Source organism: Flavobacterium sp. JLP (assembly GCF_015350755.1).
Classification (GTDB): Bacteria; Bacteroidota; Bacteroidia; order Flavobacteriales; family Flavobacteriaceae; genus Flavobacterium.
Genome location: NZ_JADKPS010000003.1, coordinates 57,672 through 115,342, shown reverse-complemented (window position 1 = coordinate 115,342; position 57,671 = coordinate 57,672). Strand labels below are relative to the sequence as shown.

The window sequence follows — 57,671 nt, the reverse complement described above, 5'->3', positions numbered from 1 at the left end:
CGAATGATTGCTGAAAAAACGTTGGATCTTTTAATCCCACTTCTGTTTTAATATCTTCAATAACTCTTGGAGTTGCCGTAGCGGTCAAAGCTAGAAACGGAATTTTAGGGAAGTATTTTTTTAGTTCTGAAATTTTCAAATAAGCCGGACGAAAATCGTGTCCCCATTGCGAGACACAATGCGCTTCATCAATTGCAATTAAATTGATAGGAAGATTTTTGATGCGTTCTAAAATCCAGTCAGATTGAAGTCGTTCAGGAGATAGATATAGAAACTTGTAATTTCCGTATTGGCAATTGTCTAGCAGATCAATAATTTCTTCAGTATGAATTCCTCCCGTAAGTGCAATGGCTTTAATTTCTCGCTTTTGCAAATTGGCAACCTGATCTTTCATTAAAGCAATTAAAGGCGAAATTACTAAGCAAATTCCATCCTTCATCATGGCCGGAACCTGAAAACAAATCGACTTTCCGCCACCAGTAGGAAGCAGGGCAAAAGTATCCTGACCATCCAAAACCGAGTCAATAATCTCCTTTTGCAACGGTCTAAAACTGTCGTGTTTCCAGTATTTTAAAAGAATTTCTTGCGCTTCTGGCATTGGTGTCGTTTTAAAGTTAAAAAATTTAGAAAGCAGTTTCTAGTTTTGCAACTTTAAACAAACGCCTAAATTTTATCTAAGATATAAAGAATTCTGTTCTCAACCGTATCTTTAGGTACTTCAATTAAGTCGTAGCCGTATTTCTTATAGGTTTCGATAAGATGTTTCTGAATAGTTTCTGCCTGTTCGAAATTTTCGTAGCGTTCAGTATCGCTTTCGTAAATTTCTTCCCAAGGCGGTAAAATAAAAGTTTTAGAATATTTAAAATCTACGCAGGCTTTTGTAAAATGTTCCGGATAATCATCACCAATATAATCCATATAAGCTACAACATCTGGAATACCGCGATCAATAAAAACTACATTTTCAGGCTCTTCAAGTGCATCTTCAAATTGTTTAATGCGTCCCTGCAGCAACATTTCGCTAAACAATAAAGGCTGTTCTAAAAACAATTGATCGATACCGCGCTGTTGTGCTTCGAGTGTAACTTGTCTTGAAATTTCAGGGTAACAGCAATAGCCACGAGCGACTAATTCGTTGATAAGAGTAGATTTTCCCGTTCCCGGGCCACCAATGAGAACTATGATTTCTTTTTGCACTTTCGTAAAATAAAGCGCAAATTTACCTAAAGTTATTGTATTTAAAAAGATTATTTTGCCTTGAGCGAATGATTTCGCAATTTTAGGAGATTTGGGTTCGTGCTTTCGGCTATATCTTTTGGCTCCCGATAGCTATCGAGACCGCCAAAAAAGGATATCACCTCAATCAGGGCTATAGAAACATGATTTTGGTTTTGGAATTATTTTAAAGCAACGATTTCCTTAAAGGTTTCAAAAACGTTGTAGGTTTGTTGACAAATATACATAGCTAAAGTTCAAATAAAAACATTGAAACTCTAATAAATATTGATGCAACTTTACTAAGAGCCAGCGCTGCAAAATAGATTGTCTCTCCGGAACTAAAAATGACAAAGAGTTGTAGACTTAATTTTTTTAAATTTCGGCTTTAGTAAATATTATTACTCACAAAATAAATACTTTCCAGAATCTTTACCTTTTTTATCAGAAGGAATAATAATATGCGATTCAAACTTTTTTCCTTTCAAAACATCATTCACAAAATCTAAAACATATTGCTGTCCTTGATGAAAAAGATAACCCGAGAATTCATGTCCGCCACCGCAAAAGGTAATCAGTTCAACATCTTTGTGTAAATCGGTCATATGATTGTAAACAGCATAAGATCCGAAAAGAATTAGCCAGCCCGAGGCATTTGTTGGGCAAGAACGATGCGAGCCAGCGTTGTACGGAACCGTTTCGTCACTATTTCCGTGCGACAATAACATTGGCATTGCTTTTTCTTTAGTAATTAAATTTATATCTTGAATTGCGCCAGAACCTCCGATAAAACCTTTGTATTTAAAATTTTCAGGAAGATTATTTTTGTACAAATTCATCAGTTTATAATCCCAAAACGAAGCTTGAAAACCAATTTCGGCACCAGCACTTATTCCAGAAATAAATACTTTTGAAGCGTCTAGATTGTATTTATTTGCATTTTCGATTAAAAACGAAGTCGCTTGCCACATATCGCTCACGCCAATCTGAATTGCTTTTATTTTTTCGGTTAAAGTTCCTTTGCATCCAAAATCTTTTCCTTTCATATAAAGGCTGTATGAAATGCTCGCAACTGCATATCCGTTTTTCGCCATAAATATTCCGAAGTCTTTTTCGCTTGTGCGTTCTCCGCCAGAAAATCCTCCGCCAAAAGCAAAAATAATTAACGGAATTTTTTCATTCATTTTTTTCTGAGGCAAATACAAATCTAAATCCAGTTTTAGTGTGTCGTTCTGGAAATAAGTTAGCGTTTTAACTTCTTGGGCATTCGTAAGGGTGAAAGAAATAGTAAAGAGAAGTAAAAAAAAGATTTTTTTCATTGCAGTATGTTTTAATCTCGCAAAGTCGCGAAGGTGCAAAGTTTTTAAGCTTAATGAATTTTCTTTGCGGCTCTGCGACTTTTCGCGAGATTTCCGCAGATTATTTTCTCAAATATAAGAGGAAATTTTACAAAGATATAATCTTCTATTGCTTTTTTCTCTGCATCTTTGCCCAGAAGCGTCGCGATTGTAACTTTGTGCCTTTTTTCTAAAAGAAAAAATCTAAAAAATCTGAAATCAAAACCGTATATTTGCCTTTATTTTTAATTACGAATGGAGAACGATAAAGAAAAAAACACCGCCGAATTTTACGAAAGATTAAAGGTTGAGTTAGATAATTCAAACACTTGGCCAGCAGAATATTTGTATAAATTTATTGTGCCAACGGTAGCTGACAATGTGGATCGTGTAGAGAAAGCTTTTGACAGTATGGGTGCGGTTATCAAAACAACAAAATCGAAAACGGGTAAATTTACCAGTGTTTCTATAGATGTTACAATGAATAGTGCTGACGAAGTAATCAGCAAATACAAAGAAGTTTCTACTATAGAAGGTATAGTTTCATTATAACTTATGAACGAAAAATATAAAAAAGAAGTCGCGAATGACGTTGTTTTTAATTTAGAATATAATTCTGAAAGACAACGTTTGCTTATTCCGGAATACGGTCGTCATTTGCAAAAACTGATCGATCAGGCCACTATTATTGAAGATGCTGAAACGCGTAATAAAGCGGCGAAATACATTATTCAGGTTATGGGAAGCTTAAACCCGCATTTGCGTGATGTGCCAGATTTTCAGCATAAATTATGGGATCAGCTTTTTATTATGTCTGATTTTAAATTAGATGTAGAATCACCATATCCAATTCCGTCTCGCGATGTATTGCAGTTAAAACCAGATGTTTTGCAATATCCGCAAAACTTTCCAAAATATAGATTTTATGGTAACAACATCAAATATATGATTGATGTTGCCAATAAATGGGAAGAAGGAGAAATGAAAAATGCGTTGGTTTTAGTGATCGCAAATCACATGAAAAAATCGTATTTGAGCTGGAATAAAGACACAGTAAAAGACGATGTGATATTTGAACATTTATTTGAATTGTCTGGAGGAAAAATCAATTTATTGCAAAGCACAGAAGAGCTTTTAAATACAACTGATTTATTGCGTACCAACAAACGTATGTCAAATAAAATTACGCCGCCGGGACAGCCTAAAATTCAAAGCAATAAAAATAATAAAGGACCAGGAAAGCCAAAGCCTTTTCAAAAAAACAATAATCAGAAATAAGAAAGGGGCTAAGATCCTAAGGAGCTAAGATGCTAAGACCTTTAGCTTAGAGCCGCAGAATCTCAGAACCTTAGAACCTAAACAAGATCTATGGGAATTTTTAAAATCGAAGGAGGAACTCCTTTAAAAGGAGAAATCACTCCGCAAGGAGCAAAAAATGAGGCATTACAAATTTTATGTGCCGTGCTTCTAACGGGGGATAAAGTAAAAATTAATAATATTCCCGATATTATTGACATCAATAAATTAATCACTTTACTGGGTAATTTAGGTGTAAAAATTCAACGCAATGAACCGGGTTCGATTACGTTTCAGGCAGATGAGGTTAATGTTGGATATTTAGAAACAGAAGCTTTTAAAAAAGAAGGTGGAGCACTTCGTGGTTCTATTATGATTGTTGGACCGCTTTTGGCTCGTTTCGGAAAAGGATACATCCCAAAACCAGGAGGAGATAAAATTGGCCGTCGAAGATTAGATACTCACTTTGAAGGTTTTATTAACCTGGGAGCAAAATTTAGATACAACAGAGAAGATCATTTTTACGGAGTAGAATCTCCAGAAGAAGGACTTAAAGGAACAGATATGTTGCTTGATGAAGCTTCTGTAACTGGAACTGCAAATATTGTAATGGCTGCTGTTTTGGCAAAAGGAAAAACTACAGTTTATAACGCTGCTTGTGAGCCTTATTTGCAACAATTGTGTAAAATGTTGAACTCAATGGGAGCAAACATTACAGGCGTTGGATCTAACTTGTTGACTATCGAAGGTGTTGAAAGCCTTGGAGGATGTGAGCACAGAATTCTTCCTGATATGATCGAAATTGGTTCTTGGATTGGTCTTGCGGCTATGACAAAAAGTGAAATTACGATCAAAAATGTAAGCTGGGAAAATTTAGGTTTGATTCCGAATACATTCAGAAAACTTGGAATTACAATCGAAAAACGCAACGACGATATTTACATTCCTGCTCACAAAGATGGTTACGAAGTAAAAACAGATATTGACGGTTCTATTTTAACCATTGCAGATGCGCCATGGCCGGGATTTACACCAGATTTATTAAGCATCGTTTTGGTTGTGGCAACACAAGCAAAAGGTGATGTTTTAATTCACCAAAAAATGTTCGAAAGCCGTTTGTTTTTCGTAGACAAATTAATCGATATGGGAGCAAAAATTATGTTATGCGATCCGCACAGAGCGGTAGTTATGGGGCATAATTTTGAATCTCAATTAAAAGCGACAACAATGTCATCTCCAGATATTCGTGCTGGAATTTCGTTATTGATTGCTGCGCTTTCAGCGAAGGGAACAAGTACAATTCAAAATATCGAACAAATTGACCGTGGATATGAGCGCATCGACGAGCGTTTAAGAGCAATTGGAGCAAAAATCGTGAGAGCGTAAAAAAAGTCAGCCACCAATTCCCGAATTATTTTTGATAATCTTTGAAGATTTAAATTCGTGAATTTGTGGCAAAAAAAACAGTCTAAATGACAGATGAACAAAAAGCTGTAAAAGCTACTATATTTAGTATAGTTGGAAACACCTGCCTAGCCTTAGTAAAAGGTCTGGCAGGTTTTTTTGGCAATTCATATGCCTTAATTGCAGATGCGATAGAATCAACAGCGGATATATTTTCGTCTTTTCTGGTTTTATTCGGAATCAAATATTCTAATAAACCGCCAGATGAAAATCATCCTTACGGACATGGCCGTGCAGAACCTTTAATCACTTTTTTGGTCGTTGGTTTTTTAATTACTTCGGCAACGATTATTGGTTACGAAAGTATTTCTAATATTCAGACTTCTCACGGTTTGCCAAAATCATGGACTCTGTATATTTTGGGAGCTATAATTATATGGAAAGAATATTCTTTTCGTTTGGTAATGAAACGAAGCAAAGAAACAAACAGCTCTTCTCTTGCCGCCGATGCGTGGCACCATCGCAGTGATGCCTTAACCTCTATTGCAGCATTTATTGGAATTTCGATCGCGCTGATAATGGGAAAAGGCTACGAATCTGCAGATGACTGGGCAGCACTTTTTGCTGCGTTTTTTATCTTATACAACAGCTATAAGATTTTCAGGCCCGCACTAGGCGAAATTATGGATGAAAATCTAAACGACGACTTAGTCGAAGAAATTAGAATTCAATCCCTAACAGTAAGTGGTATTTTGGGAACTGAAAAATGTTTCATTCGTAAAGCCGGAATGAAATATCACGTCGATCTTCATGCCATTGTTTCAGCAGCAATTTCAGTTAAAGAAGGACACGATTTGTCTCATAGACTGCAAGATACTTTAAAAGAAAAAATACCGCAATTAGGCAATGTTCTGATTCATATTGAGCCAGATGATTATCACTGTTAAAGGGTTCAAAGGTTAGAGGTTCAAAGGGACAAAGGTTTTTGTATAAATCTTTGTTCCTTTGAACCTTTTTTTTCTCTGTATCTTAATCTAATACATTCAAAATCTTTAAGCCAAACACAACACCGTTTTGCTGCGTTCCTCCTTGATAAGAATGAACATAATCTAATCGAAAAACTTTAAATTTTCCAAATCCAAGGTTGTCTAAACCAACCGTAAATTCAGAATAAGGTTTTCTGTCTGGAATTGCCAAAGAATGAAAACCTAAATTCATTGTTGATTTCAATAAATTCAATAACGGAATTTTATTCATAATAAATCCAGTGTCATTATATTCTGAATGTATTTCAAGATAACTGTCGTTTGTGCTGTTGTCGTAATACGGCATTAAGTTAAAGACGTTCAAATAACGATCGCTTGTTCCTATATGGGTTTGATTTCCGTTAAAATGTCTGTAATCTATGAAGGATATATTTTCTGCATTAAAGAATTTTCCAGCTCTAAAATTCATCCCTAAAAGTCCTTTATTGTCTAATGATAAATCATATTGTACAGAAGCACCAATTCTTTCAAATTCATATTTCTTTTCGCTTGCGGCAAAAGCTTTTTCAAATGCTAGAAGTATGGTGGGATACTTTTCATTTTTAACATTATATCTCCCATCAGGTCTGGAAATGTATTTGTTTCCGAAGTTAATTCGCGCGCTCAAAGATGTTTTAAATAAATGATGCTGTGTAAAAGCAGGAGTCGTAAAATCGTCTGGAGCAAAAGGATTATTTGACGAATAAAGATCATCTCTTTTAAAGAAAGAATAGTCAGTTGTATTAAAAAGCGGTTTTCGTTGCTCATAACCTAATTTAGTATTCAAATTTATCCCATTTAAAATGTCTTGAGAATAGCTGATTTGAGCAAATTCTAAATTATAAAGCTTCATATAATTGTCTTTAAAAAACAATGAACTGATCGAATTGACAATTTTGCTTATCGGTTCTGCGCCATTAAATTGAGCTGTTTTTGTACCTCCTGAAACCCAAATTGTGGCGTAGTTGATGTTGTTAAATCGATGGCTGAATTCACCAGTAGCACGAAAACGCTGATCTGAAAAACCATAATTAAAAGTGGTACTTATCGAAGTGTTTTTTCCTTCCTCTTCATTCCATTTTCTAAATGAAAAACCCGAATCAAAATTAAAACCTTGAACAGTATTGAAACTTAATGAAGTTAGATTTAGTAAACCTTTATAGTCAAAAGAATATTTTTTGAAAGTGTTTTTGTAATCATAACCCATTAAAATATCCCATACTTTAAACTTATTATTTTTGGTATCTATTGAATCGGTATATTTTTGAGATTTTCGAATCGTCTGAAGACTGTCTTTTTTAGTATAATCAGTACTTTCTTCAATTGTTAACGGAATTGGGCGAATCTGATTCCAAAAAGCATCATCTTTTTTATTGGAATTCGCTTCAAAAGCTACAATTTCATTTCCGAAAGTTTTCTTTTCAAAAGAAGCTGGAAACTCGTAATTAGAATATACGTAATTGAACTTTCCAGAGAATTTAATTCCAAAAATGCCGGCATTGAAAGAAAGCGTCTGCGCATTTTTAGTCCAGATTTTATTTTTAGAATTATAACTGAAACTCTGTTTTAGATTCATAACCTCAGTAAATTCATTTTTCATTCGATAACCTTTTATGTCTAAATCAATGGCATAAATTGCAAAGCTGTCATCAATAATATAAATATAACCTTCAAAAACAGGTTCTTTATCACGTTTTGGTATTACCTTAATTTTATTGATTTGCTGATTGTTATCATCAAAAAAAGTACCTTCAAGTTTATATTTATAATAATTGAAAGCATTGTCAGCGATAGGTGAGATGAGTTTAATGTCAAAGTCTAATGTGTTATCGTAAAAATCATAAGTCGACAAAGACGCTGTATTGTAGCTGTAGCCTTTATTGTTTCCAGAGATTTTAGAAGCAATGATTTTCTCTTTTAGTTTATTAGGTTTTTCAAAAGTAATCTTCGAAATTGTTTCAGATAAATATAAGATACCAGTTCCGGTCGAATCTAAATTAGATGACATGTCTTCGCCAAGATCGACTTTTTGTCCCAGAATTTTTTTAGGCAAATCTTTGACTTTAAACATTCCTTTCGAATAGAAATCAGCGGTATATCGTGCTGTTTTATCTGAATTTTCTTTTTTATTTGCAATGGCGCTCCTAATAATAGCGTTCGCTGGATTGTTTTTAGGATCGATAACCACTTCGTTTAATGCAAAGCTTTCTTCTAGCATTACAACATCTAGAGTAACCGATTTTGAATCTCGAGAAACAACTATTTTTTGAGTTTTAAATCCTAAATACTGAAAAATAATTTTGTTTTTGCCAACCTCTTTTACGTTAAGCTGATAATTACCCTGCTCATTTGAGGTTGTGCTGCTATAAGTGTTTTCTTCGAGAACAGAAACGAATGGCAAAGGATTTCCTTTTTCATCAGTAATTGTTCCTTTGATTTGAGCAAAGTTTGAAATTGAAAAAAATAAAAAGGCAAGTAAAGTATAGTTTTTCATGAAGGCAGTTTCTCTTACAAAAATAGAATAAGTTAAAAGTCAGCCTATTAATAATTTGTTAAATTCTATGTTAAGCTAAGCGAACTCGAAGCCTTTTATTAAAATATCTATCTTGATATTAATTATAAAAATGACTGAATCGCCAACTCATAGCTTTTAAGTCCAAATCCTAAAATAACACCTTTTGCGTTTCCAGATAAATACGATTGATGTCTAAAGCTTTCGCGCGCATACGTATTCGAAATATGAACTTCGATAACTGGAGTTGTAATTGCTTTTATGGCATCACCCAAACCAATCGAAGTATGTGTATAAGCGCCTGCATTTAAAATAATTCCGTCATATGTAAAACCAACTTCCTGAATTTTTCCAATCAATTCGCCTTCAATATTACTTTGATAATAGGATAGTTCAACATTTTGAAATTTTTGCTTCAACGTTTCAAAATAATCTTCAAAAGTTTGGCTTCCATAAACTTCAGGTTCTCTTTTTCCTAAAAGATTTAAATTAGGCCCGTTGATAATGCAGATTTTCATGTGTTAGGTTTATTAAGATTTAAATAGTTTATTCAATTAAGGTACTTGATTTTGCAATTGAACATTGTAAAAATAAAAAAACCGTTCTAATTATTAGAACGGTTTTTAGAAAACTATGTGATATTATCTTAGAACATGAATCCAGCAGAAAGTTGGAATACAGAGTTCTTAAGATCTGCGTGAGAAGAAACTTCAGTTAAACCAAATCCATAACGGCCTTGGATAAAGATTCCTTCAGTAATTTTTAATCCCAGACCTGCATTAATAGCAAAGTCAAAAGTTTTAGGATCTTGCGCATCAAATTCTTCCTTATTGCTTAATAAAAATGAAGCTTGTGGTCCAACCTCTAAACTCAACGACTTAGTTACATAAATTTTAGCCATTACAGGGATAGATAAATATCCTAATTCATTTTTAAATTCTTCAACAGCATTTTTGTAAGTAGCACCCTGAGTAGAGTATAAAAGCTCAGGCTGAATAGAGAATTTTTCTAAAAGTTTAATTTCAGCGACTAAACCTGCGTGATAGCTAGTAATTCCATCTTTGCTGTAATCTATTCCATCAAAACTAGCATCTCCAGTTTGATTTGCAAAGTTAACCCCAGCTTTAACCCCGATTTTTAATAATTGTGCTTGTATTGTAGCTGATGTTGCAAGGAACAATACAGCTGCTAAAAGTATTTTTTTCATAAAATTGTTTTTAAAAATTGGTATTATTTAATGTTATCTATAAGTCAAAACTACAGAATTATGATTTTATTGTTTTCTATTTTAGATTAAATAATTAATAATTTTCCCATGTTTTTTTGTTTTGATCTTTTAAAATGCTCTATTTAAAGCCGTTATTTCTTGTTTGTTTGCGTTTTCGAATTCACTATTTAATAAGAATTAGATTTCAAATTAATTTTCATTATGTAAAAATTTAATAAGGTTATTATTATATTGTGTTTCAATTTTTTAAGGACAACTTAATTGAAATGTTTAACGAGATCCTGATATTGACTAAATTTTTTTGTCTTATTTTGATATTCAATAAACTTATATTGAATTTTTTAGTAAGAAAAGACTTTAATTTTGTTGCTCTAACAAAATTTAAATTAAATGAAAAAGATTTTTTTAACTGCTATTGCAGTATTAGGTTTCACATTTGCTAACGCGCAAACAACTGGATTTACTAAAGGAGACACATTTATTTCTGGAGCTTTTAACATAGGTTCTGAAAAAACAGGCGATGCAAAATCTAGTGGATTTGAAATTGAGCCAAGTGTTGGGTACTTCGTATCTGAAAACATTGCACTTGGAGGAAAATTAGGTTTTGGTTCAGTTAAAGTTGGTGATAATAAAGCAAATTCATTTACAGCCGGAGCTTTTGGTAGATACTATTTTACTCCTGCTTCTCAATTTTCAGTATACGGTCAGGCTGGACTTGATTTTACTAACAGTAAATCTGGGGATTTTAAAACAAATGAATTTGGTGTAAATGTTGGATTAGGTTTAAGCTATTTCTTATCTAACCATTTCGCTATCGAAGCTACTTGGGCTGGTTTAGGATACAGTGTAAATAACAATGGTGGTCATGGTGCTGATAAAACAAATTCTTTTGGTATTGGTACTGACTTAAGAAACGTAAGTTTTGGAGTAGTATATAAGTTTAAATAAAATTATTAGTTAGTTTTTTTTGGCCTTCCTAAATTGTAGGGGAGGCCTTTTTTGCATATAATCTTAATGCTAATTTATTTCTCTATCTGAGATTGATTTCTATTGAAATGCTGTTTTGGCTTATTTTAATAGTATAATTTCTTTTGGAGATAATTTTTTTTTGACAATTAAGTTTGTTTTGCGCTTATAAATAAAATATTATGAAGAAAAATATTGTAGTTGCCTTAGCAGTAATAACATTTGGTTTTGCAAATGCACAAAATGTTAAGTTTGGATTAAAAGGAGGATTTAACTTATCTAGTTTAAAAGGAAATATTGAAAATGAAACGCCAAAGTTTGGTTTTCAATTAGGAGGTCTTGCGGAATTTAAGCTTACAGATAAATTTTATATCCAGCCAGAACTTTTGTTTTCTACTCAGGGTGGAAAATATCAACAGTCTGGAGTTGATTATTTGTATAAACAGGAATTAAATTCGAGTTATCTGAATATTCCAATTATGGCTAAGTATTATGTTATAGATAAATTGAGTCTTGAGGCAGGGCCACAAGTTGGTTTTTTACTATCGGCTAAAGGCAAATATGAAGTAAGAAACGGAACAGAATTTCTTTCTGGAAGCGGGAATGCTAAAGATATCTATCAAAAACAAAATATTGGCTTAAATATTGGAGCTGGTTATGATTTAACAAAAAATATAACAGCCGGAATGAGATATCATTTTGGTATGTCCAATGAAATAAGATACTATCCAAGTATAAATAATGTTTTTGAAGGCGAAAGACAAATAAGAATGCGTAATGATGTTCTTTCGATATCTGTTGGATATAAATTTTAAAATTAAAGTTCAATGTTTTTATAAAGCCTTCTTCATTTAGAGAAGGCTTTTCTATTTTATAATATTATCGGTAATTAACATTTTCTCTTTAAATTGTTTGTTTTGGTAAGATTTTGGCTTTAATTACTATTTTATTTATTAAAATGCAAATAATTTTTTAATAAGTATATATTTATATTTACTCAATTAATTTTTAACCAAAACAAATTAAAAATGAAAAGAATTATTTTAACTGTACTTGCAATTATGGCATTTGGATTTGCGAATGCACAGCAAACAAGATTTGGAGTAAAAGGAGGTCTTAACGTAACTACTTTTGCTGGAGGAAATTATTGGGATGCTAAATCTTTAGTGGGTTTTCAACTTGGAGGTTTTGCTGAAATTAAAATTATTGAAAGATTATCTATTCAGCCAGAGGTTTTGTTTTCGACTCAAGGTGCTAAATTGGAAGATTCTTTTGGTGAATTTGATACTAAATTAAATTATATAAATGTTCCTGTTTTAGCTAAGTTTTATATCACAAAACAATTTACAGTTGAGGCTGGTCCGCAATTAGGATTTTTAGTGTCAGCTAAACAAGAAGGGAATGATGTTAAGGACAGTTTTAAATCTGTAGATACAGGATTTAATTTTGGAGCCGGTTATAACTTTACAGACAATGTCTCTGTTGGTCTTCGTTATACTGTTGGTTTGTCAAATATCGCAGATTACGATGTTAATGATACAGAAGAATATTTTGATAGTCCGAAAAATAGTGTTTTAGCTTTGACTTTAGCTTATAAATTCTAATATTTTATAAATAAAACAAACTAAACCTTTCTAATTCAGGAAGGTTTTTTTATGCCTAAAAATTCCTTACTTTGTAGCTATGAATTGGAGCAAGTATATAAAAGATTTTCAGTCGTATTTACGAATCGAGAGAGGTTTGTCTAAAAACACGATTGAAAATTATAGTTTTGATATTGAGCGCTTGTGCCTTTTTTTGGAAACTAATAATATTGAAATTTCACCAGTAAAAATTACGGATGAAATTTTACAGCAATTTATTTACGATGTTTCCAAACAAGTAAATCCGCGTTCGCAGGCTCGGATAATTTCTGGCTTGAAAAGTTTTTTTTCTTATTTAGTTTTTGAAGATTATAGAAACGATAGTCCGCTCGAATTAATTGAAACACCAAAAACAGGACGAAAGCTTCCTGATACTTTAGCGGTTCAGGAAATAGATGCTCTAATTGCTGCAATAGATTTAAGCAGTAATGAAGGAGAGCGTAATCGCGCAATGCTGGAAACTCTGTACGGTTGTGGTCTTCGTGTTTCAGAATTGGTTTCTCTTAAAATATCGGATCTGTTTTTTGATGAAGGTTTTATTAAAATAACCGGAAAAGGAAATAAAGAACGCTTCGTTCCAATTGGAAAATTAACGCAAAAATATATTAAGATTTATCAAAACAATGTGCGTGTAAATCTTACCATAAAAAAAGGTTTTGAAGATACTTTGTTTTTAAACCGAAGAGGAAATCAATTAACGCGTGCGATGATTTTTACGATTATAAAAGATCTGGCAGTAAAAATTAATTTAAACAAAAATATTAGTCCGCATACACTGCGTCATTCCTTCGCTACACACCTGCTGGAGAATGGTGCCGACTTAAGATCTATTCAATTAATGCTGGGTCACGAATCAATAACTACTACAGAGATTTATGTGCATTTGGATAGAAGTTTTTTAAAAGAAGTTATGCATTCTTTTCATCCTAGGAAATGATTTTTTTGCTTGATACTGCGTGTTTTATCTTTAAAAGTAATATATTGTATTATGTTTTCTGTTAAAGGTAAATAAAATCGATGAATGACGTTTTTTTTGCTTTTAATGTTATTTTGATCATTCAATTTGCGTAAATAATGTAGTTATATGGTTTTTGATTTATACGGAAATGAAGATTGTTTAGAAGTGAATAATTTTTACAAAAAATTATTGGCAGAAATGCCCAGTTTGCTTTTTCAGTTTGTCATTGATGAAGACAATAATTACTCTTTTCCTCTGGTAAGTAAATCAGTCGAAGATGTTTTTGAGCTTTCAGTTTCAGATTTTAAAAATGATATATTCCCCATTATATACAACCGAATTTTTCCTCAAGATCAAGAACTATTTTTTCAATCCTTAGTCAAAGCACGCAGAGAAATAAAACCTTGGGAAATTGAGTTTAGAGCCATTTTGCCTAAAAAAGGATTACGGTGGTTTAAAGTTTGCTGTAAAACCGAATTATCTCCAAAAGGCTGTGTCAGCTTTTTTGGCCATGTTTCTGATATTACCCATTTAAAAGAGAAAGAAGAAAAACTGCAAATTTCTGAAGAGCGCTTTCAGTTTGCGCTGGATGCCTCTACAGTTGGTATTTGGGATTGGGATATGGTTACAAATCGTGTTTTTTATTCTTCATTGTCACTTAAAATTTTAGAAGTAGAATCAACAGATATTTTTGATGATCCGGAGCGTTGGGATAAAATTGTTCATCCTGATGATCTTCCTAAATATTATTCAGATATTCATGAGCATTTCGATAATAAGATTCCGTATTACGAAAATTACCATCGTGTAATGACTTCCAGCGGTAATTATAAATGGATACTCGATCGGGGAAAAGTGATCAAAAGAGATGAAAGAGGCAAACCATTGCGTGTCATAGGAACGCATACGGATGTTTCTTTGCAGAAAGAAAAAGAATTAGAATTAATGAAAACAATGAAATTGTACAGTGAGCAAAATAGCCGATTACTGAACTTTTCGCATATTGTTTCCCATAACTTAAATACTCAGGCGGGTAATATTAAATCGATTTTAGATTTTATTGACGCCGATATCGATAAAACAACTATCAGCGAAATGTTGGAGCACTTAAGAACCGTTTCTAACGATCTTAATGATACAATTTCAAATCTAACGCAAATTGTTAAAACGCAAAGCAATCTTAATATTGCAGTTGTTCCTTTAAAGCTTTGCGAATATATCGAAAAAACAATTTCGACCATCAAAGGATATGATAAGCGCAAGAATGTTAAGATAATAAATAACGTACCAAATTATCTAACGATTAATTTTAATCCTGCTTATCTTGAAAGTGTTTTGCTGAATTTTACAACAAATGCAATAAAATATGCGCATCCAAATCGTGATCCGTTGATTGTATTCGATTTTGCAATTGAACCCGAAGGACATAAGTCATTAAAGATTAGCGATAACGGTTTAGGCATCGATTTGGCTATTCATGGCGATCTTTTATTCGGAATGTATAAAACCTTTCACAAACACGAAGAAGCACGTGGAATTGGCTTGTATATTACAAGAAATCAAATAGAAGCGATGAAGGGAAGTATTTGTGTAGAAAGCCAAGTAGGAGTAGGAACAAGTTTTAAAATTATCTTTGGTGATATTTAAGAAATAAAATTTTAAATTGATATATAAAAACAACAAAGGCTATCTTTTCGGATAGCCTTTGTTGTTATTTAAATAGAGGGATTACTTAGCGATATTAACCGCTCTTGTTTCTCTAATTACAGTTACTTTTACTTGACCTGGGTAGGTCATTTCAGTTTGAATTTTTTGTGAAATTTCAAAAGATAAATTCGCAGCATTATCATCAGAAACTTTTTCGCTTTCAACAATAACACGAAGTTCTCTACCAGCTTGGATTGCATAAGCATTTTTCACGCCAGAAAATCCGTAAGCTACTTCTTCAAGATCTTTTAAACGCTGAATGTATGAATCTAAAACCTGACGTCTAGCGCCTGGTCTAGCGCCTGAAATAGCATCACAAACCTGAATGATAGGTGATAATAATGACTTCATTTCGATCTCGTCGTGGTGAGCTCCAATTGCATTGCAAACTTCTTCTTTTTCACCATATTTCTCAGCCCATTGCATACCTAACAATGCGTGAGGCAAGTCGCTTTCAGTATCTGGAACTTTACCAATATCGTGAAGTAAACCAGCTCGTTTAGCTAATTTTACATTTAAGCCTAATTCGGCAGCCATGATACCACAAAGTTTAGACACTTCTCTCGAGTGCTGTAATAAGTTTTGTCCGTAAGAAGAACGGTATTTCATTCTACCCACAACTTTAATTAACTCTGGATGTAAACCGTGAATTCCTAAGTCAATAACAGTACGTTTACCAACCTCGATAATTTCATCATCAATTTGTTTTGCTGTTTTAGCAACAACTTCTTCAATTCTCGCTGGGTGAATACGTCCGTCAGTTACTAATTTGTGCAATGACAAACGAGCAATTTCTCTACGAACAGGGTCAAAACAAGAAAGAATGATTGCTTCTGGTGTATCATCAACAATGATTTCAACTCCAGTTGCCGCTTCAAGAGCTCTAATGTTACGTCCTTCACGGCCAATAATTCTACCTTTTACATCATCAGATTCGATATTGAAAACGGATACACAGTTTTCGACCGCTTCTTCTGTTCCAACTCTTTGAATAGTGTTGATGATAATTTTCTTAGCTTCTTGCTGTGCAGTAAGTTTAGCCTCTTCAATAGTGTCTTGAATGTGCGACATCGCTTTGCTTTTAGCTTCAGCTTTTAAGCCTTCAACCAATTGCTCTTTTGCTTCTTCTGCAGAAAGTCCTGAAATTACTTCTAATTGTTGTAACTGGCTTTTGTGCAGTTTGTCAACTTCACTTTGTTTTTTGTCTAAAACCTCAATTTTATTAGCGTATTCTTGTGTTTTAGCTTCAAAATCATCGTTTACTTTTTTAGCTTTAGAAAGCTCATTTGAGATTTGTGATTCTTTATCGCGTACTCTTTTTTCTACTTCAGCTACTTTTTTGTCCCTAGCTAAAATAACTTGTTCGTGTTCTGATTTTAATTCTATAAAACGTTCTTTTGCTTGAAGAATTTTATCTTTTTTAATATTTTCAGCTTCCAAATTAGCATCTTTTAAAATTGAAGCTGCTTCTTTTTTTGCATTTTTGATTAGATTAGAAATATTGCTTTTTTCGATAATTTTAGCTATTCCAAAACCTGCTGCAATACCTATAATACCTGAAATAATGATCGTTATTATGTCCATGTTTGTTAAAATTTATATATAAAAAAAGCCTACATTAATTGCTTGAATAAACTCGTAAAGACAAGTTTTGAGCTAACTCACTGTTCAAGTTTTCCCAATAAAATCGGGACGTACTATAGTAGCGACGATTCACTCACTTTAATTTGTTAGTGTTGAGTTTACCAATTGTGAACTAATGTAGGCAGTATCTTAGTTTCTGTAAAGAACGTTTAATTTTCGAGATATTGATCTAATAGCGAATTTAATCTTTTAATCCTTTCGATGGTATCTTCGCCATCAATTGCGTTATCAATTTGTTTTTGTTCGACCTGTGATGCAAATTGTAATGCGCACATCGCCAATACATCTTGTTTGTCACGAACCGCGTAATTTTCTTCGAATTGCTTAATCATAGCATCGATTTTTTTAGAAGCACTTCTAAGGCCTTCTTCCTGAGCAGGTTCAACCGTTAACGGATAAACGCGGTCTGCAATCGATATTTTGATTCTAAGCTTTCCGTCCATATTTTACTAGTCTGATAGTTGTGCTATGCAGTAATCAATTTCGCGAATTAATGAATTTATTTTAAGCTTTGTCTCTCTCTTGTTATTGTCGCTGCCGAGCAACGAATTGGCTATTTTAAGTGTATCATATTGCTTCTTCAAAGCTTCAATTTCTTCAGATTGTTTCTGGATAATTTGCACAGCTTTGGCTAATTCTAATCGTAAAACCTGATTGTTTTTCTCCAACCCTTTTGATTTCTCAAAAAGCTTGTCGACTTTATATTCAAGAGTATCAATTATTTCGGCAATTACACTCATTATAAATCCTATTCATTACTTAATCATACAAAGTTAGTATTCCTTTTTATTAATGCAATTTTTTATCGATTTTTTTGCATTAAAAATAGACAAATAAATGAATTTCAATCAATTGTATTTTTGTAGCTTTTTACTCGTTTTTGGCGTCATATTTTTTTATCTTAGCAAAAATGTTGCTTATGAGATTTTCAATACTTACCTTGTTTTTTTGTCATTTTGTTTTTGCTCAAACTCAATATCCTACAGATTATTTTCGTTCTCCGCTTGATATTCCAATGCAGCTTTCGGGTAATTTTGGCGAGTTGAGACCGAATCATTTTCATGCAGGTTTCGATTTAAAAACGAATCAAAGAGAAGGTTTAAATGTTTACGCAGTTGCAGATGGTTACGTTTCGAGAATAAAGATTTCGACTTTTGGAAATGGCAAATGCATCTATATAACGCATCCTAATGGTTACACTTCTGTATATGGACATTTGCAAACCACAATTGGCCCAATTCAAGATTATGTCTTAAAAACACATTATAAAGAAAAAGCATATGAAATTGAAATGTTCCTAAAACCTGGAGAATTACCCGTAACAAAAGGACAGCTAATTGCGCTTTCGGGAAATACTGGGTCTTCTGAAGGTCCGCATTTGCATTTTGAATTTCGTGATACCAAAACAGAATTTGTGATCAATCCGATCTTTTTTGGATTTGATAAAAACATAAAAGATACTAAAAAGCCTACGATTTCTAGTGTTTTTGTTTATCCTTTAGATGGTACAACTGCGAATCAATCCAAACAGCCTTTATTATTGAATCTTGCACTTCAAAAAGACGGAACTTATTTAGCAAGCAAGGTAAAAGCAAATGGAAAAATTGGTTTTGGAATTAATGCAGTTGACTTTGATGACGTTTCAGGAAATAAAAACGGAGTCTTTAATGTTTCTACTTTTTTAAACGGAAATCAAAATTACAATTACCAATTTAATACCTATTCATTCGATGAAATGCGATTTATAAATGCTTTGATCGATTATCCTCGATATAAAAAGTCAGGTCAGCGTGTGCAAAAGCTTTTTATGAAAACGCCTTATGCGCTGAGTATTATTAAAACAGATTCACTTCGCGGTATTGTGCCGGTCGATCCAAATTTAGCTTCGACTTACCGAATCGAAGTTTCTGATTTTTTTGGAAATTTGAGCTCGATTACAATTCCCATTGAATACGATGCAGCGGCGCCAGTTGTAAGCGAAGAACCTGTAACTTCAAAGTATTTTATTAAAGTGAATAAAGATTCTAATTTCGAAAAAGATAATATGTCTGTATTTTTTCCGGCAGGTACTTTTTACGATGATTTTAATTTGAATTTTGATGTAAAAAATAACCGAATCTATATTCACGACGATGTTGTTCCAGTGCATTCAAATTTCACCATAACGATTAAAGACAGTAGTTATTCTGAAAGTTTGAGAGATAAGCTTTTCATTGGAAGAATCAGCGGAAAAAGCAGCAGTTATAATGGCACAACTCGAAAAGGAGATGTTTTTACTGCCAAATCTAAAACTTTAGGCCAATTCGGATTGGTGCTTGATACTATTCCGCCCGTAATTACAGTAATAAAACCTATTCAAGATAAAGTGATTGATGATATGAAAAAAATTCAATTTACAATTGGAGATTCTTTATCGGGAATTAAATCTTACAATGGATATCTAAACGGAAATTGGATTTTATTGGAGTACGATAATAAAACTCGAAAAATTACACATAATTTCGATGATGGAGTAGTAGCAGAAGGTCCAAATGATTTAAAAATTGAAGTGGTTGATAATGTTGGCAATGTTGCTATCTTTGAAACTCATTTTTTTAGAAGTCAACAAAAATAAAATCAAAACGTTTGAATAATAGTAAGTTAATATTCGTTTTTCTTTTTTTATGCATTGGTTATTTTTCATTTGCTCAAAATGCTCATGTTAAAGGTGTTATTTTAGATAACGAAAATCGCCCTGTTGCAGATGTAAATATTGCTTGTTTGGGTATTGTAACTCAATCAAACTCTGATGGTTTTTTTGAAATTGATGTTCCTTCAAATAAAAAAGTTTCCTTAATTTTTACCCATATTTCTTTAAAAATGATGAGCCTTTCGGTAAGCTTAAAATCGAATGAAGTTTTCATTTTTAATCCGAGAATGAACAACTCTGAAGAACAAATGGGAGAAGTTTTTGTTTCTTCTAAAAACAGAAAACGCGTTCAGGGCATTGTAACAGTTGATGCCGCAACAATTAAAAAGATTCCGGGTGCAAATGCGGGGATAGAAAATATTCTGAAAACATTGCCCGGTGTAAATTCAAACAATGAATTAAGCACACAATATGCAGTTCGAGGAGGAAATTATGATGAAAATTTAGTGTATGTAAATGAAGTCGAAGTTTATCGCCCATTTTTAATTCGTTCCGGACAACAAGAAGGTTTAAGTTTTACCAATACAGATTTAGTTCAAAATGTTGATTTTTCAGCTGGAGGATTTCAGGCTAAATTTGGAGATAAATTATCATCTGTACTAGATATTACCTATCGAAAACCAACTGAATTCGGTGCTGCTTTTGAAGCAAGTTTATTAGGTGGCAGTGCCGCTGTCGATCTCGTTTCTAAAAATAAAAAATGGTCTGCAGTAACTGGAGTTCGCTATAGAAATAATAGTTTGCTGGTAAATAGCCAAGATACAGAAACGAATTATACGCCAACTTTTGCAGATGTTCAAACCAATATCAATTATGATATATCTGAAAAATGGCAAATTAGCTTTTTAGGAAATGTTTCTCAAAATAAATATTTGTACCAGCCTTTGACACGTCAAACAAAATTTGGAACGATTGATCAGCCAATGGCGCTTGCAGTGTATTACGAAGGTCAGGAAAAAGATAAATATGATACTTATTTTGGAGCATTAAAAACAACTTATAAAGTCTCTCCAGATTTTACTTTAAAATTAATCGGTTCATTATTTCATACTACAGAACAGGAACATTTTGACATTTTAGCGCAATATCGATTAGGAAATGTAAATGATGAAGAATCAACAACGGCTGATAATATTGATTTTACGCGAGGAATTGGTTCTCAGCTTAATCACGCGCGAAATGATTTAGATGCCTTAATTGCAAATATTGAAATTAAAGGAATCAAAGAATGGAAAAACGACAGTCAGTTAGAATTTGCTTTAAAATATACCAGAGAATCAATTCGGGATCGTGTAGTAGAATGGGAAGCAATTGATTCAGCTGGATTTTCTATTAATCCGCCAATCGTTATTTTGCCAACGAATACTCAGCCATATCAGCCTTATACTGGTCCGCTATTGCCGTATCAAGATGTTCGCGCAACAAATTATAATACGATAAACAGGTTTTCTGGGTATACTCAATTTAATAAAAAAACAGAGCTTGGCTCGAGTCAGGTTTGGTATCATCTTGGAGCGCGGTTTCAGAGTTGGAATGTGTCTGGAGCAACGGTTGAGGGCAAAGATCAAATCGTGGTTAGTCCGCGTGCTCAATTTGCCATTCAGCCTGATTGGGATATGGATATGGTTTTTCGAATTTCTGGAGGATTGTATCATCAGCCTCCTTTTTATAGAGAACTTCGTGATTTGGATGGAGTAGTGAATCCGAATGTAAAAGCTCAGGAATCGGTTCATATAGTTCTGGGAAATGATTATAATTTTAAAATGTGGAATCGTCCTTTTAAATGGGTTACAGAAATTTATTATAAATCACTTTCAGACGTTAATGTATATTCGATTGATAATGTCCGAATTCGTTATGTTGCTAATAACAATGCAAAAGCGTATGCCCAAGGTGTTGATTTTAGATTGAATGGAGAATTTGTGCCAGGAACTGAATCATGGGTAAGTTTTGGTTATTTGAAAACCGAAGAAAACTATGAAAATAAAGGTTACATCGCCAGACCAACAGATCAGCGTTTGAAATTTGCCATGCTTTTTCAAGATTATATGCCAAATATTCCGAGTGTGAAATTGTATCTGAATTTAGTTTATAATACAGGTTTGCCAGGCGGTGCACCAGCTTATTCTGATCCGTATGTATATCAAAACAGATTGAATGATTACCGCAGAGTAGATGTTGGTTTTGCAAAAGTTTTTGTAGACAGCAGTACTAAGATTGCGAAAACAAACTGGCTAAAAAATTTCAAAGAATTATCTGTAGGACTAGAGATTTTTAATCTTTTCAATAATCAAAATGCAATAACCAATACTTGGGTTCGCGATGTGTATTCTAAAAATGAATATGCGATTCCCAATTATATGACTTCAAGAGTTTTTAATGTAAAAATTAACGCAAGGCTTTAAATCGATGCTTTACTAAAATTCAATAAAATCAAAAAATACAATCAAAAATACTATATTTGATATTCTAATTTAATTAGCATACATGAAAAATTCCTTAAAATATATAGCGTTAGTAATCATCGGAACATTAGCAAGTTGTAAAGATGAAGCTCAAAAACCCAAAGTAATTTATGATGCTTCAAATAAAACAAATGTTGTTTCGAAGACTGATTCTACGCAGATTGAAGTTGCTGATTTGCCAATTCAGATGGAAGGAACAAATTATTTAATTCATCCGGTTGGAGATTTACGTGTTTTTGAAAAAGGAACTAAGTCACGTTACGGTTCTTCGAGCGTGAACGATGTGAGTTTTACGATTTCGAATTTAGGAGAATATGAAATTACAGGTTACCTGCAAAATTTGAAATTCCAAAAAGTAGATTCAGATTCAATTCGACCTTTGACAGATAAACCAGCTTTGATTTTAACGGCGACTTATTTAAAACCGGTTGCAGACAAAACTCAAAATCAAATTATGGTGTACACTTTAGCGGATGCAGACACCAATAAAGATGGCAAGATAGATACCAGCGATATTAAAACTTTGTATTTGAGTAATATCAGCGGAGAAAACTTTACTAAAGTTTCTGAAGATTTTCAGGAATTAGTAGATTGGAGCTTAATCGAATCTAAAAACAGATTATACTTTAGAACTATTGAAGATACTAATCAAAATGGTCAATTCGATAAAAACGATGTTTTGCATTATAACTACATTGATTTGATTGCTAAAAAATGGGAAGTTAAAAGTTATAAGCCTATTTAGTTTTTTTAAGTTTCTAAGGTTCTGAGGTGCTAAGATTCTAAGGTTTTTTTAGATTGTACAGAGAAAAAAATAAAAGCCCTTTAAAAATTAACTGAAATTAATTTTTAAAGGGCTTTTATAAAATTTTAGAATCTTAGCACCTCAGAACCTTAGCAACTTTTAAAAGAAAAACTCTAAATCAAAATATCGCTTTCTAGATCTGATTTTTCTATTTCAAAACCAAATCCAAGTCGCTCTACCAATTGAATTACCAGTTTTTTATACCAGTTTTCTGATTTTGGATGAATGTATATTTTTTCAATCAATTGCGTAATATCAACATTGATTTTTAATCCATCATTAAGTTTAATAGTGCTTTTTGAAGTGTCTGTAATGATACGGACTTCGCGTTCGTACTGAAAACTTTTTCTTTTAAACAAAAAAGGAAAGAACAAATCATCAAACGGAATATATTCTTTCTTGTAATCAATGTAATTTACTTCACCTATATATTGATCAAAATTGTTTTCTGGATTCAGGGCTTTCTGTAATCTGCCAACTGTGGATTGAATGGCTAATCCTTCGCTGTTTTGAGTAAAAATTTGCCACATAGCAAACGATTCATATTCGTTAATATGCCAGCTGCTTATGGCAACTTGTTCGCGTTGTGTTTTATAGTATTTTAAAAAGTCAGGATTGTCGATCGCAAGCTTCTTTATCTCTTCAAAAGTGGGTTCGCTAAAAGTACCTTCGTACTGATCTTCAAATTTATCAGAACGAGACATAAAGAGTTTCTTTGATAGTAATAAATCAAGAAACTTAGATAGGTCTAAGTATTTCCAAACAATTGTATCTGGATCATCTGGAAGCTTTATGTTCGGATTGTTGAGATACATTTTTTCTTTTTTTAAGATTCAAAGATTCAAAGTTACAAAGGTTCTGCACTTGGTAAATTACGACTCAAAAGATTGCATTGATACCAACTTATTGTAAGTGCCATTATGAGCAATTAATTCGTCGTGTGTTCCTTTTTCAACGATTTTTCCTTTTTGCATTACCACAATTACATCTGCTTTTTGAATAGTCGAAAGACGGTGTGCAATTACAATTGAAGTCCTGTTTTGCATCATGTTTTCTAGTGCAACCTGAACAAATTTTTCACTTTCGGTATCCAATGCTGATGTTGCTTCATCTAAAATCATAATTGGAGGATTTTTCAATACGGCGCGAGCAATAGATAAACGTTGTTTTTGGCCTCCAGAAAGTTTGTTTCCGCTGTCACCAATATTTGTGTAAATTCCTAAAGGCAATTCTTTTACAAATTCAAAAGCATTGGCAATTTTAAGTGCGTCAATAATTTCATCGTCGGTAGCATCTAATTTTCCTAAAGCAATATTGGCTTTTATTGTGTCATTAAATAAAATACTGTCCTGAGTAACGAGTCCCATCAAACTGCGAAGCGATTGCAGATTCATGTCTTTAATGTTGATTCCGTCAATAGAAATTGTTCCGTCGTTAACATCGTAAAAACGAGTCAATAAGTTGGCAATTGTACTTTTTCCGCTTCCAGATTGTCCAACAAGTGCAACAGTTTGGCCTTTTTTGATTTCAAGAGAAAAGTCTTTTAAAACCGTTTCGTCTTCATATTTAAAGTTTATATTTTGTACAGTTATATTGTTGTCAAAAGTTGTTTTTTCGATTGCATTTTCTTTAGAAGTAATCGTGTTTTCCTGTTCTAAAATTTCAAGAACACGTTCTGCAGCGGCGTTTCCTCTTTTAACTCCGTAAGAGGCCTTCGAAATCGCTTTTGCGGGAGTAAGAATGTTATACGCTAAACCCATATAAGCTATAAATGAAGCTCCTGCCAAGGTTTTGTCAATCAGAACCATCTGACCACCGTACCAAAGCAAAATTGCAATTACAGTGATTCCCATAAATTCACTCGCAGGCGAAGCTAAGTTCTGACGATTCCCGATACTATTTGATAATTTGAAAAAACGTTCGGTCGAATTTTTAAAAACATTATTAAAGTAATTCTCAGAATTATAACCCTTTACCACTTTTAGTCCGCCAATAGTTTCTTCAATAGTGGATAGAAACAAACCTTGTTCCTGCTGTGCTTTTGAAGATTGTTTTTTAAGCTGTTTTCCAATCAATGAAATTAAATATCCCGAAATCGGAATAAAAATGAAAACAAACAGTGTCAATTTTGCACTGATCGCAAACATCGTAGCAATTGTAAAAATAATAGTTAATGGTTCTTTTACGATAAGCTCTAAAATGGCTAAAAATGAAGTTTGAACCTCATTAACATCGGCAGAAATTCTTGAAATAACATCACCTTTTCTTTTTTCAGAATAAAAAGCCAAGGGCAATTCTAAGGTTTTTTTGTACATCGCATTTCGCATGTCTCTTAAAATTCCGTTTCTCAGAAAATTAATAAAAAACATTGCCATATAATCGGCTACGTTTTTCAATAAAAAAATAGCGATAATACCGCCAACCATTATAGATAAAGTATATCCAACACCAAAAGTATCTGTAGTATGGGTAATAAAATAGCTTAAATAATTTTCGGCATATGTTTTAACTTCCCAAATTCCGGTGTAAACTGGTTTTATTGTATTTCTTTTGGTTTGATCAAATAAAACCTGAATCATCGGAATTAACGAAACAAAAGAAAGTGTGCTGAAAAGTGCATACAGAACATTAAAAAAGATGTTTAAGTAGGCATATTTTTTATATGGATATATAAAAGGAACTATTTTTTTGAAATTACTCATTATGGGTTGTTATTTTTACCATTAAAACCCGGCAATTTATTTTAAAAATTGCCGGGTTTATAAAAAGGTATTTTAATTCTGTTTATTTCAACTGCATTCCTGCAATGATATTTTGTATTTTTTCGTCTAAGAAACTCTCCGCGGCGTCAAAATTTTCAACTGAATCTAATGCTGCATTAACACTAATATAGAATTTGATTTTTGGTTCAGTTCCGCTTGGTCTTGCACAAATTTTAGAGCCGTCTTCTGTATAATAAATCAATACATTCGATTTCGGAATATCCATTGCAGATTCTTCACCAGTCAATAAATTCAAAGCAATTGATGATTGATAATCTTCAACCATAATTACGCGTTGTCCGTTGATTTCTTTTAAAGGATTTTGACGTAAATTAACCATCATCTGATTGATTTCTTCTAAACCTTCCATTCCTTTTTTAGTCAATGAAACTAAAAATTCTTTATAAAAACCATTTTCAACATAAAGCTGTAAAAGTTCTTTGTAAACACTGCTTCCTGCTGCTTTTGCCTGAGCTGCCACTTCGCATATTAATAAAGTTGCTGCAACAGCATCTTTGTCTCTAACGGCATCACCAACCATAAAACCAAAACTTTCTTCTCCGCCGCCAATGAATTGAAGTTCTGGAAAATCTTTAATCATTTTGGCAATCCATTTAAAGCCGGTCAAACCAACTTTGCATTCTACGCCATAACTTGTCGCTAGTTCCATTATCATTGGAGTTGAAACAATTGTAGAACCCACAAATTGTTTTCCGTTAATTTTGCCTGCTTTTTTCCATTGTTTCAATAAGAAAGAAGTCATCAAAACCATAGTTTGGTTTCCGTTAAGCAAAATCATTTTGCCATCGTTGTTTCTAACGGCAACACCAAGACGGTCGCAATCAGGATCAGTTCCGACTACAATATCCGAGTTTGTTTTATCGGCCAATGCCAATGCCATAGTCAAAGCTTCAGGTTCTTCTGGATTTGGAGATTTTACAGTTGGAAAATCTCCATTTGGTTCAGCTTGTTCTGGTACAATATGTACATTTTTATAACCTGCTTGTGATAAAGTATCAGGAATCGATTTTATAGACGTTCCGTGCAATGAAGTAAAAACGATCTGTAAGTTATCTTTCGCTTCAGCCGGCGTATTAAAACTAGCATTTTCGATAGATGATTTTATAAAAGCCTTATCGATTTCGGTATCGATATATTCAATCAGACTTTCGTTTGCATCAAATTTAATTTTATCGTATCCTAAGTTTTCGATTACTTTAATAATAGCAGCATCTTCTGGCGGTACAATTTGTCCTCCGTCTTGCCAATACACTTTATAACCGTTGTATTCCGGCGGATTATGTGAAGCTGTTAGAACAATTCCGCATTGGCAGCCTAAAAATTTAAGAGCAAAAGATAATTCTGGAGTTGGTCGTAAATCAGAAAACAAATAAACATGGATTCCGTTTGCAGAAAAAACATCTGCAACAACTTTTGCTAAAGTATTACTGTTATGACGGCAATCATAAGCAATAACTACTTTTATAGGTTGATTAGGAAAAACTTCGTGTAAGTAATCAGATAATCCCTGAGTATTTTTTCCTAGCGTATATTTGTTGATTCTGTTGTTTCCAACGCCCATAACACCGCGCATTCCCCCAGTTCCAAATTCAAGATTTTTATAAAAACTTTCTTCAAGTTCTTTTGGCGAAGTTATCATTAATTCTTTAACTGCCGCTTGTGTTTCTTTGTCAAATGTTGGTGTTAACCATTCGTTTACAGCATTCAAAATATTAGGTGCTATATTCATGTAAATGTCTTTTTAATGTTTTAAATTAAAGATAAGGTTTTTTCAGGACTTAATCCAATATGCTAGTAATTATTGGACACTATATCTTTTGCGTTCCAATCCCGAAGCTTCGGGATCGAGACCACCATAAAATGTGTCTTTTTATAAAGACTGATCTTAATGTTAAAAATTAACTTCGCGGGCTACTTTATAACGTGCTTCATTGTTTTTAGTTCTCAAAATAATCTCACCAAGAAAGCCTGCCAAGAATAATTGAGTACCTAAAATCATAGTTGTCAAAGCAATGAAAAACCATGGATTGCTGGTAATTAAGCTATATTTCATTCCGTTATACATATGGTATAACTTCGAAATTCCGATATAGCCCGCCAATAAAAATCCGATAATAAACATTAACGAACCCATTGCTCCAAATAAATGCATTGGTCTTTTGCCGAAACGAGATAAAAACCAAATTGTAATCAAGTCTAGGAAACCGTTTATAAAACGTTCCATTCCAAATTTGGTTTCACCATATTTACGAGCTTGGTGAATTACAACTTTTTCCCCAATTTTATTAAAACCGGCATTTTTTGCCAAAACCGGAATGTATCTGTGCATTTCTCCAGATACTTCGATGTTTTTTACAACTGTATTTTTGTATGCTTTTAACCCGCAGTTAAAATCATTTAATTCAACTCCAGAAGTTTTTCTTGCAGCCCAGTTAAATAATTTAGAAGGCAGGTTTTTTGCCACAACAGAGTCGTAGCGTTTCTTTTTCCAGCCTGAAACCAAATCAAATTTTTGGGCTGTAATCATTTCATACAATCCCGGAATTTCATCTGGACTGTCTTGTAAATCAGCATCCATAGTAATGATAACATCACCTTTTGCTTTTGCAAAACCAGCATGCAAAGCCTGCGATTTTCCAAAATTTTTCATGAAACGAATTCCTTTTACATTTGGATTTTCATTCGAAAAACTTTCAATAATATTCCAAGAATCATCTGTACTTCCATCATCTACAAAAATGATTTCATAAGAGTAATTGTTAGATTGCATCACTTTAATAATCCACGAATAGAGTTCTTTAAGCGATTCCTCCTCGTTTAGAAGCGGTATAAGTATAGATAAATTCATTTATTTTTTTTATTCTTGAGTAGTTCTGCTTTTAAAAAACGCTGCGAAAATTAATCCAAAAACTGCACTGATTACAATTGCAAAAACAGATCCTTTTAATAATTCTACAGTAGAATAAGGATTACTAAGTTTCATTTTTTCAATAGTTTCATTAATAACTGAAGCAGGTGATCCGAATTTTTGCATCATTCCAACCGTATATTTGATCATTAATTCGCTTAAAGTATCTTTTGCGCTTGGATCAATAACGTTAAATAAAAGAATGTTGAAAAAAGTAGAAATTAATATTCCGATTACTGCAGCAATAAAGTAGGTAGTAAATGCATCTTTAAATGAAAAAACACCATTTAATTCTTTTTTCGTTTTAGAAAGTAAAATGATGCTTATAGTAAGACTTATTGCTATACCTATTAAGCCCATCCACCAAGCAGTGAATAAATTTAAATCAACCGCATATATTGTAGCGGTAATTAAAGCAGATGCAATTCCTATCATTACACCATAAGTAATACCATTCTTTTTTATAATTTCATTGATCATATCTATATATGTTTAGAATTAATCCACAAATATAGCAATTCCCAATATAATCGGAGATAAAAAAAGCTTTTTGAATTTAACTAAAAAAAAGTGTGCTAAATATTTGTATATTAAAAAAGAATTGTAAATTTGCAAACTCAAAATAATTAAAAGTTTAAACAAAAAAGAGTATCCTTTGTTTACACCTTTTTCTAACCATGAAAAAGCTTCAAAATAAAAATGCTCTAAACAATAAATAAAAAGAAAAGATGAAAAAAGGAATTCACCCAGAAAATTACAGATTAGTTGCATTTAAAGACATGTCTAATGACGAAGTTTTTATCACTAAATCTACTGCAGATACAAAAGAAACAATTGAAGTTGACGGAGTTGAGTATCCAGTTGTAAAAATGGAGATTTCTAGAACATCTCACCCTTTTTATACTGGTAAATCTAAACTTATCGATACTGCAGGACGTATTGATAAATTCAAAACTAAATATGCAAAACACGTTAAAAACTAATAACTGTTTTTATTCATATAAAAGCCTCTCAATTTGGGAGGCTTTTTTTATGATTGTAAATTTAACCGCAAAGTGCGCAAAGATATTACTATGAGGTTTTTATAATAACACAAAGTTCGCAAAGCTAAATCTACACAAAAGCTTTGCGAACTTTGTGTTTTCTAAACATACTGCAGAATAAAAATCTTTGCGCACTTTGCGGTTAAATAATTTATGAATATAAGATCATGTTCTTGCACTATTTAACATTTCTGTAAAAAAAGAATTATTTTCTTAATTTGAATAAAAGCCTATTTAATCGAACACATAAATATTTGTAACTTTGGTCTCGGTAACCAAACAAATTTTAACAATATTAAATCTATTTTATGAACTACATTCTTTTTGACGGTCCCGTCCGGAATGCTTTATTGCCTTTTACATTTACAAGACCAGTCGCAGATATTTTAATCGGGATTATGACGATTCGTCAAAAATGGGAAGCGCGTTTAGGTTCTACTATAACAACAATTACCGAAGATTATTTGTCTGTCAAATTTCCGATGGTAGAAATGGAAGAAAATGTCATGATCAACGCCGCGTATTTGCCAAATGATACGCTTGCTGAAATGGTTTCTGATTTAAAAGAAAATCAGGCAATCTTTAAAGGTGATGATGTAATTGCTTTTTTTACAACGGAAAATCAAGAAGAAGTCGATTTTGATTCGTATGAAATTATTCAGTACAATGATGAATGTTTGACAATAGAACATACCTGGGATATTTTCTCAAAAAATGATGCTGCAATTCGTGACGATTTTGCGTATTTGACTGAAGACAGAAAATCACAGCCAATTCCGAAAAGTGTTAATACAATTGCGCCTGAAAATATTTTTATTGAAGAAGGAGCAAAACTTGAATTTGTTACACTAAATGCTTCTAGCGGTCCTATATATATTGGTAAAAATACTGAAATTATGGAAGGAACCGTAATCCGTGGACCTTTTGCCTTATGTGAAAATGCCATGGTAAAAATGTCGGCTAAAGTGTACGGAGCGACAACCGTTGGTCCGGGATCACGAATAGGAGGTGAGGTTAAAAATTCAGTTCTTTTTGCAAATTCAAATAAAGGTCATGAAGGGTTTCTTGGAGATTCGGTTTTAGGAGAATGGTGTAATATTGGAGCAGATTCTAATAACTCAAACTTAAAAAATAATTACGAAGAAGTAAAATTGTGGAGCTACGAAACAGAAGGTTTTGCTAAAACTGGACTTCAGTTTTGCGGTTTAATGATGGGAGATCACAGTAAGTGTGGTATCAATACCATGTTTAATACTGGAACTGTAGTAGGCGTGAGTGCTAATATTTTTGGAAGTGGTTTTCCTCGTAATTTTGTTCCGAGCTTTTCTTGGGGCGGTGCAGCCGGATTTACAACTTATGTTACTAAAAAAGCTTTTGAAACGGCAAGATTGGTTTTGTCAAGAAGAAATATAGATTTTGATGAAACAGAACAAGCGATTCTGGAACATGTTTTTGAAGAAACTAAAAAGTGGAGAAAAGACTGATTTAATTAGATAATTAGTCAATTTGACAATGAGATAATTTTTTTTAGCAAACCCGACAGGTTTCAAAAACCTGTCGGGTTTGGCTTTTACATGTCTTTACATATTAAACGGACTAAAGTCAAGTTAAAAAACAGAATAAAAACATTTTTTTGCATAGAATTTTAAAATTATCTCATTATCAAATTGCCACATTTGCTAATTAAGAAAATTATTTAGTTGTCAAATTGGCATATTCACTAATTAAACAAATTATCAAATTGTCACATTTTCTAATTACCTAATTAAAATCTATCTTTGCAGCTTCAAAAAAATACTTGCTTTGAAATGTAAAAATCTAAGCAGTCTAAAAATCTAAAATCTAAATGATTACAGTTAACGATATTTCGGTTCAGTTTGGTGGGACTACATTATTTAGCGATGTTTCTTTTGCTATAAATGAAAATGATAAAATTGCCCTTATGGGTAAAAATGGTGCGGGAAAATCTACACTTTTAAAAATAATTGCGGGTCAAAGCAAACCTTCTACCGGAAGTATCTCAACTCCAAAAGATGCTGTTGTGGCTTATTTGCCTCAGCATTTATTGACCAAAGATGGTTCGACTGTAATGGAAGAAGCATCAAAAGCATTTGGTGAAATCTTCAAAATGAAAGCCGAAATTGACGAAATCAACGAACAATTAACCGTTCGTACAGATTACGAAAGTGATGCTTATATGAAATTAATCGAAAGAGTTTCTGATTTAAGCGAAAAATTTTATGCTATTGAAGAAGTAAATTACGAAGCCGAAGTCGAGAAAATCTTAATTGGTTTAGGTTTTGATCGCGAGGATTTTACGCGTCAGACTTCTGAATTTTCTGGAGGATGGAGAATGCGTATTGAACTTGCTAAAATCTTACTGCAAAAACCAGATTTGATTTTATTGGATGAGCCGACCAATCACATGGATATCGAAAGTATTCAGTGGTTAGAGGAATTTTTGCTGACTTCAGCAAAAGCGGTTGTGGTAATCTCGCACGATAGAGCGTTTGTAGATAATATTACAAACCGTACAATCGAAGTTACAATGGGAAGAATTTACGATTACAAAGCAAAATATTCTCATTATTTAGAACTTAGAAAAGATCGTCGTGTACACCAACAAAAAGCATACGATGAACAACAAAAAATGATTGCTGACAACAGAGCATTTATTGATCGTTTTAAAGGAACTTTTTCTAAAACAGATGCGGTTCAGTCTCGTGTAAAAATGCTTGAGAAACTTGTAATTGTACAAGTTGATGAAGTTGATAACTCAGCATTAAAATTAAAATTTCCGCCTGCCGCACGTTCGGGTCAATATCCTGTTGTGGTTAAAGATCTTTCTAAATCATACGGAGATCATGTTGTTTTTAAAGATGCTAATATCGTGATCGAAAGAGGACAAAAAGTTGCTTTCGTTGGTAAAAATGGTGAAGGTAAATCTACGATGATCAAAGCCATTATGAAAGAAATTGGTATTGATGAAGGAAGTGTAGAGATTGGTCACAATTCTCAAATTGGATATTTTGCTCAAAATCAGGCTTCTTTATTAGATGAAAATGCTACCATTTTTGAAACAATTGACAATATTGCGGTTGGTGATGTCAGAACTCAAATTAAAAATATTTTAGGAGCATTTATGTTTCATGGTGATGATATTACCAAAAAAGTAAAAGTGCTTTCAGGTGGAGAAAAAACCCGTTTGGCAATGATTAAATTATTGCTAGAACCTGTTAATTTGCTGATTCTGGATGAGCCTTCAAATCACCTTGACATGAAAACCAAAGACATTATTAAAGATGCCTTGCGTGATTTCGACGGAACTTTGATCTTAGTTTCTCACGATCGTGATTTCCTTGACGGATTAGCAACTAAGGTTTTTGAATTTGGAAACAAACGTGTGAAAGAACATTTTGAAGATGTTGCAGGTTTCCTTGCACACAAAAAAATGGATTCTATGAGAGAGATCGAAAAGTAATTTTTATCTTAAATAACTAAAAAGGCACAAGTTATAATTCTTGTGCCTTTTTTATTTTAGATTAGTAAAAATTAAATTCTAATTCCCGGCGGAAGCAATTCTTTGTACTTTGGATTTTTTTTGATGAACAGCACAATTTTTGGGTGAATCGGCATTAATCTAAATTTTTTCTCAACAATAATTTCCATTATGCTTTTAAGTAGTGTGTCAATTACAGCTTGATTTTCAAAACCTTCGGGCACATTAATTTTAGTTAGGAAAATTTTCTTCTCTTGAAATGAATATTCAACAGAAATCAATCCTTCAGGGACTATGGTTTCAAACTGTCTTGCAAACGTGTTGTCTTTGATCTCCATAGTAGTAGTTTCAATAGGTTCCATAATTTGTCATGTTTTAGTAGGTTGAACGTATAATATAGATTGAGGGGCTAAATACTCGCTCTAAAAACTCCTTAAAGAATATCTAAACACGAGTAATTGGTTTTACAAAGTTAATCATTTGATTCTCAATATAAAATTATTTTTTAAAGATGTATTCTACGGCTGGTAGTGCGGTCTTTTTGTAATTTTATTTGTTTTAATATAGAATTAAGGTGTAAGATTTGCTGTGCCTATTCGTAAATGAAGTAATTTTAGCTTGAAATTGAAAACTGTAATTAAAATTCCTTTTCTAACAAATGAGTAAAATTCCTGTTTATTTTATGCCTGGTTTGGCAGCAAGTCCAACCATTTTTGAAAGAATCAAATTAGATGAAACTATTTTTGAGATGTGTCTGCTGGAATGGGAAATTCCAAAACCTAAGGAATCACTTTCAGATTATGCGCTTCGAATCACAAAAAATATAAAACATGAAAATCCTGTTTTAATTGGAGTTTCCTTTGGTGGAATTCTGGTTCAGGAAATGTCAAAACATATTAAGACCCGAAAAGTAATTATTATTTCGAGTGTCAAAAGCAATGCTGAATTTCCGAGGAGAATGAAAATTGGAAAAACTACAAAAGCCTACAAATTAATTCCGATGAAATTAATTTTGAATATCGAAAATCTTGCAAAATATTCTTTTGGACAAAAAATCAACAAACGTATTCAGTTATATGAGAAGTTCCTGGCGGTTCGCGATCTCAATTATTTGCAATGGGCAGTAGAATCTGTTATTTTATGGGATAGGAGCCAAATTGACGAAAATGTAATTCATATTCACGGCGATCAGGATGAAGTTTTTCCTATAAAGTATATTGATAAGTGTATTGTTGTAAAGGGCGGTACTCATATTATGATTCTGAATAAGTACAAATGGCTGAATGAGAATTTGCCATCGATCATACTGGATGATAAGTAAGTGCCAATTTAGATAATCCAAATTCCAAGTGTTTAAACCTTGACAAAGTTTGTATAAGATATTTAATAGCAATCTGTCATCCCGAGGAACGAGGGAGTTTCTGCGGAGATTTCTCTCTTCGGTCGAAATGATAAACTATATGTTTTAAGCAATAAAAAAAATCCCAAACACCAGTAAATTGGAATTTGGGATTTTAAATATTAAAATTTAAAGAAATTTAGATTTTCTTCATTTGATCTTTCATCATCGTGATTTGCTCTTTCAGCATGCCTTGTTTGTCTAATTTCTTCGCTTCGTTCAATAAATTAGTAGCTTCAAGTTTTCTTCTGCGTGACATTGCAACTCCAGCAAGGTTTAATTTAGCAACTGCTAAATCCATATCCATTGATAGTCCAAGTTCGATTGCTTTTTTAAAATGTTTCTCAGCTTGGTTGATATTTGTTTGCGATAACATAATTCCGTGTAGGTAATTAAAGTATCCTTGTTGTTTTCTTACTAAGGCCGTTTCAGGATTTTTAATGTATGCCAGCCATTTTTTAGCACCTTCGAAGTCTTGTTTTCTTAATTTAAGGAAAGCTAAAAGGATAAATTCATTTTTAAAGTAAAGAAAAATTGGAATTGCAGTCAGTAATATAAGGAAAATACCATTCCCGATATTACTCTCTGTAAATTGATAAATGCCTGCAACTACAAGAAGTCCGGCCAAAATAAGTTTAATATTTTTATGAAACATAATAGATGTATATTTGTGATTGCAAATATAGTAAAATGAATTAAAAATATTTTTATTAAAGTACTTGCCAGAAAAAAAAGTCTTTGTATATTTGCACTCGGTTTTAGAATAACGATATTCAAAAACAGAAAAGAGATATTAGATACCATTTTAAAGATACAAAGCAATGAGCAAAAGAACATTTCAACCATCGAAAAGAAAAAGAAGAAATAAGCACGGATTTATGGACAGAATGGCTTCTGCGAATGGAAGAAAAGTTCTAGCGCGTAGAAGAGCAAAAGGAAGACATAAATTAACTGTTTCTAGCGAGCCTAGACACAAAAAATAATGTTTGTATAAACATAAATAAGGCGTTACTTTTTTTAGTATCGCCTTTTTTTATACCTTGTCGGTAAAAAATTCTCAACATTCTAGTTTAGAATACACTAGAATGTTTTTTAAAGCACTTATATAACTACACAATACAAATAAAATGCCTAAAGACACATCAATAAAATCAGTTTTAATAATAGGTTCAGGACCTATTGTTATTGGTCAAGCTTGCGAATTCGATTATGCAGGATCTCAATCTGCACGCTCGATTCGTGAAGAAGGAATTGAAGTTATTTTGATAAACTCAAATCCAGCAACTATTATGACCGACCCAACTATGGCCGATCATGTATATTTGAAACCATTAACTACAAAATCGATTATTGAAATTCTAAAAGCGCATCCACAAATTGATGCTGTTTTGCCTACAATGGGAGGACAGACAGCTTTGAACTTGTGCTTAGAAGCTGAAGAAAAAGGAATATGGCAAGATTTTGGAGTAAAATTAATTGGAGTTGATGTAAACGCAATTAATATTACCGAAGACAGAGAGCAGTTTAAACAGCTTTTAGAAAGAATAAATGTGCCAACTGCACCGGCAAAAACAGCTACTTCTTACTTAGAAGGAAAAGAAATTGCTCAAGAATTTGGTTTCCCTCTTGTAATTCGTCCTTCATTTACACTTGGAGGAACTGGAGCCGCAATTGTTTACAAAAAAGAAGATTTTGATGAGCTTTTAACCCGCGGACTTGAAGCTTCTCCAATTCACGAAGTTTTAATTGATAAAGCTTTAATGGGATGGAAAGAGTACGAGTTAGAACTTTTAAGAGATAAAAATGATAATGTTGTGATCATCTGTTCGATCGAAAATATGGATCCAATGGGAATTCATACCGGAGATTCGATCACTGTTGCACCTGCAATGACATTATCTGATTCAACTTTCCAAAAATTACGTGACTACGCCATCTTGATGATGCGCAGTATCGGAAATTTTGCGGGAGGATGTAACGTACAATTCGCAGTTTCGCCAGACGAAAAAGAAGATATCGTAGCGATCGAGATTAATCCTCGTGTATCTCGTTCATCTGCTTTAGCATCAAAAGCAACGGGTTATCCAATTGCTAAAATTGCTTCTAAGCTGGCTTTAGGATATAATCTTGATGAATTGCAAAACCAAATTACAAAATCGACTTCGGCTCTTTTTGAACCGACTTTGGATTATGTAATCGTGAAAATACCACGTTGGAACTTCGATAAATTTGAAGGTGCTGACAGAACTTTAGGACTTCAAATGAAATCTGTTGGTGAAGTAATGGGAATTGGGCGTTCGTTCCAAGAAGCTTTACACAAAGCAACTCAATCTTTAGAAATTAAAAGAAACGGTTTAGGAGCTGACGGAAAAGGATATAAAAACTACGAACAAATTATCGAGAAACTAACTTTTGCAAGCTGGGATCGTGTTTTTGTAATTTATGATGCAATTGCAATGGGAATTCCGTTGAGCCGTATTCATGAAATTACAAAAATTGATATGTGGTTCTTAAAACAATACGAAGAACTTTATACTTTAGAGAAAGAAATTTCGAACTATAAAATATCTAATCTTCCAAAAGAACTTTTGCTTGAAGCGAAACAAAAAGGTTTTGCAGACAGACAAATTGCTCACATGATGAATTGTTTAGAAAGTGAAGTACACACTTTACGTATGGATCAAAACATAAATCGTGTGTTTAAATTGGTTGACACTTGTGCTGCGGAGTTTAAAGCAAAAACGCCTTATTACTACTCCACTTTTGAAGCTGAAATCGAAAAAGCAAACGGCGAACGTTATGTAGATAACGAAAGCATTGTAACAGATAAAAAGAAAATTATTGTTCTAGGTTCTGGACCAAACAGAATTGGACAAGGAATTGAATTCGATTATTCTTGTGTACACGGAGTTTTGGCAGCAAAAGAATGTGGTTACGAAACGATCATGATCAACTGTAACCCTGAAACGGTTTCGACAGATTTTGATACAGCTGATAAATTATACTTCGAGCCGGTTTTCTGGGAGCATATTTACGACATCATTCAGCATGAAAAACCAGAAGGTGTTATTGTTCAGTTAGGTGGACAAACAGCTTTAAAATTAGCTGAAAAATTATCTAAATACGGAGTAAAAATCATCGGAACTAGTTTTGATGCACTTGACTTGGCAGAAGACAGAGGTCGTTTCTCTGATTTATTGAGAGAACTTCATATTCCTTTCCCACAATTTGGAATTGCTGAAACGGCTGATGAAGCTTCTGCACTTGCAGATACTTTAGATTTTCCATTATTGATTCGTCCTTCTTATGTATTAGGAGGTCAGGGAATGAAAATTGTAATCAACAAAAAAGAATTAGAAGAACACGTTATCAATTTATTGAAAACGATTCCAGGAAATAAATTGCTTTTAGATCATTATTTAGCCGGAGCAATCGAAGCAGAAGCAGATGCCATTTGTGATGCTGATGGTAATGTTTACATCATCGGGATTATGGAGCATATCGAACCTTGCGGAGTTCACTCTGGAGATAGCAACGCTACTTTGCCTCCTTTTAACTTAGGAGAATTTGTAATGCAGCAGATAAAAGATCATACTTATAAAATTGCAAGAGCGCTGAAAACAGTTGGTTTAATCAACATTCAGTTTGCGATAAAAGATGATACAGTTTATATTATCGAAGCAAATCCTAGAGCTTCTAGAACGGTTCCGTTTATTGCAAAAGCTTACGGAGAGCCTTATGTAAATTATGCAACGAAAGTAATGTTAGGTCACAATAAAGTAACGGATTTTGATTTTAACCCGCAATTGAAAGGTTATGCGATTAAGCAGCCGGTTTTCTCTTTCAGTAAATTCCATAATGTAAACAAAGCATTAGGACCAGAAATGAAATCGACAGGAGAAAGCATCTTGTTTATTGATGATTTAAAAGACGATCAATTTTACGAATTGTACTCTAGAAGAAAAATGTATTTGAGTAAATAATCTCAAATTCTAATATAAAAAAAGCTCCAATTAATTGGAGCTTTTTTAGTTTAATCAATTTGGAAGTTATTCTTGTTTATTATAATTTTAATGTATTAATTTATTTGTATTTAGAAAAAATTCCTGAATCAGTAGCTGTCCAAAAACAGCATTTTTGTCCGCTTGCTTTTAGGCCACTGTTGGCCCAGCTATTACAAGTATGAAATAAACTGTAACTTCCATTAGCTTCATAAAAAGCATCTGTTTTTCCGTAGACGGCATCTGTTTTTATGTTTAAAAAATTACCTGAAGCATCTTTTTGAAAACTGTCATTTATGTATTGTATCAGACGATTGTACTGGTCCTTGCTGATCATCATTTTTTTGCAGTCTTCGCCTTCTCTTAAACTTTTGTAGTAAGTTGCATGAATCGCTGTTGTGCTTAAACCAGACGCAGCTTTAAAAGCAACCGAAGCTTTTAAGTCAGACCATTCAGGTGTTTCTAAATAAAAACCTTTATCGCCCCAACCCATTGCAATATATTTATAAGTAGAATCGGCTGTTTTTGTGTTTTCGAATTTTACTTTCTGGCTCCAGTCAATTTGGTCGTTTTTGGTTGGCATTACAATATCGGTGTGAACGCCATTTGTTAGAATGTATAGTTCAATTTCAGGTTTGGTATTGGGTTCTTGATCGATTGTGATTTTAGAAAGGGAGAATGCTGCAACTAGGTAAATTAAAATAAATCCAATGAAGATTAGAACTATTTTAAGCGCAATTTTTAATGCTTTTTTCAATGATTGTAATTTTAAGTTTTTCGGGTTAATAGCGTATCAAATTTTAAATTTCAATAAAAAAGTTTATTTGATTCTTTACAAATATAATTAAATTCGGTTCAGATCAAAATAAATATGAATATCTGTTATTCAGTAAAATCTTTCAAATAATTATAAGAAAAAAGCCCCAAATATTGGGGCTTTTTCTTTTTAAAGTAAGCAAAGATGTATTATTTAACCAATTGCTGCAATGGCTTTAATTGTTCCATGTCTATTTTAGATTGCTTTAAAACAGTCATTAACGTCATAATGTTATTGGGATTCATGTTTTTTCCTAAAACGCGAACAACTGCAAAACCGTTTTCTTTTCTGTTGGCAAAAACTACAAACTCTTCGATGTTTTCATCAGTGCCAACATAACTTATCGAGGCGCCGTCTTTTCCAGAACCAACTTTCATTAATTCCTGATACTTTGGATCTTTTAATATTGCTTTGACTTTTGCGCGTTCTGTTTCAAATTGAGCCTGATTTTTATCGTTTGCTTTAAAAGCCAGAATGTTCATTTTGTCAAATGATTTCAATGCTTCATTTTGCTCTGCTGACAGTTTTGCTTTATCTAAATTTAAAATATCAGACGAAACATCAAGTGCAATAAAATCCTTTTTTTCGGTATTTTCTACAAAATACTTTTGCAATGAAGGTTCAGAATTACAACTAACTAAAGTTAGTAGTACTATAATGGCTGAGGTAAAAACGTTTGCTTTCATGTTATCTTTTGCCTTTTGAGGCTTTTTTTAGGTCAGTACCGCCAGGAAGCTGCATTTTGTCTGTAAGTACTGAAATTTCATTTAAATCAAAATTACCAGTTAGAGAAAGCAAAACGGTTTCGTCGTTTTTTGCACCTTCAACAAACATCAGTAATTCTTTTATTTGTGTATCTGTAGCGCCTGATTTTACTAATATTTTTACATTTTTGCCACCGTCGTTTACTCGCATTAATTCTTCTAAACCTGCTGTTTTAATGTATTTTTCAGCAGAAGCTTTCATGTCAGCTTCGATTTTGGCATTCTTAGTTGTAAATACTTTTAAGTAATCTAATTTTTTAATAAGATTGATGTATTGCTGTGTTTCTTTATCCGAAGCATCAACTTTTACTTTGCTCATTAAATCGAACATTTTTTTGTTTACAATTACTGATGTTACGTCATCTTGACCATCAAATTTGTCAAACGCACCTTGTGCATAAAATGAATGTGTGAAAAAGGCGAAAACTAATGTTATGATGAAATTTTTCATTTTTGATTGAATTTAATTACTGTTTAAAAATTTTGTTTTTTGATTGTTCATATTCTTGAATGTATTGTACACTTTCAATACCTACATTCACATTGTTTGACAATAGAGCCAAAGCTTTTTGCGTTGCTGCAAGGGCTTCTTCAGGATTGTCATAGGTTCCTAATTCTGATTGCGCTACAGGCTGAGCTGCAGGTTTTTCGCTAGCAAAGAAATAAGTTCCAATTCCGAGTAAAACAACTATTGAAGCTGCAATCGATAACCACGCCACATTTCGTTTCTTGTCCCGAGACTTCGGGAGTGGGATTTCCTGCATCGATTTTTGTTGTTTTACTTGAGAGAAATAACCAAACATTGGTTTGTATTGCTCTAAATGCTGCGCAACATTTGATGAAGAAAAGTATTCTTTTAATTGGTTTTCTTCTGCAATAGTAGTTTCTCCCTGAAAGTATTTTTCTAATATATTTTCTATTTTATCTAATTCCATAACTGTGTGTATTAACCATTGATTCTCTTATTTTTTTTCTCGCTCTCGAAAGTGCTACCCGAATAGCAGTTTCATTCATGTTGACAATTTTCGCAATTTCATCAAATTCATATTGCTCAACATCTCGAAGCTGAATTAATATTTGAAGCTGTTCGGGCAACTGACTTATAATTTTTTCTACCCAATCAAGACTATCAGCATCTTCTAATTTTTTATCTAATTGCGGTTCGCGGTCGGTATAATTATTATGAACTATTTTTAGATTTCCGGCTCTTTTCGATTTTAACTGATCCAGACAATAATTTTTGGTCATTGTCATTGCTACTGCTTCAATATTATTATAAGCGTCTAAATTGTCTTTTTTGTTCCATAATTTTACCATTACTTCCTGAGTGGCATCTTCTGCTTCCTCAGTACTTGTGAGTAATCGTTTTGCAAGACGAAAAACTTTGTCTTTAAAAGGATTAATCAATTCTATAAACACAACTTGATTCATAATTGGTTATTTGTTGGTTTTTGGTTGGTTATAAGTTTTTCCTAATTATTATGATCAATGTTTTTAAGAACATTTTACGGTTCTTTTTATTTTTAAATCAAAATGTATAAGTGAGCTTATATAATCAAGACGAGGCACTATTATTTTTGTTACAAGCAATTTAAAAGTTTTTTTAGAAAAATTTCTATAAACTTACAGCAGTTAAAACTAAAGGTGTTATTTTTACGTTAATACTTATACTGAAACCTACATATATGAAAACAATATTAAAGAGTTTATTACTAATTTTCCTGCTGGCTTTTTCTTTGCAGTCATGTGAAGATCAGGATGATGTTGAATCTCCATCAGATTTGCAGGTAAATGATTTTATCTGGAAAGGATTAAATCAGTTTTATTTATGGCAGCCGGATGTTGCTAATTTAGCTGATAACCGTTTTGCAACACAAGATGCACTTAATTCTTTTTTAAGAGGATATTCTAAACCAGAAGATTTATTTCAGGATTTATTAAATAAACCGATCAGTAAATTTCCTAAAGGACAAGCTGTTGATCGTTTTAGCTGGATTGTTGACGATTATACGGTTTTAGAACAAGAACTTCAAGGTACAAGCAAAAACGACGGAGTTGACTTTAGATTGAGTTATAAGCCAGGAAGTACAACAGATCTGGTTGGTTTTGTACGTTATATTATTCCGAATTCTGATGCATCAACAAAAGATATCAAGCGCGGAGATTTATTTACAGGAGTAAACGGTACACAGCTTACAGTTTCTAACTATCAATCACTTTTAAATGCCGATAGTTATACCTTAAATATGGCTACTTATAACGGAAGTACTGTTGCCACAAATGGCAAAACAGTTGCTTTAGTGAAAACAACTTTAGATGAAAATCCAATTCTAATTAATAAATTGATAGTTTCTGGAGGTCATAAAATTGGTTATTTAATGTATAACGGATTTTATCCAAATTATGATGCACAGCTGAACAGCGCTTTTGGAGCATTAAAAGCAGAAGGAATTACTGATTTTGTTTTGGATTTAAGATATAATGGCGGAGGTTCTATACAAACATCAGCGCGATTGGCCAGTATGATTACAGGTCAATTTACAGATAAGATTTTTGCAAAAGAAAAATGGAATCCAAAAGTAAATGAATATTATGAAAGTGAAGATCCAGAATCATTAAAAGTTAAATTTGTAGACAAAATTGATGGCGCTGCAATCAATAGTTTAAATTTAACTAAAATATATATTCTTACTACAGACGGAACTGCATCTGCAAGTGAATTGGTTATCAACGGACTTGCTCCTTATATTAGCGTAGTTCAAATAGGAGAGACGACAGTTGGAAAAAATGTAGGTTCAGTTACTTTATATGATTCTCCGTCTTTTGGAAAAACAAATAGAAATCCGAATCATAAATATGCGATGCAGCCATTAGTTTTAAAAATTGTTAATGCATCAGATTTTGGTGAATATACTGATGGATTAAAGCCAACTTATGAGCAATTGGAGTATATTACAAATATGGGTGTTTTAGGTGATGCTTCAGAACCGCTATTGAATCTTGCGATTTCAAAAATTACAGGAGCAACAGCCAAAAAAATACAACAAGACAGAAAAGAAGCTTTGACAACTTTTACAAATGCTAAAGCGATCAACGGAATAAGAAATCAAATGTATCTTGAAAAAGCGCCGGAAGGACTTTTAAAGGCATTAAAATAATAACGATAAAAAATAAAAAAGGCTTTCAGAAATGAAAGCCTTTTTTTAAATTCCAAAAACTAATTTAAAAATGGGTAATAATATTAATTGAAATAAAAACCGTTTGGACCCACGCCAACAGTTAATTCTTTTTGTAATGTTCCGCTTAAGTTATAGATATACGCTTTGCTGTTTGAGCCAAAATCACCTCCGTCAGCAATAAAAATTTTATCTTTGTTTACTGCAAAACCATAAATAGATCCATCCGCAGAAAGGGCAGCAGTTAAAATAGGTGTTGTTGAGGCAGCAGTTGCAGTAGTGCTGATTGCATAAACTGATTTATCAACAGTGTAATATGCCTTGTCATTATAAATATCTAAATATCCAGCGCCGTCTAAAGCTTCTGGAAAAGTAATTTTAGTAGTCGATTTATCAGAAAGTTTCACTTTTACAATTTCACTTCTCTCTCCATAAGTCGATCTTAAAATATATAAAAGACCATCTTTCACTTCCATAGTGTTAGCTCCATAACCAAGAGTTAGTGGTGTCTCTAGTGCTTTTGTTGCCGGATTTACTATTAATAATTTATCGTTGTTATATTGCTCCGTAATATATAATTTGCCATTTTCCAAAAGGATTCTGTCACCAGTCGCATTCAATGCAATTTTAGATTCTACTGTATTTGTCGCCAAGTCAATAACTGCAATATAATCATCAGTATTTCCAGTTGCTGGGTTGATATAATAATAGGTATTTGCATTTGTTACATATGCTTTTCCGTCTTTTACAACTCCGTATCTTGGGTTTGCTAATCCAGTTTCTACTTTTGCAATTAATTTAAAAGTATATCTGTCTACAACGTTGATTACATTTGATCCTCCAGCAATGATATATGCTTTATCTCCATCAAAAAAGATGTTTTGAAGATATACACCAGCAAAATCACCAGCGTTTGCAGTTTTATAAATATCTGCTGTGAAATTTGCTAGATCATCACTTGCAAAAGAAACTGACCCGCCATCAGAATTCCCTTCGTTTAAAATGAAAAATCCATTATCATAAACTCCTTTAGGATCATTATCATCGTCGTTAGAACAAGAAACAAAAAGCGATACGCTTAGTGCTAATAAAAATAATCTAGTTAACTTCATTATATTAAAATTTAAGGTTTAAGTACATATTAAAATTTCTTCCAGGCATTGGTCTGTTTTCCAAGCTTTCATAATTTTCGTTCCAAAGATTTAAAACCTGAAAGCCTAATTTGAAAGAGCTTAAAAATTTAAAATCATAATCGATTCCGATGTTTGAGACCGTATAAGCGTTTACAATTTTGTTTGGGTCGTTATCTGATTGTGTGTAAACAAAACCATTATATAAAAATTGATAATAAGCCGAAATTTTATTTCTAGAATACGAAATGGCAGCGGTCGCTTTATGAAACGGAACAAAGAAAAGCTGTTTTCCTGTTTCAATATCTTTAGAAACCGTGTAGGCGTAGGTTGCATTAGCTGCAAAATAATTTTTGCCGTATTGTTTTTTCCAGCTTAATAAAGTTTCAGTTCCGTAAGTATTGACCTTATCTGTATTTTGAGGAGTCCAGATTCCGTTACTTCCAGGAACCCATCTTAATAAATCATTAATTTTGATGTAGTAAAAAGTCTGAGTAAGAGAGATATTGCTAAAAGTAAAAACGTTTCCAATTTCTGCCTGATATGAACTTTCAGGTTTTAAATCCGGATTACCGCCTTCTTCCCAATACAAATCATTGAAGGTTGGAATTCTGAAATTTCGAGACAAATTCAATTTTAACTTGTATAATTTCCCGAATTGATAAGAAGATCCCAAAGAAAATAAAACTGGTGATTTATAATTGTCTGTGAATTCTTTTCTAACACCAAATTCATTTTTCCAATCGGCAGAAAAATCTTGTTTTACTAGTAAGGCAGCAGAACTGATTTCTCTGGTATTATTTCCAAAACCGCTTCCATAGCCTTTTGTTTTGTTGTAATCTACAATTCCGTTTATTTGAGTCGATTTAAAAAGCGTATATCCTAAATCTGCTTTTGTAATAAGACTTTCAGTTTTTCCGTAAGTATATTGATTGGTCGAATTATCCGCGTAATATTGGTAATTTTCGAAGATATAAGCGGTCTTGAAATTAGCAGTAAGTTTGCCGAAATTTCCATCATATTCTAATAGGTTTCTATTAAAACCGTTGATGTATTTGCTTTTGGTTTCTGTTTCCGTAATTAAAGACGTATTTCGGTCTGTGTTTGATGTTTGACTGTATAATTTCACACTGTTTTTTGCATCAAATTTATAACCCACATTCGCACTCATCGTAATAACATCGTATTGACCGTTTTGGTTCCAGCGCTGTTCGCCCTTCCAAGTATATCGGTTTAAGTATTTATAATCGTTGGTCGAACTGTTTTTTGAAAAACCAATTTGTGCGCTCCATTTTTCATTCGAAATATTGGTCTTGTAATTAATTCCGATTGTGTTGAAACTTCCGTAATCCAGTTTTAAATTATTCTCGAAACGATTATAAAACGCCAAATCGTTATTTAAATGAACAGTTCCTCCAATTGCACCGCTTCCATAAATTATGCCTCCTCCTCCGGCTTTTACACTTACAGAATTATAGTCAGTACTTGAAATAGTATTAAAATCAGTACTTCCGTTCATTTGAGAATTAATGTTGATTCCGTTCCAGATTACGGCAGTCTGTGAAGAAGTTGTTCCCCTAAAAGCAACCGTAGAAAGCATGCCTCGACCGTATTCTTTAAAATAAATAGTAGAATTGAAGTTTAGCAAATCAGTTAATAAAGCCTCGTTTTTATTGATTATCGAATCATTGAGTTTTAAAACCGATTGTGAATTGGAGTATTTTTTTAGATTTTTATCAGAAACGACAACTTCTTTAAGACTGGTAATAGAGTCCTTCTGCGCCGATATAATCTGGCACAATAACAGCAAACAAAAAGCAAAACGTTTTTTTAAAGTCATAATTTCTACACTCTTTTTCCCGAGAGTTCGATATTTGTTATAAAGGCAGGTCTCCTGGCTCGCGTTTTGTTGTTTACCTTCCCATTCGCCGGAGCGGACAGTGGTTTGTAGCTAACAACAAACATTCTTTTCAGAACTAAGCTTACAGTTGCGGGTACAGCTCAAGATTTTACTTGATTCCCTTTTAATGTATTTTAAAATAAAACACAACCTTAATTGGCTACAAAGATAAAGTTAAAATTACCAAATTTTCAAATTTGTTTTATTTTTTCAATCAAATTCTAAACAAAATAGCTGTTAGATCTCTATTTTTATGACCTGACCAAAATCTACTTTATTTTTAAAAGCGTCTTTTAATGGCAATAAACTTTGATGGCATAAGATACTTCTGACAACGCCGGCATGCGCAACAATAATAATTGGCTTTGTTTCTTCTTTTGAAATTTGTTTGGATAGAAAATCTCCAGTTCTTTGATGTAAGTCTACGAATGATTCTCCATTAGAAACTTGAATATTGACAAAATCTTCCATCCATGGATTTAGTTGCTCGGGCGGAATATCGTTCCAGTTTTTCATTTCCCAATCTCCAAAATTCATTTCCATTAAGCGTTTATCTTCCTGATAAGAAATGATTTTTATTTTGTTTTGAATATGTTGCGCTAAAATTGTACATCGTTTTAAGGGACTTGAAAAAAGAATAGCTTCTGAAGGTAATTGCGAAATAATATTTTGAAAAACTGATTCAAATGGTTCGGCCAGATTTACATCTGATTGTCCGTAGCAAATTCCCTTTTCGCAAATCGTTTCGGTGTGGCGAACTAAATAAATTTCCATATAAAAAGAAAGCTTAAATAATAAACAACTTCGCAGACTTGTTGGGTTGCGCCTAAACAGTCTCCGGTATAGCCATCAATCCATTTCTGGAAATAACGTGCCAAAAAATAACGGGTTACAAAAACCGGAATTAAGAGAAACAAGAATTTGTATTGAAAATAAGAAAGAGCTAAGACAGGCAATAATCCAAAGAAAAAAGCACCCAAAACTTCTTTCCAACTATGCTTTTTAGCAATTGGTTTGCTTTTGCTAGTCGCATCATCACGAGAATATTCATGTGTAAAAACAATAGAAATGGCTGCCAGACGGCTCAAAGCATGGGCTGAAATAAATAAAAGAAATATCTTAACAAGTCCGCTATAGCTTTCGATTTGAAAAATAGAAATCGATTCTGAAAGCAATTTGAATTTTAATAAAAACAGCAAAACTAATCCAATTGCTCCGTACGCACCAATTGCGCTGTCTTTCATAATTATTAATATTTTTTCTTTGGTCCAGCCTCCGCCAAAACCATCACAGACATCGGCAAAACCATCTTCATGAAAAGCACCTGTTGTTAGGATAGAAGCAATTATAGCTAAAATAACAGCAATTTCAACAGATAAAAATTGAGCAAAAATGTAAAAAGCCAAAAAAGAAATACTCCCCACAATCCAGCCAATTAAAGGGAAATAACGTGTCGCTTTATTTAAATAATCAGGATTGTGATCGATGTTTTTTGGACATGGAATTCGAGTGTAAAACATTAGGCAAGTGAAGAAAATATGTAGTTCTTTTTTCATTATAACTTTGATTGTATTATTTGGCTAAAGCCATTTTATTGTAAATTTATTTTCCAACATCTAAAGATGTTGCCTATTCAAATTTCAAGAGCGTATAATTGTGGAATATAATAATAACGTTTTTTTGAATAGCCCCCAGATTTATCTGGGGTTTAAAATTATGATTAGAATTGGCTTTAGCCAAATTCTATTAATTTTTTTGAAACCCAAATTTTTTAATAATCTCATCATACTCTTCCTGAAAAGCTTTTTTCTTATGATGAATTTCTTGGTTTTTAATATAATCTCTAACTTTATCTACCAGCGATTCTGAAACTGAAACCGCAAAATATTCATCTTGCCATCCAAATTTTTCTTTTGTCATTTTATTTTTATTAATCCAAAATGAAGATTCGCCTTTAATTAATTTTATAATTGTTTTTATATTTTGATCTACACTTAGAGAGATTAAACAATGGCAATGATCAGAATATCCATTTATAAAATCAATATAAATTTCTTTTTGTTTTGCATTTTCTTTTATATGATTCCAAACTTTTTGACGTAATTCAAAAGTGTCTAAAAAAGGAAATCTGTTCTTTGTACTCCAAACAAAATGAATGTATATTTTTACGAACGGCATATTTATGGTCTTTTTCTTACTTAACGAAGAAAAAACACTTTAATTATTTATTACTAACCCCAGCGCTTTCAAAACTCGCCATTTCATTCAAAAAGAGTTCTGCCGATTTTAAAATCGGAAAAGCAATTGCGCAGCCCGTTCCTTCGCCCAAACGCAAATCGAGATTCAAAATTGGTTTTGCATTTAAATAATCTAATAATTTTTGATGTGCCTTTTCAGCAGAACAATGGCAAAAAACAGCATTTTTTATGATATGGGGATTAATTTTTGACGCAATTAAAAAAGCCACAGAACAAATAAAACCATCAACTAAAATAATCATTTTATGATCGAAAGCTGTCAGCATACCGCTGGCCATTTGTATGATTTCGAAACCGCCAAAATAGGCGAGCAGTTGTTTTAATTCGGCTTGACCGGAATAATTTTCAATTGCTTTTTTCAGAAGATTTTGCTTTTGAATTAATTTTTCATCTGCAACTCCTGTTCCTTTTCCGATACATTCTTCTATAGGAAAACCTGTCAGCAAACTCATCAATACAGAGGCTGTTGAAGTGTTTCCGATTCCCATTTCTCCAAAACCAATACAATTTGAGCCTTTTTCAGCAATAGATGAAACAATCGATTTTCCTTTTTCAAAACACAATTGCAATTCGGTTTCAGTCATTGCGGGTGCATGCAAAAACGATTGTGTTCCTTTGGCAATTTTAGCATGAATCAATTTTGTATTTGTTGGAAAATCATAATTCACACCCGAATCGACAATAGATAAAGTAATGTTATTTTGATTGCAAAAAACATTTATTGCCGCGCCGCCTTCGAGGAAATTCCCAACCATTTGTCGCGTAACATCTTGCGGATATGCACTTACACCGTGATTTGCAATTCCGTGATCTGCTGCGAAAACTATAATATTAGGATTTGTTATTTTTGGATTTAAAGTTTCAAAAACAGTTGCCATTTGAAAAGCCAAAGTTTCTAAAGTTCCTAAGGCGCCAATAGGTTTTGTTTTAGAATCTATTTTTTCTTGTAAAAGGGCATTAAATTCAGACCGACTTTCCTGTTTTCTTGATTGGTTTTGTACAAATTCAGAAACAGTAGATTCGGTTATATTTTGAATTTCTGTGCAAACAGGAGCTTCAGATTTTTGTTTCCAATGCAGTTGTTGGAGCATAGGCTGATTGTCGTAATTTATTGCGGGTTTTCCTATACAGAAATAACCCAAAGGTTCCATGTTTTCAGGTAAATCGAGGATTTTTTTAAATTGATGATAATTCAAAATCGAAACCCAGCCCATTCCGTAACCTTGCTCTGTCAGCGAAAGCCAAATATTTTGCGCAGCGCAAACTGAACTAAATTTTACTGCTTCGTTGCTTCCCACAGTTCCAATGGTAAATTGATTAAGAACCGATCGATCGTATGCAATAATAAGTCCGATAGGTGCTTCTTCAATCGCTTCTAATTTCAAAGATTTATAATGCTCTTTCTGTTCTGGATTATCGGTAAGTTCCTCGGCTTTTTTGTTATAATCAATAAATAGATTTTTAACTGCGGTTTTAACTTCTTTAGATTTAATGATATAATATCTCGTCGCATCTGTAAGTCCAACAGATGGTGCCCAATGTCCTGCCAGCAAAGCTTTTTCGATTACTTCGTCAGGAACTTCATCGGCAGTAAAATGTCTAGTGTCGCGGCGCGATTTTAATATATCCTCTAAATTCATTTAAATTCCTATTATTTTAAATTTCAAATTCCAACCATTAACAATTGTAAAATTAATTTCAATAAAGAATTTGAAAGTTTAAAAATTTAAGTAAAGATAAAGTATAGCTTTGGAATTTGGGATTTAAAAAATTGGAATTTATTTTATCTTGACCGGAATTCCAGAAACCATTAAAACCACTTCGTCAGCATTTGAAGCCAAAAATTGATTCATCCAGCCTTGCAGTTCGACAAATTTTCTGCCGATATGAGTTTCAGCATGAACTCCCATTCCGATTTCATTGGTCACAATAATAAATGTTGCATTTTCTTGATTTGCAATCAAGAGAAATTCCTTTTTAGCTTCTTCTAAGCTTAAATTCACATCGTTTTTAGTATCAATAAAAAAATTAGTGAGCCAAAGTGTTACACAGTCAATCAAAACTACTTTGCCTGAAAAATCTATTTCGCTTAAATATTTTTCTTTTTCAATGTTAGTCCAGCGTTCATCACGTTCTGATTGATGGCGATCTATTCTATTCTGAAAATCTTGATCCCATTTTCTGGCTGTTGCCAAATAAATAGGAGAATCTGAAAGCTGTAAAGCTAAATTTTGAGCATAACTGCTTTTTCCTGATCGTTCTCCGCCGGTAATTAAGTAAAACATTTTTTTTGAGTTATGAGTTGTGAATTATGAGTTGTGAGTTATGGGTTATAAGTTGGTTTCGTTGTTCTAAAGATGCAAGTGAAATAGAGAAGTTGAAAATTCTGTATTTCAACTCGTAACTATTTATAAGGACAATGACGGCAGTCATTTCCGCAACAGCTTCCTCTTTTTAAGTGAAACCAAGCTTTCAAAACATAATTACCATTTTCTATGTAATAGTCAATCCCTTCTAGCAGTTTATCATTTTTGGGTAAAGATATCGCTTTATTTTTAAGAGCAGTTTTAGGGGTGATGGTTTCAACGTATGCCTCTATTTTGTCTTCGCAAGCTTCTTTAAAACATACCGGACAAAGACAATCTGCTCCATCTGAAAGATTAAAAATAGGCGGGTAATCATTGCACCAGCATTTTTTTTCAACCGAAATATCTCCACAGCTGAAAGTAGATTCACAGCTAGAGCAAATTTTTGTTTTTGTGGTATTCATAGTGTAAAGATACTATTTGTTGAATTTTGTAAGAATAAAAGTAAACAAAAAAATTAGAAAATGCTTTACCTTTGTCCCTATCCAAAACGTTAAATATGAAACTTTATTTACCTAAATTAACTTTTCTTCTTACTTTTTTTATTGTTGTAGGTTGTAAAAAATCTGAAAATGAAACTGTTGCAAAGTCTGAAATTGCAAAAAACAGTATCGAATTTGCTTCAGGACTTTCGATTGTAAAATATGAAGGATATTCTGTAGTAACGGTTTCAAATCCTTGGCCAAATGCTAATAAGAACTTCAAATATATTTTAAAAGAAAAAGACGCTAAAGTTCCGGATAGTTTAAATTCGTATACAACAATAAAAGTGCCTTTAGAATCTGTTGTGGTAACATCGACTACTACTATTCCGTTTTTAGAAATGCTTGAAGTTGAAGATAAATTGGTGGGTTTTCCGCATACGGATTATATTTCTTCTGAAAAAACGAGAGCTCTGATAGACAAAGGTTTGGTTAAAAATGTAGGTCAAAATGAAAAATTAAATATTGAACAGTTAATAGAATTATCACCAGAACTGATTGTTACTTTTGGAGTTGACAACAACAACCCTATGTTGGATAATTTGAAAAAAAGCGGACTAAATGTTTTAATTCAAGCCGATTGGATGGAACAATCTCCTCTTGGGAAAGCAGAATGGCTTAAACTTTACGGAGCATTATTTGGGAAAGAAGATAAAGCAAAAGAATTGTTTGATAAAATTGTGACAAGTTACAATCAGGCAAAAAAATTAGTTGCCGAAAAACCAGCAACTTCAACGGTTTTATATGGTTCTATGTATGAAGACGTTTGGTATGTAGCGAAAGGGAATAGCTGGGTAGCGCAGTTTATGAAAGATGCTCAGGCAAATTATTTGTGGGCAGATTTAAAAGGTACAGGAAGCCAAGGTTTGTCTTTTGAAAAAGTATTAGACAAAGCCAAAACGGCAAACGTTTGGATCGCTTCAGGTTCGTTTAAATCTTTAGACGAATTGCAGAAAGCAAATCCGCACTATAGTGAATTTGATGCTTTTAAAAATAAAACGATCTATACCTTAGAAAGTAAATTTGGAGCAACTGGCGGAACAGTTTATTATGAATTGTCTCCAAGCCGTCCAGATTTGGTTTTGAAAGATTATATCAAAATTTTTCATCCGGATTTACTCGAAAGCTATGAGTTTACTTTTGCATCTAAATTAAATTAAATTGGCAAATAAAAAACGAAATACCATTTTGTTTATCGTTTTGGCTTTGAGTCTTTTGCTGATGTTTTTTATAAGCATTAGCTTGGGTTCTGTGACAATTCCGTTTAAAGATGTTTATACGAGTTTAACTGGAGGCCACGCCACTAAATCGACTTGGGAATACATCATTATTAATTATCGTTTACCCAAAGCAATAACAGCAGTTTTAGTGGGAACCGGACTTTCGATCAGTGGTTTGCTCATGCAGACATTATTTAGAAATCCGCTTGCCGGACCGTATGTTTTAGGATTGAGCTCTGGTGCAAGTTTAGGTGTTGCTTTTGTAATTTTAGGAGCTGGATTTTTACCTTCATTTTTAAGTGTAATCGCATTGTCGTCATACGGAATTGTACTTGCATCCACATTAGGAAGCACGATGGTTTTATTGTTGGTTTTAGTTGTTTCGCAAAGATTGCGAGATACAATGGCTATTTTAATAGTCGGTTTAATGTTTGGTAGTTTTACAACGGCAATTGTCAGTATTTTAACGTATTTCAGTACAGCAGAACAATTGCAGAAATTTACTTTTTGGTCAATGGGAAGTTTAGGGAATCTCTCTTGGTCAACTCTTATAATTTTAGCAGTATGTGTGGGCATAGGATTGGTTTTAAGCGCAGCCAGTATCAAACCTTTAAATGCATTGCTATTAGGCGAAAATTATGCTAAAAGCATGGGATTGAATTTTAAAAAAGCAAGATTGATCATCATATTTGCAACGAGTATTTTAGCAGGGAGTATAACCGCTTTTGCTGGTCCAATTGCTTTTGTTGGTTTAGCGGTTCCACATATCGCAAAACTTACTTTTCAAACCAGTAATCATACGGTTTTGTTTTGGAGCACATTGTTTTTTGGTGCTATCATTATGTTGTTTTGTGATGTCGTTTCGCAAATGCCAGGCTTTGATGTTACGCTGCCTATAAATGCGATTACGTCTATAATTGGTGCGCCAGTTGTCATTTGGTTATTGGTTAAAAAAAGAAATTTTAAGTAAAAAGTTAGAATTAATTGTCTCAATATTTTTAAAGAAGGTCAAAGAACATTTGTTAATGAACATTATAAATTACTGCCTAAGTTTTAAGCCAGGGCTATGTGTTAATTTACAAGTAAATTTTTAAAACAACTTTTTAGTACAGAGAAATCTATGTTTCTATGTGTTTAAAAAATAATCGCAATGAAAACAAGTATCTTAAATACATCAAATTTAAACATTGGATATAAATCTAAAAAAGGGATTGTGACTATTGCTGAAAATCTGAATCTGAATTTAAACTCAGGAAAACTTATTTCATTAATTGGCGCAAACGGAATTGGGAAGTCGACATTGTTGCGTACTATTACAGGAATTCAGCATCCTCTTGCGGGAAATGTTTTTTTGAATGATAAAAATATTTCCGATTATAAACCTTTAGACTTAGCTCAGAATTTAAGTTTGGTTTTGACTGAAAAATTGCCGCCAAGTAATCTTTCGGTTTTCGAATTGGTTGCATTAGGTCGTCAGCCCTATACGAATTGGGTCGGAACTTTAACAGATACTGATATTGAGAAAGTGCAGGAAGCAATGCAATTGACTCAAATCGAACATTTGGCTCAAAAAAAGCATTTTGAAATCAGTGACGGACAATTGCAAAAAGTATTGATTGCAAGAGCTTTGGCACAAGATACTCCGTTGATTATTTTAGATGAACCCACAACTCACCTTGATTTATTGCATAAAGTTTCGCTTTTTAAATTGCTTAAAAAACTAACTCAAGAAACTCAAAAATGTATTTTGTTTTCAACGCACGATATCGATTTGGCGATTCAATTGAGTGACGAAATGATTATTATGACGCCCGAAACTGTAGTTCAGGATCAGCCTTGCAATTTAATTTCGAATGGAAGTTTTGCTGCGTTATTCAAAGATGAGCATATTGTTTTTGATGCAGAAAAAGGGAAGTTTATTGTGACTTGATTCGCTTTCCTGCAAGGTTTTCTAAATCTTTTACGTTTTTATTTATTATCAGCTTTATGCTTTATACCTAAAAGCAAAATCAAGATTGTCTTTTCAATCCAATTTGTCTTTTAGCCTCGCCAACAACAAATGCTACAGAATTAGCAATATTAAAACTTCGGATTAATTTTGACATTGGAATAGTTAAATGATTCTCAAAACGAGCCAAAACTTCTTTGCTCAAGCCAACGCTTTCTTTGCCAAAAACCAGCCAGTCTCCATCTTGAAACTCGGTTTCTAAATATGATTTTTCGGCATGAGAACTCATCAAAAATACGCGTGATTGATCTGGAATTTGTTTGACCCACTCATCTATATTTTGATATTCGGTCACTTCGAGATGAACCCAATAATCCAGACCCGAACGTTTTAGGTTTTTGTCATTAATCACAAATCCGAATGGATGAATTAAATGCAGTCTGCTTTCTGTGCCTACACATAATCTTCCAATATTTCCAGTATTATTTGGTATTTCAGGTTCTACAAGAACAACGTTTAGCATTTTTTTGAGTTATGAATTTTGAGTTTTCAAAAATTATTTAATTTTCTAATTGCCACATTATCTAATTAGTTCTCTAATTTAAAATCTGGAACTTCTATAACTTCTCCAGCTTTTAGGTTTTGCAAATATACATTTCCTATTCGTACACGCACAAGTCTGAGAGTAGGAAAACCGACTGCAGCGGTCATTTTTCGAACTTGGCGAAACTTTCCTTCATTTACTGTAATTGAAGCCCAAGAAGTTGGTCCGTGGCGTTCGTCTCTGATTTTTTTAGCTCTTGGTCCAAAATCTGGAATTTCGGTAACTATAAAAGCAGAGCAGGGTTTTGTTTTGTATTTTCCTCCATCAAAACCAATTTCAACGCCTTTTTGAAGTTGTTCTATAGCTTCTGGAGTAATTATGCCATCTACCTGAACATAATATTCCTTATCCACTTTTTTGCTTCTTATCTGTTCGCTAACTTTTCCGTCTGTTGTCAGCAAAAGCAAACCTTCAGAATCTTCGTCTAGACGACCAATAGCCATTGTGCCTTCAGGGAAATTATATAATTCGCCCAAAAGTTTCTTCTTTCTTTTTAATTCATATATAAATTGGCTTAGATAGCCGTAAGGTTTAAAAAGAATAAAGTGATGGTGCATATTGATTTTTTAGACTGCAAAGATAGTTTTGTTTGATATGCTGCAAAATAATAATCCTTTAATAAACCAAAAGCTATGTTAAAGAACTTACTTTTCAGGCTAAGATTTCGTAATATTATGATACTAACCCTTAAAAATAATATCATGGAATCTAATAATTTAGGATCAAAAAAGATAAATGGAGTACAAAAAGACATCGATGAATCGAAAGGAAAAAATGTTTCTCACGATGGCAAAGCGGATGACGCAAATTTGAAAAAAGAAGTCGTTACAGATAAAAGCGGCAACAAAGAAGTTGTAGAAAGAGCCAGAAATGAAAACGAAGATATTAAGAAAGTGAAAGGCGATGTGAATCCAAAAAATGCAAATGCCAATAGAGGAGTTTCATCTGAAGAAGAAGCTGAGAAAACAGTCGAAAACAAAGACCGAAATTCAGATATAACACCAAACAGATATCCAAACTCAAATCCTGAAAGTCATAAAGACAGAGGGAATATGAAATTGGATGAAGATAAATAAGCAATTTTTTTTTGATTTTAGCAATTTTAATATCAAATAACATTTGATTGTGATAAAGTATTAAACTTATTTTAAACTTTTATTTTGCTATGGCTAAAGGTTTTTATGTTTGTAAATTTAGAGTACAAATTTAAATCTTAAGAATATGTCACTTTTAGAAAACAAAGTGGCTTTTGTATCAGGCGGAGGTTCAGGAATTGGACGCGCAGTTGCAGAAGCTTACGCTCGCGAAGGAGCAAAAGTAGTTGTTTCAGATATTAATGTTGAACACGGTGAAGAAACCGTTAAATTTATAAAAGATGCTGGAGGAGAAGCCTTTTTTGTAAAAGGCGATTCGTCAAGCGCAAGCGACAACAAACACATGGTTGAGGTTACAGTTTCAAAGTATGGCCGACTTGATATTGCGTGTAACAATGCAGGAATGGGCGGGCCGGCAAAACCAACCGGAGAATACGAACCTGAAGCCTGGGATAAAGTAATTGCTTTAAATTTAAGCGGTGTTTTTTATGCTTGCCGCTACCAATTAGAACAAATGGAGAAAAACGGTGGAGGAAGCATTGTTAATATCGCTTCCATTCACGGTCAGGTTGCAGCGCCTTTAAGTCCTGCTTATACAGCCTCTAAACATGGAGTTGTGGGATTGACAAAAAATATTGCGGCAGAATACGGTCAGAAAAATATTCGTTGTAATGCAGTTGGACCCGGTTATATTGAAACTGCTTTGCTGAAAGACAATTTAAACAAAGATATGATGATTGCTATTGCTGCAAAAGCGCCCATGAATCGTTTAGGAACTTCAGAAGAAATTGCAGAACTTGTTTTGTTTTTAAGTTCTGAAAAATCCTCTTTTACTACAGGAAGTTATATAATTGCAGATGGTGGTTATACTGCAGTTTAACTCTACATAAAATAAATAGCAAAAAGCTGTCCTTTTGGGCGGTTTTTTTTTATGTGTTTTATTTTTATTTCTTAAGTTTAAACTTGTTAAATTTTATATGTTAAGAAGTTTTTTACAAAAACATATAACACTGCGATATGTTGTTATTGTTGAGAATAATTGAAATTATGTCTAAATAAAATTAAGTATGATAGAAGATGTTTATAAATTGAGAAACAATAAATTTATATTTTAACAATATTCTCTTAACTTTAAAGACCATAACTTTAGCCTCTAAAACTCTATTTTAAACATATGAAAAAGAATTACACTGTACGCCACTTCATGGCTTTTCTAAGTTTTTTTTGCTGTTTGGCACTTAGTGCACAGACAATGCCGTCACCGCGGACTCTACCATATTCACAGAATTTTGACGGATTAGACGCTTCTGCTATTGCTTATCCAATAGGATTTCAAGGATGGACAGCTGCAACTTCAAATCCTACGGGTGCAAGCCAGTATGCTG

Annotated in this window: 56 protein-coding genes and 1 riboswitch (2 of these 57 cut by a window edge); of the genes, 25 read left to right on the top strand and 31 right to left on the bottom strand. The window is 32.9% G+C overall.

The window, feature by feature from the left end; translation table 11 throughout:
- The 3 genes from IRZ83_RS09925 to IRZ83_RS09915 form a co-directional block, all read right to left on the bottom strand.
- A protein-coding gene (locus IRZ83_RS09925; RefSeq protein WP_194568443.1) for an ATP-dependent DNA helicase RecQ crosses the window boundary here: on the bottom strand, window positions 1-598 show its beginning. 1,298 nt of this gene lie to the left of the window's left edge; the window shows 598 of its 1,896 coding nt (coding positions 1-598); its start codon is at window positions 596-598; the stop codon falls past the left edge of the window.
- Between the two features lie 65 nt (window positions 599-663).
- Window positions 664-1,197: an AAA family ATPase gene (locus tag IRZ83_RS09920; RefSeq protein WP_029272281.1), complete on the bottom strand. Its 534-nt coding sequence runs from the start codon at window positions 1,195-1,197 to the stop codon at window positions 664-666.
- A gap of 419 nt (window positions 1,198-1,616) precedes the next feature.
- The gene (locus tag IRZ83_RS09915) at window positions 1,617-2,534 is read right to left on the bottom strand and encodes an alpha/beta hydrolase family protein (RefSeq protein WP_194568441.1); all 918 of its coding nucleotides are present in this window, start codon (window positions 2,532-2,534) and stop codon (window positions 1,617-1,619) included.
- 273 nt (window positions 2,535-2,807) lie between these two features.
- On the opposite strand from IRZ83_RS09915, the gene IRZ83_RS09910 reads away from it, so the two are divergent.
- From IRZ83_RS09910 to IRZ83_RS09895, 4 genes are all read left to right on the top strand, one after another.
- Window positions 2,808-3,104 carry a DUF493 family protein gene (locus IRZ83_RS09910; RefSeq protein WP_029272283.1) on the top strand — a complete coding sequence of 99 codons (297 nt, stop codon included), beginning with the start codon at window positions 2,808-2,810 and terminating at the stop codon, window positions 3,102-3,104.
- A 3-nt stretch (window positions 3,105-3,107) separates the two neighbouring features.
- Window positions 3,108-3,830 carry a DUF4290 domain-containing protein gene (locus IRZ83_RS09905; RefSeq protein WP_029272284.1) on the top strand — a complete coding sequence of 241 codons (723 nt, stop codon included), beginning with the start codon at window positions 3,108-3,110 and terminating at the stop codon, window positions 3,828-3,830.
- Between the two features lie 90 nt (window positions 3,831-3,920).
- Window positions 3,921-5,234 (top strand): UDP-N-acetylglucosamine 1-carboxyvinyltransferase, encoded by a 1,314-nt coding sequence (murA, locus tag IRZ83_RS09900; RefSeq protein ID WP_029272285.1) that lies wholly within the window; start codon window positions 3,921-3,923, stop codon window positions 5,232-5,234.
- A gap of 86 nt (window positions 5,235-5,320) precedes the next feature.
- The gene (locus IRZ83_RS09895; protein ID WP_029272286.1) at window positions 5,321-6,199 is read left to right on the top strand and encodes a cation diffusion facilitator family transporter; all 879 of its coding nucleotides are present in this window, start codon (window positions 5,321-5,323) and stop codon (window positions 6,197-6,199) included.
- Window positions 6,200-6,281: 82 nt separating this feature from the next.
- Here the strand turns inward: IRZ83_RS09895 and IRZ83_RS09890 are convergent, their stop codons facing one another.
- The 3 genes from IRZ83_RS09890 to IRZ83_RS09880 form a co-directional block, all read right to left on the bottom strand.
- On the bottom strand, window positions 6,282-8,771 hold the full coding sequence (locus IRZ83_RS09890; protein ID WP_194568439.1) for a DUF5686 and carboxypeptidase regulatory-like domain-containing protein: 2,490 nt from the start codon (window positions 8,769-8,771) through the stop codon (window positions 6,282-6,284).
- A 122-nt stretch (window positions 8,772-8,893) separates the two neighbouring features.
- Window positions 8,894-9,307 (bottom strand): type II 3-dehydroquinate dehydratase, encoded by a 414-nt coding sequence (gene aroQ, locus IRZ83_RS09885; RefSeq protein WP_029272288.1) that lies wholly within the window; start codon window positions 9,305-9,307, stop codon window positions 8,894-8,896.
- Window positions 9,308-9,435: 128 nt separating this feature from the next.
- A complete protein-coding gene (locus IRZ83_RS09880) occupies window positions 9,436-9,996 on the bottom strand; it encodes a porin family protein (RefSeq protein WP_029272289.1) in 561 nt (186 codons plus the stop codon).
- A 411-nt stretch (window positions 9,997-10,407) separates the two neighbouring features.
- Between IRZ83_RS09880 and IRZ83_RS09875 the strand changes: the two genes are divergently transcribed.
- The 5 genes from IRZ83_RS09875 (at window position 10,408) to IRZ83_RS09855 (ending at window position 15,231) form a co-directional block, all read left to right on the top strand.
- On the top strand, window positions 10,408-10,965 hold the full coding sequence (locus IRZ83_RS09875; protein WP_029272290.1) for an outer membrane beta-barrel protein: 558 nt from the start codon (window positions 10,408-10,410) through the stop codon (window positions 10,963-10,965).
- Between the two features lie 200 nt (window positions 10,966-11,165).
- Window positions 11,166-11,798 carry a porin family protein gene (locus tag IRZ83_RS09870; protein WP_194568437.1) on the top strand — a complete coding sequence of 211 codons (633 nt, stop codon included), beginning with the start codon at window positions 11,166-11,168 and terminating at the stop codon, window positions 11,796-11,798.
- A 213-nt stretch (window positions 11,799-12,011) separates the two neighbouring features.
- The gene (locus IRZ83_RS09865; protein ID WP_194568435.1) at window positions 12,012-12,587 is read left to right on the top strand and encodes a porin family protein; all 576 of its coding nucleotides are present in this window, start codon (window positions 12,012-12,014) and stop codon (window positions 12,585-12,587) included.
- A gap of 79 nt (window positions 12,588-12,666) precedes the next feature.
- Window positions 12,667-13,563 (top strand): site-specific tyrosine recombinase XerD, encoded by an 897-nt coding sequence (gene xerD / locus IRZ83_RS09860; RefSeq protein ID WP_029272293.1) that lies wholly within the window; start codon window positions 12,667-12,669, stop codon window positions 13,561-13,563.
- A 147-nt stretch (window positions 13,564-13,710) separates the two neighbouring features.
- A complete protein-coding gene (locus tag IRZ83_RS09855; protein ID WP_194568433.1) occupies window positions 13,711-15,231 on the top strand; it encodes a PAS domain-containing protein in 1,521 nt (506 codons plus the stop codon).
- Window positions 15,232-15,312: 81 nt separating this feature from the next.
- On the opposite strand, the gene rny is transcribed toward IRZ83_RS09855, so the two are convergent.
- The 3 genes from rny to IRZ83_RS09840 all read right to left on the bottom strand — a co-directional run bounded on the left by rny (window position 15,313) and on the right by IRZ83_RS09840 (window position 17,675).
- Window positions 15,313-16,875, bottom strand: a complete 1,563-nt coding sequence (gene rny, locus IRZ83_RS09850; RefSeq protein WP_194568431.1) for a ribonuclease Y — start codon at window positions 16,873-16,875, stop codon at window positions 15,313-15,315.
- A gap of 209 nt (window positions 16,876-17,084) precedes the next feature.
- Window positions 17,085-17,378, bottom strand: coding sequence for a cell division protein ZapA (locus IRZ83_RS09845; protein WP_029272296.1), 294 nt, complete (start codon window positions 17,376-17,378; stop codon window positions 17,085-17,087).
- Between the two features lie 6 nt (window positions 17,379-17,384).
- Window positions 17,385-17,675: a hypothetical protein gene (locus tag IRZ83_RS09840; RefSeq protein WP_194568429.1), complete on the bottom strand. Its 291-nt coding sequence runs from the start codon at window positions 17,673-17,675 to the stop codon at window positions 17,385-17,387.
- A gap of 179 nt (window positions 17,676-17,854) precedes the next feature.
- Between IRZ83_RS09840 and IRZ83_RS09835 the strand changes: the two genes are divergently transcribed.
- The 3 genes from IRZ83_RS09835 to IRZ83_RS09825 all read left to right on the top strand — a co-directional run bounded on the left by IRZ83_RS09835 (window position 17,855) and on the right by IRZ83_RS09825 (window position 22,834).
- The gene (locus IRZ83_RS09835; RefSeq protein WP_194568427.1) at window positions 17,855-19,549 is read left to right on the top strand and encodes a M23 family metallopeptidase; all 1,695 of its coding nucleotides are present in this window, start codon (window positions 17,855-17,857) and stop codon (window positions 19,547-19,549) included.
- 11 nt (window positions 19,550-19,560) lie between these two features.
- Window positions 19,561-22,029: a carboxypeptidase-like regulatory domain-containing protein gene (locus IRZ83_RS09830; protein ID WP_194568425.1), complete on the top strand. Its 2,469-nt coding sequence runs from the start codon at window positions 19,561-19,563 to the stop codon at window positions 22,027-22,029.
- A gap of 82 nt (window positions 22,030-22,111) precedes the next feature.
- Window positions 22,112-22,834: a hypothetical protein gene (locus IRZ83_RS09825; RefSeq protein ID WP_029272300.1), complete on the top strand. Its 723-nt coding sequence runs from the start codon at window positions 22,112-22,114 to the stop codon at window positions 22,832-22,834.
- A 173-nt stretch (window positions 22,835-23,007) separates the two neighbouring features.
- On the opposite strand, the gene IRZ83_RS09820 is transcribed toward IRZ83_RS09825, so the two are convergent.
- The 5 genes from IRZ83_RS09820 to IRZ83_RS09800 form a co-directional block, all read right to left on the bottom strand.
- Window positions 23,008-23,709, bottom strand: coding sequence for a DUF2971 domain-containing protein (locus IRZ83_RS09820; protein WP_029272301.1), 702 nt, complete (start codon window positions 23,707-23,709; stop codon window positions 23,008-23,010).
- 57 nt (window positions 23,710-23,766) lie between these two features.
- Window positions 23,767-25,596 (bottom strand): ABC transporter ATP-binding protein, encoded by a 1,830-nt coding sequence (locus IRZ83_RS09815; RefSeq protein ID WP_194568423.1) that lies wholly within the window; start codon window positions 25,594-25,596, stop codon window positions 23,767-23,769.
- Window positions 25,597-25,678: 82 nt separating this feature from the next.
- A complete protein-coding gene (locus tag IRZ83_RS09810; protein ID WP_194568415.1) occupies window positions 25,679-27,406 on the bottom strand; it encodes a phospho-sugar mutase in 1,728 nt (575 codons plus the stop codon).
- A gap of 162 nt (window positions 27,407-27,568) precedes the next feature.
- Window positions 27,569-28,525, bottom strand: a complete 957-nt coding sequence (locus tag IRZ83_RS09805; protein WP_029272304.1) for a glycosyltransferase family 2 protein — start codon at window positions 28,523-28,525, stop codon at window positions 27,569-27,571.
- Between the two features lie 9 nt (window positions 28,526-28,534).
- Window positions 28,535-29,065: a DUF4199 domain-containing protein gene (locus IRZ83_RS09800; protein ID WP_194568413.1), complete on the bottom strand. Its 531-nt coding sequence runs from the start codon at window positions 29,063-29,065 to the stop codon at window positions 28,535-28,537.
- 248 nt (window positions 29,066-29,313) lie between these two features.
- Here IRZ83_RS09800 and IRZ83_RS09795 point away from each other — a divergent pair, with 248 nt between their 5' ends.
- From IRZ83_RS09795 to IRZ83_RS09785, 3 genes are all read left to right on the top strand, one after another.
- A complete protein-coding gene (locus IRZ83_RS09795; protein ID WP_029272307.1) occupies window positions 29,314-29,568 on the top strand; it encodes a type B 50S ribosomal protein L31 in 255 nt (84 codons plus the stop codon).
- Window positions 29,569-29,936: 368 nt separating this feature from the next.
- Window positions 29,937-31,112, top strand: a complete 1,176-nt coding sequence (locus IRZ83_RS09790; protein ID WP_194568411.1) for a GlmU family protein — start codon at window positions 29,937-29,939, stop codon at window positions 31,110-31,112.
- 362 nt (window positions 31,113-31,474) lie between these two features.
- Window positions 31,475-33,109 carry an ABC-F family ATP-binding cassette domain-containing protein gene (locus IRZ83_RS09785; protein ID WP_194568409.1) on the top strand — a complete coding sequence of 545 codons (1,635 nt, stop codon included), beginning with the start codon at window positions 31,475-31,477 and terminating at the stop codon, window positions 33,107-33,109.
- A gap of 71 nt (window positions 33,110-33,180) precedes the next feature.
- On the opposite strand, the gene IRZ83_RS09780 is transcribed toward IRZ83_RS09785, so the two are convergent.
- Window positions 33,181-33,465 (bottom strand): GNAT family N-acetyltransferase, encoded by a 285-nt coding sequence (locus IRZ83_RS09780; protein WP_029272310.1) that lies wholly within the window; start codon window positions 33,463-33,465, stop codon window positions 33,181-33,183.
- Between the two features lie 320 nt (window positions 33,466-33,785).
- On the opposite strand from IRZ83_RS09780, the gene IRZ83_RS09775 reads away from it, so the two are divergent.
- Window positions 33,786-34,448 (top strand): YqiA/YcfP family alpha/beta fold hydrolase, encoded by a 663-nt coding sequence (locus tag IRZ83_RS09775; RefSeq protein WP_194568407.1) that lies wholly within the window; start codon window positions 33,786-33,788, stop codon window positions 34,446-34,448.
- Window positions 34,449-34,665: 217 nt separating this feature from the next.
- Here the strand turns inward: IRZ83_RS09775 and IRZ83_RS09770 are convergent, their stop codons facing one another.
- Entirely contained in the window at window positions 34,666-35,181 is a 516-nt protein-coding gene (locus tag IRZ83_RS09770; protein WP_029272313.1) for a hypothetical protein, read from the bottom strand.
- A 166-nt stretch (window positions 35,182-35,347) separates the two neighbouring features.
- Between IRZ83_RS09770 and rpmH the strand changes: the two genes are divergently transcribed.
- Both rpmH and carB read left to right on the top strand, forming a co-directional pair.
- The gene (gene rpmH / locus IRZ83_RS09765) at window positions 35,348-35,509 is read left to right on the top strand and encodes a 50S ribosomal protein L34 (protein WP_008464848.1); all 162 of its coding nucleotides are present in this window, start codon (window positions 35,348-35,350) and stop codon (window positions 35,507-35,509) included.
- A 144-nt stretch (window positions 35,510-35,653) separates the two neighbouring features.
- Window positions 35,654-38,509, top strand: coding sequence for a carbamoyl-phosphate synthase large subunit (gene carB, locus IRZ83_RS09760; RefSeq protein WP_029272314.1), 2,856 nt, complete (start codon window positions 35,654-35,656; stop codon window positions 38,507-38,509).
- A gap of 100 nt (window positions 38,510-38,609) precedes the next feature.
- Here the strand turns inward: carB and IRZ83_RS09755 are convergent, their stop codons facing one another.
- The 5 genes from IRZ83_RS09755 to IRZ83_RS09735 all read right to left on the bottom strand — a co-directional run bounded on the left by IRZ83_RS09755 (window position 38,610) and on the right by IRZ83_RS09735 (window position 41,539).
- Window positions 38,610-39,284: a TIGR02117 family protein gene (locus IRZ83_RS09755; protein ID WP_194568405.1), complete on the bottom strand. Its 675-nt coding sequence runs from the start codon at window positions 39,282-39,284 to the stop codon at window positions 38,610-38,612.
- A 209-nt stretch (window positions 39,285-39,493) separates the two neighbouring features.
- Window positions 39,494-40,030: a DUF4252 domain-containing protein gene (locus tag IRZ83_RS09750; RefSeq protein WP_194568403.1), complete on the bottom strand. Its 537-nt coding sequence runs from the start codon at window positions 40,028-40,030 to the stop codon at window positions 39,494-39,496.
- A gap of 1 nt (window position 40,031) precedes the next feature.
- Entirely contained in the window at window positions 40,032-40,559 is a 528-nt protein-coding gene (locus IRZ83_RS09745) for a DUF4252 domain-containing protein (RefSeq protein ID WP_029272317.1), read from the bottom strand.
- A gap of 16 nt (window positions 40,560-40,575) precedes the next feature.
- A complete protein-coding gene (locus IRZ83_RS09740; protein WP_029272318.1) occupies window positions 40,576-41,043 on the bottom strand; it encodes a hypothetical protein in 468 nt (155 codons plus the stop codon).
- Complete coding sequence (locus IRZ83_RS09735) at window positions 41,030-41,539, bottom strand: RNA polymerase sigma factor (protein ID WP_029272319.1); 510 nt, start codon at window positions 41,537-41,539, stop codon at window positions 41,030-41,032. The genes IRZ83_RS09740 and IRZ83_RS09735 overlap by 14 nt, the downstream gene beginning before the upstream one ends.
- 254 nt (window positions 41,540-41,793) lie before the next feature.
- Between IRZ83_RS09735 and IRZ83_RS09730 the strand changes: the two genes are divergently transcribed.
- On the top strand, window positions 41,794-43,266 hold the full coding sequence (locus IRZ83_RS09730; protein WP_194568401.1) for a S41 family peptidase: 1,473 nt from the start codon (window positions 41,794-41,796) through the stop codon (window positions 43,264-43,266).
- A gap of 83 nt (window positions 43,267-43,349) precedes the next feature.
- Here the strand turns inward: IRZ83_RS09730 and IRZ83_RS09725 are convergent, their stop codons facing one another.
- The 8 genes from IRZ83_RS09725 to IRZ83_RS09690 all read right to left on the bottom strand — a co-directional run bounded on the left by IRZ83_RS09725 (window position 43,350) and on the right by IRZ83_RS09690 (window position 51,342).
- On the bottom strand, window positions 43,350-44,396 hold the full coding sequence (locus IRZ83_RS09725; RefSeq protein ID WP_194568399.1) for a YncE family protein: 1,047 nt from the start codon (window positions 44,394-44,396) through the stop codon (window positions 43,350-43,352).
- Window positions 44,397-44,400: 4 nt separating this feature from the next.
- Window positions 44,401-46,254, bottom strand: a complete 1,854-nt coding sequence (locus IRZ83_RS09720) for a TonB-dependent receptor plug domain-containing protein (protein WP_194568397.1) — start codon at window positions 46,252-46,254, stop codon at window positions 44,401-44,403.
- Between the two features lie 26 nt (window positions 46,255-46,280).
- A riboswitch (cobalamin riboswitch) is annotated at window positions 46,281-46,484 on the bottom strand.
- A 67-nt stretch (window positions 46,485-46,551) separates the two neighbouring features.
- A complete protein-coding gene (cobC, locus tag IRZ83_RS09715; protein WP_194568395.1) occupies window positions 46,552-47,088 on the bottom strand; it encodes an alpha-ribazole phosphatase in 537 nt (178 codons plus the stop codon).
- Complete coding sequence (locus tag IRZ83_RS09710) at window positions 47,073-47,870, bottom strand: adenosylcobinamide-GDP ribazoletransferase (RefSeq protein ID WP_194568393.1); 798 nt, start codon at window positions 47,868-47,870, stop codon at window positions 47,073-47,075. Before IRZ83_RS09710 ends, cobC begins: the two co-directional genes overlap by 16 nt.
- A 190-nt stretch (window positions 47,871-48,060) precedes the next feature.
- A complete protein-coding gene (gene tnpA, locus IRZ83_RS09705) occupies window positions 48,061-48,492 on the bottom strand; it encodes an IS200/IS605 family transposase (RefSeq protein WP_194568391.1) in 432 nt (143 codons plus the stop codon).
- Between the two features lie 43 nt (window positions 48,493-48,535).
- A complete protein-coding gene (gene cobT / locus IRZ83_RS09700; RefSeq protein ID WP_194568389.1) occupies window positions 48,536-50,212 on the bottom strand; it encodes a nicotinate-nucleotide--dimethylbenzimidazole phosphoribosyltransferase in 1,677 nt (558 codons plus the stop codon).
- A gap of 138 nt (window positions 50,213-50,350) precedes the next feature.
- The gene (gene cobU, locus IRZ83_RS09695) at window positions 50,351-50,857 is read right to left on the bottom strand and encodes a bifunctional adenosylcobinamide kinase/adenosylcobinamide-phosphate guanylyltransferase (protein ID WP_194568387.1); all 507 of its coding nucleotides are present in this window, start codon (window positions 50,855-50,857) and stop codon (window positions 50,351-50,353) included.
- Window positions 50,858-50,976: 119 nt separating this feature from the next.
- On the bottom strand, window positions 50,977-51,342 hold the full coding sequence (locus IRZ83_RS09690) for a DUF5522 domain-containing protein (protein ID WP_194568385.1): 366 nt from the start codon (window positions 51,340-51,342) through the stop codon (window positions 50,977-50,979).
- Between the two features lie 95 nt (window positions 51,343-51,437).
- Here IRZ83_RS09690 and IRZ83_RS09685 point away from each other — a divergent pair, with 95 nt between their 5' ends.
- The 3 genes from IRZ83_RS09685 (at window position 51,438) to IRZ83_RS09675 (ending at window position 54,570) form a co-directional block, all read left to right on the top strand.
- Window positions 51,438-52,580: an ABC transporter substrate-binding protein gene (locus tag IRZ83_RS09685; RefSeq protein ID WP_194568383.1), complete on the top strand. Its 1,143-nt coding sequence runs from the start codon at window positions 51,438-51,440 to the stop codon at window positions 52,578-52,580.
- A gap of 1 nt (window position 52,581) precedes the next feature.
- The gene (locus IRZ83_RS09680) at window positions 52,582-53,610 is read left to right on the top strand and encodes a FecCD family ABC transporter permease (protein WP_410505244.1); all 1,029 of its coding nucleotides are present in this window, start codon (window positions 52,582-52,584) and stop codon (window positions 53,608-53,610) included.
- Between the two features lie 180 nt (window positions 53,611-53,790).
- On the top strand, window positions 53,791-54,570 hold the full coding sequence (locus IRZ83_RS09675; protein ID WP_194568381.1) for an ABC transporter ATP-binding protein: 780 nt from the start codon (window positions 53,791-53,793) through the stop codon (window positions 54,568-54,570).
- A gap of 79 nt (window positions 54,571-54,649) precedes the next feature.
- On the opposite strand, the gene IRZ83_RS09670 is transcribed toward IRZ83_RS09675, so the two are convergent.
- Together IRZ83_RS09670 and IRZ83_RS09665 are read right to left on the bottom strand one after the other, a co-directional pair.
- Window positions 54,650-55,111 (bottom strand): tRNA (cytidine(34)-2'-O)-methyltransferase, encoded by a 462-nt coding sequence (locus tag IRZ83_RS09670; protein WP_194568379.1) that lies wholly within the window; start codon window positions 55,109-55,111, stop codon window positions 54,650-54,652.
- 65 nt (window positions 55,112-55,176) lie between these two features.
- Window positions 55,177-55,749, bottom strand: a complete 573-nt coding sequence (locus IRZ83_RS09665; protein ID WP_029272332.1) for a pseudouridine synthase — start codon at window positions 55,747-55,749, stop codon at window positions 55,177-55,179.
- 144 nt (window positions 55,750-55,893) lie between these two features.
- On the opposite strand from IRZ83_RS09665, the gene IRZ83_RS09660 reads away from it, so the two are divergent.
- The 3 genes from IRZ83_RS09660 to IRZ83_RS09650 form a co-directional block, all read left to right on the top strand.
- The gene (locus tag IRZ83_RS09660) at window positions 55,894-56,268 is read left to right on the top strand and encodes a hypothetical protein (protein ID WP_194568377.1); all 375 of its coding nucleotides are present in this window, start codon (window positions 55,894-55,896) and stop codon (window positions 56,266-56,268) included.
- 145 nt (window positions 56,269-56,413) lie between these two features.
- Window positions 56,414-57,166 (top strand): SDR family NAD(P)-dependent oxidoreductase, encoded by a 753-nt coding sequence (locus tag IRZ83_RS09655; protein WP_194568375.1) that lies wholly within the window; start codon window positions 56,414-56,416, stop codon window positions 57,164-57,166.
- A 294-nt stretch (window positions 57,167-57,460) separates the two neighbouring features.
- On the top strand, window positions 57,461-57,671 hold the 5' end (the start) of the coding sequence (locus IRZ83_RS09650) for a T9SS-dependent choice-of-anchor J family protein (protein WP_194568373.1). It continues 3,218 nt past the right edge of the window; the window shows 211 of its 3,429 coding nt (coding positions 1-211); it begins with the start codon at window positions 57,461-57,463; the stop codon falls past the right edge of the window.

Bases quoted from the DNA above. Each gene is read 5' to 3' on its own strand.
- IRZ83_RS09880 (WP_029272289.1), bottom strand. From the start codon at position 9,996: ATGAAAAAAATACTTTTAGCAGCTGTATTGTTCCTTGCAACATCAGCT.
- IRZ83_RS09720 (WP_194568397.1), bottom strand. From the start codon at position 46,254: ATGACTTTAAAAAAACGTTTTGCTTTTTGTTTGCTGTTATTGTGCCAG.
- rpmH (WP_008464848.1), top strand. From the start codon at position 35,348: ATGAGCAAAAGAACATTTCAACCATCGAAAAGAAAAAGAAGAAATAAG.
- IRZ83_RS09855 (WP_194568433.1), top strand. From the start codon at position 13,711: ATGGTTTTTGATTTATACGGAAATGAAGATTGTTTAGAAGTGAATAAT.
- IRZ83_RS09675 (WP_194568381.1), top strand. From the start codon at position 53,791: ATGAAAACAAGTATCTTAAATACATCAAATTTAAACATTGGATATAAA.
- IRZ83_RS09895 (WP_029272286.1), top strand. From the start codon at position 5,321: ATGACAGATGAACAAAAAGCTGTAAAAGCTACTATATTTAGTATAGTT.
- IRZ83_RS09745 (WP_029272317.1), bottom strand. From the start codon at position 40,559: ATGAAAAATTTCATCATAACATTAGTTTTCGCCTTTTTCACACATTCA.
- aroQ (WP_029272288.1), bottom strand. From the start codon at position 9,307: ATGAAAATCTGCATTATCAACGGGCCTAATTTAAATCTTTTAGGAAAA.
- IRZ83_RS09795 (WP_029272307.1), top strand. From the start codon at position 29,314: ATGAAAAAAGGAATTCACCCAGAAAATTACAGATTAGTTGCATTTAAA.
- IRZ83_RS09670 (WP_194568379.1), bottom strand. From the start codon at position 55,111: ATGCTAAACGTTGTTCTTGTAGAACCTGAAATACCAAATAATACTGGA.
- carB (WP_029272314.1), top strand. From the start codon at position 35,654: ATGCCTAAAGACACATCAATAAAATCAGTTTTAATAATAGGTTCAGGA.
- IRZ83_RS09735 (WP_029272319.1), bottom strand. From the start codon at position 41,539: ATGAATCAAGTTGTGTTTATAGAATTGATTAATCCTTTTAAAGACAAA.
- IRZ83_RS09910 (WP_029272283.1), top strand. From the start codon at position 2,808: ATGGAGAACGATAAAGAAAAAAACACCGCCGAATTTTACGAAAGATTA.
- IRZ83_RS09685 (WP_194568383.1), top strand. From the start codon at position 51,438: ATGAAACTTTATTTACCTAAATTAACTTTTCTTCTTACTTTTTTTATT.
- murA (WP_029272285.1), top strand. From the start codon at position 3,921: ATGGGAATTTTTAAAATCGAAGGAGGAACTCCTTTAAAAGGAGAAATC.
- IRZ83_RS09835 (WP_194568427.1), top strand. From the start codon at position 17,855: ATGAGATTTTCAATACTTACCTTGTTTTTTTGTCATTTTGTTTTTGCT.
- IRZ83_RS09725 (WP_194568399.1), bottom strand. From the start codon at position 44,396: ATGAAGTTAACTAGATTATTTTTATTAGCACTAAGCGTATCGCTTTTT.
- IRZ83_RS09810 (WP_194568415.1), bottom strand. From the start codon at position 27,406: ATGAATATAGCACCTAATATTTTGAATGCTGTAAACGAATGGTTAACA.
- IRZ83_RS09655 (WP_194568375.1), top strand. From the start codon at position 56,414: ATGTCACTTTTAGAAAACAAAGTGGCTTTTGTATCAGGCGGAGGTTCA.
- IRZ83_RS09785 (WP_194568409.1), top strand. From the start codon at position 31,475: ATGATTACAGTTAACGATATTTCGGTTCAGTTTGGTGGGACTACATTA.
- IRZ83_RS09730 (WP_194568401.1), top strand. From the start codon at position 41,794: ATGAAAACAATATTAAAGAGTTTATTACTAATTTTCCTGCTGGCTTTT.
- IRZ83_RS09815 (WP_194568423.1), bottom strand. From the start codon at position 25,596: ATGAGTAATTTCAAAAAAATAGTTCCTTTTATATATCCATATAAAAAA.
- IRZ83_RS09710 (WP_194568393.1), bottom strand. From the start codon at position 47,870: ATGAAAAAAGAACTACATATTTTCTTCACTTGCCTAATGTTTTACACT.
- IRZ83_RS09780 (WP_029272310.1), bottom strand. From the start codon at position 33,465: ATGGAGATCAAAGACAACACGTTTGCAAGACAGTTTGAAACCATAGTC.
- IRZ83_RS09825 (WP_029272300.1), top strand. From the start codon at position 22,112: ATGAAAAATTCCTTAAAATATATAGCGTTAGTAATCATCGGAACATTA.
- IRZ83_RS09820 (WP_029272301.1), bottom strand. From the start codon at position 23,709: ATGTATCTCAACAATCCGAACATAAAGCTTCCAGATGATCCAGATACA.
- IRZ83_RS09690 (WP_194568385.1), bottom strand. From the start codon at position 51,342: ATGAATACCACAAAAACAAAAATTTGCTCTAGCTGTGAATCTACTTTC.
- rny (WP_194568431.1), bottom strand. From the start codon at position 16,875: ATGGACATAATAACGATCATTATTTCAGGTATTATAGGTATTGCAGCA.
- IRZ83_RS09840 (WP_194568429.1), bottom strand. From the start codon at position 17,675: ATGAGTGTAATTGCCGAAATAATTGATACTCTTGAATATAAAGTCGAC.
- IRZ83_RS09740 (WP_029272318.1), bottom strand. From the start codon at position 41,043: ATGGAATTAGATAAAATAGAAAATATATTAGAAAAATACTTTCAGGGA.
- IRZ83_RS09845 (WP_029272296.1), bottom strand. From the start codon at position 17,378: ATGGACGGAAAGCTTAGAATCAAAATATCGATTGCAGACCGCGTTTAT.
- IRZ83_RS09665 (WP_029272332.1), bottom strand. From the start codon at position 55,749: ATGCACCATCACTTTATTCTTTTTAAACCTTACGGCTATCTAAGCCAA.
- IRZ83_RS09775 (WP_194568407.1), top strand. From the start codon at position 33,786: ATGAGTAAAATTCCTGTTTATTTTATGCCTGGTTTGGCAGCAAGTCCA.
- cobU (WP_194568387.1), bottom strand. From the start codon at position 50,857: ATGTTTTACTTAATTACCGGCGGAGAACGATCAGGAAAAAGCAGTTAT.
- IRZ83_RS09875 (WP_029272290.1), top strand. From the start codon at position 10,408: ATGAAAAAGATTTTTTTAACTGCTATTGCAGTATTAGGTTTCACATTT.
- IRZ83_RS09890 (WP_194568439.1), bottom strand. From the start codon at position 8,771: ATGAAAAACTATACTTTACTTGCCTTTTTATTTTTTTCAATTTCAAAC.
- cobT (WP_194568389.1), bottom strand. From the start codon at position 50,212: ATGAATTTAGAGGATATATTAAAATCGCGCCGCGACACTAGACATTTT.
- IRZ83_RS09870 (WP_194568437.1), top strand. From the start codon at position 11,166: ATGAAGAAAAATATTGTAGTTGCCTTAGCAGTAATAACATTTGGTTTT.
- IRZ83_RS09865 (WP_194568435.1), top strand. From the start codon at position 12,012: ATGAAAAGAATTATTTTAACTGTACTTGCAATTATGGCATTTGGATTT.
- IRZ83_RS09660 (WP_194568377.1), top strand. From the start codon at position 55,894: ATGGAATCTAATAATTTAGGATCAAAAAAGATAAATGGAGTACAAAAA.
- IRZ83_RS09805 (WP_029272304.1), bottom strand. From the start codon at position 28,525: ATGAATTTATCTATACTTATACCGCTTCTAAACGAGGAGGAATCGCTT.
- IRZ83_RS09905 (WP_029272284.1), top strand. From the start codon at position 3,108: ATGAACGAAAAATATAAAAAAGAAGTCGCGAATGACGTTGTTTTTAAT.
- IRZ83_RS09790 (WP_194568411.1), top strand. From the start codon at position 29,937: ATGAACTACATTCTTTTTGACGGTCCCGTCCGGAATGCTTTATTGCCT.
- IRZ83_RS09750 (WP_194568403.1), bottom strand. From the start codon at position 40,030: ATGAAAGCAAACGTTTTTACCTCAGCCATTATAGTACTACTAACTTTA.
- IRZ83_RS09915 (WP_194568441.1), bottom strand. From the start codon at position 2,534: ATGAAAAAAATCTTTTTTTTACTTCTCTTTACTATTTCTTTCACCCTT.
- IRZ83_RS09770 (WP_029272313.1), bottom strand. From the start codon at position 35,181: ATGTTTCATAAAAATATTAAACTTATTTTGGCCGGACTTCTTGTAGTT.
- tnpA (WP_194568391.1), bottom strand. From the start codon at position 48,492: ATGCCGTTCGTAAAAATATACATTCATTTTGTTTGGAGTACAAAGAAC.
- IRZ83_RS09800 (WP_194568413.1), bottom strand. From the start codon at position 29,065: ATGATCAATGAAATTATAAAAAAGAATGGTATTACTTATGGTGTAATG.
- cobC (WP_194568395.1), bottom strand. From the start codon at position 47,088: ATGGAAATTTATTTAGTTCGCCACACCGAAACGATTTGCGAAAAGGGA.
- xerD (WP_029272293.1), top strand. From the start codon at position 12,667: ATGAATTGGAGCAAGTATATAAAAGATTTTCAGTCGTATTTACGAATC.